This window comes from Rhodoferax sp. SPJ21 (genome assembly GCF_058216335.1).
The window spans coordinates 57,672-115,019 of sequence record NZ_JBYZMO010000004.1; the positions used below are offsets into that span (position 1 = coordinate 57,672).

Annotated in this window: 53 protein-coding genes (1 of these 53 cut by a window edge); 17 read left to right on the top strand and 36 right to left on the bottom strand. The window is 61.9% G+C overall.

The window, feature by feature from the left end; translation table 11 throughout:
• Positions 1-14 precede the first annotated feature (14 nt).
• The 5 genes from AC4BBN_RS19590 to smc form a co-directional block, all read right to left on the bottom strand.
• On the bottom strand, positions 15-497 hold the full coding sequence (locus AC4BBN_RS19590; protein WP_490593697.1) for a hypothetical protein: 483 nt from the start codon (positions 495-497) through the stop codon (positions 15-17).
• A gap of 70 nt (positions 498-567) precedes the next feature.
• Positions 568-1,107, bottom strand: coding sequence for a peptide deformylase (def, locus tag AC4BBN_RS19595; protein WP_490593698.1), 540 nt, complete (start codon positions 1,105-1,107; stop codon positions 568-570).
• Positions 1,104-3,194, bottom strand: coding sequence for an NAD-dependent DNA ligase LigA (gene ligA, locus AC4BBN_RS19600; RefSeq protein WP_490593699.1), 2,091 nt, complete (start codon positions 3,192-3,194; stop codon positions 1,104-1,106). The genes def and ligA overlap by 4 nt, the downstream gene beginning before the upstream one ends.
• 10 nt (positions 3,195-3,204) lie before the next feature.
• On the bottom strand, positions 3,205-4,236 hold the full coding sequence (locus AC4BBN_RS19605; protein ID WP_490593700.1) for a cell division protein ZipA C-terminal FtsZ-binding domain-containing protein: 1,032 nt from the start codon (positions 4,234-4,236) through the stop codon (positions 3,205-3,207).
• Positions 4,233-7,760, bottom strand: a complete 3,528-nt coding sequence (gene smc / locus AC4BBN_RS19610) for a chromosome segregation protein SMC (protein WP_490593701.1) — start codon at positions 7,758-7,760, stop codon at positions 4,233-4,235. The genes AC4BBN_RS19605 and smc overlap by 4 nt, the downstream gene beginning before the upstream one ends.
• A gap of 284 nt (positions 7,761-8,044) precedes the next feature.
• Between smc and AC4BBN_RS19615 the strand changes: the two genes are divergently transcribed.
• The 12 genes from AC4BBN_RS19615 (at position 8,045) to AC4BBN_RS19670 (ending at position 17,818) form a co-directional block, all read left to right on the top strand.
• The gene (locus tag AC4BBN_RS19615) at positions 8,045-9,199 is read left to right on the top strand and encodes a P-loop NTPase family protein (protein ID WP_490593702.1); all 1,155 of its coding nucleotides are present in this window, start codon (positions 8,045-8,047) and stop codon (positions 9,197-9,199) included.
• Positions 9,200-9,593: 394 nt separating this feature from the next.
• Positions 9,594-9,929, top strand: a complete 336-nt coding sequence (locus tag AC4BBN_RS19620) for a PepSY domain-containing protein (RefSeq protein WP_490593703.1) — start codon at positions 9,594-9,596, stop codon at positions 9,927-9,929.
• A gap of 56 nt (positions 9,930-9,985) precedes the next feature.
• On the top strand, positions 9,986-10,582 hold the full coding sequence (locus tag AC4BBN_RS19625; RefSeq protein WP_490593704.1) for an undecaprenyl-diphosphatase: 597 nt from the start codon (positions 9,986-9,988) through the stop codon (positions 10,580-10,582).
• A gap of 68 nt (positions 10,583-10,650) precedes the next feature.
• Positions 10,651-11,433 (top strand): COG4705 family protein, encoded by a 783-nt coding sequence (locus tag AC4BBN_RS19630; protein ID WP_490593705.1) that lies wholly within the window; start codon positions 10,651-10,653, stop codon positions 11,431-11,433.
• A gap of 39 nt (positions 11,434-11,472) precedes the next feature.
• Entirely contained in the window at positions 11,473-11,919 is a 447-nt protein-coding gene (locus AC4BBN_RS19635) for a hypothetical protein (RefSeq protein WP_490593706.1), read from the top strand.
• 65 nt (positions 11,920-11,984) lie between these two features.
• Positions 11,985-12,650 (top strand): response regulator transcription factor, encoded by a 666-nt coding sequence (locus AC4BBN_RS19640; RefSeq protein ID WP_490593707.1) that lies wholly within the window; start codon positions 11,985-11,987, stop codon positions 12,648-12,650.
• Positions 12,626-13,978, top strand: a complete 1,353-nt coding sequence (locus AC4BBN_RS19645) for an ATP-binding protein (RefSeq protein WP_490593708.1) — start codon at positions 12,626-12,628, stop codon at positions 13,976-13,978. The genes AC4BBN_RS19640 and AC4BBN_RS19645 overlap by 25 nt, the downstream gene beginning before the upstream one ends.
• 250 nt (positions 13,979-14,228) lie before the next feature.
• Positions 14,229-15,242, top strand: coding sequence for a taurine ABC transporter substrate-binding protein (gene tauA, locus AC4BBN_RS19650; protein WP_490593709.1), 1,014 nt, complete (start codon positions 14,229-14,231; stop codon positions 15,240-15,242).
• 8 nt (positions 15,243-15,250) lie between these two features.
• Positions 15,251-16,054: a taurine ABC transporter ATP-binding protein gene (locus tag AC4BBN_RS19655; protein WP_490593710.1), complete on the top strand. Its 804-nt coding sequence runs from the start codon at positions 15,251-15,253 to the stop codon at positions 16,052-16,054.
• Positions 16,055-16,122: 68 nt separating this feature from the next.
• Positions 16,123-16,926 carry an ABC transporter permease subunit gene (locus AC4BBN_RS19660; RefSeq protein WP_490593968.1) on the top strand — a complete coding sequence of 268 codons (804 nt, stop codon included), beginning with the start codon at positions 16,123-16,125 and terminating at the stop codon, positions 16,924-16,926.
• A gap of 191 nt (positions 16,927-17,117) precedes the next feature.
• Positions 17,118-17,330 carry a YMGG-like glycine zipper-containing protein gene (locus tag AC4BBN_RS19665; RefSeq protein WP_490593711.1) on the top strand — a complete coding sequence of 71 codons (213 nt, stop codon included), beginning with the start codon at positions 17,118-17,120 and terminating at the stop codon, positions 17,328-17,330.
• Positions 17,331-17,593: 263 nt separating this feature from the next.
• The gene (locus AC4BBN_RS19670) at positions 17,594-17,818 is read left to right on the top strand and encodes a YMGG-like glycine zipper-containing protein (protein ID WP_490593712.1); all 225 of its coding nucleotides are present in this window, start codon (positions 17,594-17,596) and stop codon (positions 17,816-17,818) included.
• Positions 17,819-17,846: 28 nt separating this feature from the next.
• Here AC4BBN_RS19670 and AC4BBN_RS19675 read toward each other — a convergent pair whose 3' ends face one another.
• From AC4BBN_RS19675 to purL, 7 genes are all read right to left on the bottom strand, one after another.
• A complete protein-coding gene (locus tag AC4BBN_RS19675; protein WP_490593713.1) occupies positions 17,847-18,572 on the bottom strand; it encodes an ABC transporter ATP-binding protein in 726 nt (241 codons plus the stop codon).
• Complete coding sequence (locus AC4BBN_RS19680; RefSeq protein WP_490593714.1) at positions 18,565-19,359, bottom strand: ABC transporter ATP-binding protein; 795 nt, start codon at positions 19,357-19,359, stop codon at positions 18,565-18,567. Before AC4BBN_RS19680 ends, AC4BBN_RS19675 begins: the two co-directional genes overlap by 8 nt.
• The gene (locus tag AC4BBN_RS19685) at positions 19,356-20,336 is read right to left on the bottom strand and encodes a branched-chain amino acid ABC transporter permease (protein ID WP_490593715.1); all 981 of its coding nucleotides are present in this window, start codon (positions 20,334-20,336) and stop codon (positions 19,356-19,358) included. Before AC4BBN_RS19685 ends, AC4BBN_RS19680 begins: the two co-directional genes overlap by 4 nt.
• A complete protein-coding gene (locus AC4BBN_RS19690) occupies positions 20,336-21,208 on the bottom strand; it encodes a branched-chain amino acid ABC transporter permease (RefSeq protein ID WP_490593716.1) in 873 nt (290 codons plus the stop codon). Before AC4BBN_RS19690 ends, AC4BBN_RS19685 begins: the two co-directional genes overlap by 1 nt.
• Positions 21,209-21,259: 51 nt before the next feature.
• Positions 21,260-22,432 carry an ABC transporter substrate-binding protein gene (locus AC4BBN_RS19695; RefSeq protein WP_490593717.1) on the bottom strand — a complete coding sequence of 391 codons (1,173 nt, stop codon included), beginning with the start codon at positions 22,430-22,432 and terminating at the stop codon, positions 21,260-21,262.
• A gap of 178 nt (positions 22,433-22,610) precedes the next feature.
• On the bottom strand, positions 22,611-24,251 hold the full coding sequence (locus tag AC4BBN_RS19700; protein ID WP_490593718.1) for a methyl-accepting chemotaxis protein: 1,641 nt from the start codon (positions 24,249-24,251) through the stop codon (positions 22,611-22,613).
• 433 nt (positions 24,252-24,684) lie between these two features.
• Positions 24,685-28,722 (bottom strand): phosphoribosylformylglycinamidine synthase, encoded by a 4,038-nt coding sequence (purL, locus tag AC4BBN_RS19705; RefSeq protein ID WP_490593719.1) that lies wholly within the window; start codon positions 28,720-28,722, stop codon positions 24,685-24,687.
• A gap of 175 nt (positions 28,723-28,897) precedes the next feature.
• Here purL and map point away from each other — a divergent pair, with 175 nt between their 5' ends.
• The 3 genes from map (at position 28,898) to AC4BBN_RS19720 (ending at position 32,619) form a co-directional block, all read left to right on the top strand.
• Entirely contained in the window at positions 28,898-29,713 is an 816-nt protein-coding gene (gene map / locus AC4BBN_RS19710) for a type I methionyl aminopeptidase (protein ID WP_490593720.1), read from the top strand.
• A gap of 19 nt (positions 29,714-29,732) precedes the next feature.
• Positions 29,733-32,351 (top strand): [protein-PII] uridylyltransferase, encoded by a 2,619-nt coding sequence (locus AC4BBN_RS19715; RefSeq protein ID WP_490593721.1) that lies wholly within the window; start codon positions 29,733-29,735, stop codon positions 32,349-32,351.
• Positions 32,352-32,475: 124 nt separating this feature from the next.
• On the top strand, positions 32,476-32,619 hold the full coding sequence (locus AC4BBN_RS19720; protein ID WP_490593722.1) for a hypothetical protein: 144 nt from the start codon (positions 32,476-32,478) through the stop codon (positions 32,617-32,619).
• Positions 32,620-32,731: 112 nt separating this feature from the next.
• On the opposite strand, the gene AC4BBN_RS19725 is transcribed toward AC4BBN_RS19720, so the two are convergent.
• On the bottom strand, positions 32,732-33,508 hold the full coding sequence (locus AC4BBN_RS19725; protein WP_490593723.1) for an IclR family transcriptional regulator domain-containing protein: 777 nt from the start codon (positions 33,506-33,508) through the stop codon (positions 32,732-32,734).
• A gap of 136 nt (positions 33,509-33,644) precedes the next feature.
• On the opposite strand from AC4BBN_RS19725, the gene pobA reads away from it, so the two are divergent.
• The gene (gene pobA, locus AC4BBN_RS19730) at positions 33,645-34,832 is read left to right on the top strand and encodes a 4-hydroxybenzoate 3-monooxygenase (protein ID WP_490593724.1); all 1,188 of its coding nucleotides are present in this window, start codon (positions 33,645-33,647) and stop codon (positions 34,830-34,832) included.
• A 79-nt stretch (positions 34,833-34,911) separates the two neighbouring features.
• Here pobA and AC4BBN_RS19735 read toward each other — a convergent pair whose 3' ends face one another.
• Positions 34,912-35,592 (bottom strand): ABC transporter ATP-binding protein, encoded by a 681-nt coding sequence (locus AC4BBN_RS19735; RefSeq protein ID WP_490593725.1) that lies wholly within the window; start codon positions 35,590-35,592, stop codon positions 34,912-34,914.
• Between the two features lie 15 nt (positions 35,593-35,607).
• Here AC4BBN_RS19735 and AC4BBN_RS19740 point away from each other — a divergent pair, with 15 nt between their 5' ends.
• Positions 35,608-36,240, top strand: a complete 633-nt coding sequence (locus AC4BBN_RS19740; RefSeq protein ID WP_490593726.1) for an arylesterase — start codon at positions 35,608-35,610, stop codon at positions 36,238-36,240.
• A 15-nt stretch (positions 36,241-36,255) separates the two neighbouring features.
• On the opposite strand, the gene AC4BBN_RS19745 is transcribed toward AC4BBN_RS19740, so the two are convergent.
• The 22 genes from AC4BBN_RS19745 to AC4BBN_RS19850 all read right to left on the bottom strand — a co-directional run.
• Positions 36,256-36,435: a hypothetical protein gene (locus AC4BBN_RS19745; protein WP_490593727.1), complete on the bottom strand. Its 180-nt coding sequence runs from the start codon at positions 36,433-36,435 to the stop codon at positions 36,256-36,258.
• Between the two features lie 86 nt (positions 36,436-36,521).
• Positions 36,522-37,733: a PLP-dependent transferase gene (locus AC4BBN_RS19750; RefSeq protein ID WP_490593728.1), complete on the bottom strand. Its 1,212-nt coding sequence runs from the start codon at positions 37,731-37,733 to the stop codon at positions 36,522-36,524.
• Between the two features lie 22 nt (positions 37,734-37,755).
• Positions 37,756-38,280 carry a phosphoribosyltransferase gene (locus AC4BBN_RS19755; protein WP_490593729.1) on the bottom strand — a complete coding sequence of 175 codons (525 nt, stop codon included), beginning with the start codon at positions 38,278-38,280 and terminating at the stop codon, positions 37,756-37,758.
• Positions 38,281-38,350: 70 nt separating this feature from the next.
• Positions 38,351-39,694: an adenylosuccinate synthase gene (locus AC4BBN_RS19760; RefSeq protein ID WP_490593730.1), complete on the bottom strand. Its 1,344-nt coding sequence runs from the start codon at positions 39,692-39,694 to the stop codon at positions 38,351-38,353.
• Positions 39,695-39,707: 13 nt separating this feature from the next.
• Complete coding sequence (locus tag AC4BBN_RS19765; RefSeq protein ID WP_490593731.1) at positions 39,708-40,856, bottom strand: ATP phosphoribosyltransferase regulatory subunit; 1,149 nt, start codon at positions 40,854-40,856, stop codon at positions 39,708-39,710.
• Positions 40,857-40,964: 108 nt separating this feature from the next.
• Complete coding sequence (locus tag AC4BBN_RS19770) at positions 40,965-41,156, bottom strand: DUF2065 domain-containing protein (protein WP_490593732.1); 192 nt, start codon at positions 41,154-41,156, stop codon at positions 40,965-40,967.
• Between the two features lie 2 nt (positions 41,157-41,158).
• Positions 41,159-42,064, bottom strand: coding sequence for a protease modulator HflC (gene hflC / locus AC4BBN_RS19775; RefSeq protein ID WP_490593733.1), 906 nt, complete (start codon positions 42,062-42,064; stop codon positions 41,159-41,161).
• A 9-nt stretch (positions 42,065-42,073) separates the two neighbouring features.
• Complete coding sequence (gene hflK, locus AC4BBN_RS19780) at positions 42,074-43,438, bottom strand: FtsH protease activity modulator HflK (RefSeq protein WP_490593734.1); 1,365 nt, start codon at positions 43,436-43,438, stop codon at positions 42,074-42,076.
• 20 nt (positions 43,439-43,458) lie between these two features.
• Positions 43,459-44,628: a GTPase HflX gene (hflX, locus tag AC4BBN_RS19785; protein ID WP_490593735.1), complete on the bottom strand. Its 1,170-nt coding sequence runs from the start codon at positions 44,626-44,628 to the stop codon at positions 43,459-43,461.
• A 108-nt stretch (positions 44,629-44,736) separates the two neighbouring features.
• Positions 44,737-44,988: an RNA chaperone Hfq gene (gene hfq, locus AC4BBN_RS19790; RefSeq protein ID WP_490593736.1), complete on the bottom strand. Its 252-nt coding sequence runs from the start codon at positions 44,986-44,988 to the stop codon at positions 44,737-44,739.
• Positions 44,989-45,096: 108 nt separating this feature from the next.
• A complete protein-coding gene (der, locus tag AC4BBN_RS19795) occupies positions 45,097-46,437 on the bottom strand; it encodes a ribosome biogenesis GTPase Der (RefSeq protein WP_490593737.1) in 1,341 nt (446 codons plus the stop codon).
• A 31-nt stretch (positions 46,438-46,468) separates the two neighbouring features.
• On the bottom strand, positions 46,469-47,605 hold the full coding sequence (gene bamB, locus AC4BBN_RS19800) for an outer membrane protein assembly factor BamB (protein ID WP_490593738.1): 1,137 nt from the start codon (positions 47,603-47,605) through the stop codon (positions 46,469-46,471).
• The gene (locus tag AC4BBN_RS19805; protein ID WP_490593739.1) at positions 47,605-48,303 is read right to left on the bottom strand and encodes a YfgM family protein; all 699 of its coding nucleotides are present in this window, start codon (positions 48,301-48,303) and stop codon (positions 47,605-47,607) included. Before AC4BBN_RS19805 ends, bamB begins: the two co-directional genes overlap by 1 nt.
• Before the next feature lie 13 nt (positions 48,304-48,316).
• Complete coding sequence (gene hisS / locus AC4BBN_RS19810) at positions 48,317-49,606, bottom strand: histidine--tRNA ligase (protein ID WP_490593740.1); 1,290 nt, start codon at positions 49,604-49,606, stop codon at positions 48,317-48,319.
• 77 nt (positions 49,607-49,683) lie between these two features.
• Positions 49,684-50,949 carry a flavodoxin-dependent (E)-4-hydroxy-3-methylbut-2-enyl-diphosphate synthase gene (gene ispG / locus AC4BBN_RS19815; RefSeq protein ID WP_490593741.1) on the bottom strand — a complete coding sequence of 422 codons (1,266 nt, stop codon included), beginning with the start codon at positions 50,947-50,949 and terminating at the stop codon, positions 49,684-49,686.
• Complete coding sequence (locus AC4BBN_RS19820; protein WP_490593742.1) at positions 50,949-51,854, bottom strand: helix-turn-helix domain-containing protein; 906 nt, start codon at positions 51,852-51,854, stop codon at positions 50,949-50,951. Before AC4BBN_RS19820 ends, ispG begins: the two co-directional genes overlap by 1 nt.
• Positions 51,847-52,680, bottom strand: a complete 834-nt coding sequence (gene pilW / locus AC4BBN_RS19825) for a type IV pilus biogenesis/stability protein PilW (protein ID WP_490593743.1) — start codon at positions 52,678-52,680, stop codon at positions 51,847-51,849. The genes AC4BBN_RS19820 and pilW overlap by 8 nt, the downstream gene beginning before the upstream one ends.
• Before the next feature lie 3 nt (positions 52,681-52,683).
• Entirely contained in the window at positions 52,684-53,832 is a 1,149-nt protein-coding gene (gene rlmN, locus AC4BBN_RS19830) for a dual-specificity RNA methyltransferase RlmN (RefSeq protein ID WP_490593744.1), read from the bottom strand.
• A gap of 76 nt (positions 53,833-53,908) precedes the next feature.
• On the bottom strand, positions 53,909-54,334 hold the full coding sequence (gene ndk, locus AC4BBN_RS19835; protein ID WP_490593745.1) for a nucleoside-diphosphate kinase: 426 nt from the start codon (positions 54,332-54,334) through the stop codon (positions 53,909-53,911).
• 127 nt (positions 54,335-54,461) lie between these two features.
• Entirely contained in the window at positions 54,462-55,808 is a 1,347-nt protein-coding gene (locus AC4BBN_RS19840; protein ID WP_490593746.1) for a pseudouridine synthase, read from the bottom strand.
• Positions 55,801-56,490 (bottom strand): SMC-Scp complex subunit ScpB, encoded by a 690-nt coding sequence (gene scpB / locus AC4BBN_RS19845; RefSeq protein WP_490593747.1) that lies wholly within the window; start codon positions 56,488-56,490, stop codon positions 55,801-55,803. The genes AC4BBN_RS19840 and scpB overlap by 8 nt, the downstream gene beginning before the upstream one ends.
• 136 nt (positions 56,491-56,626) lie before the next feature.
• Positions 56,627-57,348 carry the 3' portion of an RluA family pseudouridine synthase gene (locus tag AC4BBN_RS19850; RefSeq protein ID WP_490593969.1) on the bottom strand. The gene runs 226 nt beyond the window's last position, so 722 of the gene's 948 nt are visible here — the last part of the coding sequence; its start codon lies beyond the right edge, outside the window; its stop codon occupies positions 56,627-56,629.

Sequence of the window (57,348 nt, forward strand, 5' to 3'; positions counted from 1 at the left end):
AGGGTGCGCTGGGTTCAGGTCACCGGCCTGGAAACCGCAGACCTGGCAGGCTGAGCCGGTACGGCCGGAGCTGCTGGTTCCGGCATGGGCGTCGCGGCAGCAGCCGGCAGGCGCAGATAGGCAGCCGCATCCTGCGGCGCCATGCCAAAGGTAAAGGTGGCCGGATTGCTCTCGGTACCGCCCCAACCATAGGCTTTCACATCGTTGATGGCGGTAAAAGCCATGCGGGTGGGCACACCCGCGCAATGCAGTTGCAAGACACCCGTGGTCGTGGCCGTGTAGCGGAAATTGCCAGCGCAGACGCGCTCGGGCGGCTGTATGGATGTCAGCTGAACCGAACCCGTACGGTCCAGCGCGACGGTGGCGGTGCCCTGGTAGGCCACGCCGTCCACCACCGCCAAAGCAGGCGTGCTGGAGTACAAATAGGACACAGCCTTGGTGCTAACCGTGTCGCAACCGGCCAAAGCCAAGACAAGAGTGCAAAGTACTGCTTTCATGGCGCCATCTTAGGTGCCCGTGCCCCGTGGATAGGCAAGGTAAATGGCCGAAAAGCCGGCTATTTCCGGTTCAATCGTCGTCCGACGGCGCGATGCCCGGGAACAGCACTTCGGTGTAGCCCAGCTGCGTCAAATCGCGCATGCGCGTGGGGTACAGCCGGCCAATCAGGTGGTCGCACTCGTGCTGCACCACGCGGGCGTGGAAGCCTTCCACCGTTCGGTCGATAGGGTCGCCGTACTGGTCGAAGCCGGTGTAGCGTATCTTGGACCAGCGCGGCACCAGCCCCCGCAGACCGGGCACCGACAGGCAGCCTTCCCAATCGTCTTCCTCCGCCTCGCCCAAAGGCGTAATCACGGGGTTGATTAGCACCGTGGGTGGCACCAACGGGCGGTCCGGATAGCGCGGATTGGCCTCGCGCGTGCCGAACACCACCAGCTGCAGGTCCACCCCGATCTGCGGCGCTGCCAGCCCGGCACCGTTGGCCGCGCGCATGGTGTCCAGCATGTCAGACACCAGCAGGTGCAGCTCGTCGGTATCGAAATGGGTCACAGGCTGGGCCACGCGCAGCAGGCGGGCGTCGCCCATTTTCAGAATGGCGTGTACGGTCATGGGGCAACTCCTTCATTCACCAGAGCCAGCATCTGCGCCTCGTCCAGCACTGGCACGCCCAATGCCAGCGCCTTGTCCAGCTTGCTGCCGGCCTCCTCGCCGGCCACGACGTAATGGGTTTTCTTGCTCACCGAACCGGCCACCTTGGCGCCGGCGGCTTCAAGCAAATCTTTGGCCTGGTCACGGCTTAGCGTGGGGAAGGTGCCGGTGAGCACAAAGGTCTGACCGGCCAGGAGCTTGGGCGCCTGGGCTGCAGGCTCGCCCTCTTCCCAGCGGATACCGCAGGCGCGCAGCTGCTCGACTACTTCGCGGTTGTGCGGTTGGTCGAAGAAAGTGCGGATCGCTAAAGCCACGATCGGGCCGACGTCGGCGACTTCCAGCAACTGCTCCACCGTTGCGTCCATGATGCTGTCGAGCTTGCCGAAGTGCCGGGCCAGCTCCTTGGCCGTGGCCTCACCGACGTGGCGGATACCCAGGCCGAACAGGAAGCGCGGCAAGGTCGTGTCCTTGGATTTTTCCAGCGCGGCCAGAATGTTCTTGGCCGACTTTTCGGCCATGCGGTCCAGCTCGGACAAGGCCGTCAGGCCCAGCTTGTACAGGTCGGGCAAGGTGCGGATGATGCCCGCGTCCACTAATTGCTCGACCAGCTTGTCGCCGAGGCCTTCGATCTCCACCGCGCGGCGGTGGGCGAAATGCAATATCGCCTCCTTGCGCTGCGCCGGGCAGAACAGGCCGCCGCTGCAGCGGTGGTTCATCTCGGTCTTTTCGCGCACCACGGCGCTACCGCAGATGGGGCATTGGCGCGGCATGCGGAAGTTGGGCACGTAGATTTCACGCAGCTTTTCAACCACCCCGACAACCTCGGGAATCACATCGCCGGCACGCCGCACGATGGCGGTATCGCCCACGCGCACGCGCTTGCGGCGCAGCTCGAACAGGTTGTGCAGCGTGGCGTTGGTCACCGTCACGCCGCCGACGAATACCGGCGCCAGCCGCGCCACGGGCGTAAGCTTGCCGGTACGGCCGACCTGCACGTCGATGGCAGTCACCGTGGTCAGCTGCTCTTGCGCCGGGTACTTGTGCGCCACGGCCCAGCGCGGTTCGCGGGACACAAAGCCCAGTTGGCGTTGCAGGGCCAAGGCATTGACCTTGTAGACCACGCCGTCGATGTCGTAGGGCAGCTGGTCGCGTGCGGCACCGGTCTGCTGGTGGAATGCTATCAATTCAGAAGCACCCTGCGCAATGCGCACCTGCGCTGCAACCGGAAAACCCAAAGACTTCAGCGTCTGCAGCATGGCGTAGTGCGTGTCGAACGCCGGGCCGCCCTGCTCCACCGGTGTCACTTCACCCAGGCCGTAGGCAAAGAACTTCAACGGACGTTGGGCCGCAATGCCCGGGTCCAGCTGGCGCACCGCGCCGGCGGCCGCATTGCGCGGATTCACAAAGGTTTTCAGGCCAGCTTCGCGCTGGCGCTCGTTCAGCGCGTCGAAGTCGTCGCGCCGCATATAGACCTCGCCGCGCACCTCCAGCAGTGCGGGCGCATCGCCGTGCAAGCGCAGGGGGATTTGCCGCATGGTGCGGATGTTCTGCGTCACGTCCTCGCCGTACTCGCCGTCGCCGCGCGTGGCGGCCTGCACCAGCGCGCCGTTCACATAGCGCAGGCTCATGGCCAGGCCGTCGAACTTGGGTTCAGCCACGTATTCCACCGGCGCATCGCCCTCAAGCAGGCCCAGCTCCTTGCGGATGCGGGTGTCGAAATTCAGCGCGCCGCTGGGCTCGGTATCGGTCTCGGTGCGGATGCTGAGCATGGGCACGGCGTGGCGCACCGAGGCGAACTCGGGCAGCGGCTTGCCGCCCACGCGCTGGGTCGGCGAATCGGCCGTCAGCAGCTCGGGGTGTGCCTCTTCCAGTGCCTGCAGTTCGCGGAACACGCGGTCGTACTCGGCGTCCGGCACGGTCGGCGCGTCCATCACGTAATAGCTGTGGCTCCAGGCATTGAGCTGCGTGCGCAATGCTTCTATTTTGATAGCTACTAGCGCAGGATTTACCTGCGCGGGAGCCCCAAAAAGCTCTAAGTTTTCCGCCATATCCATTGAATCAACTGAATAACCGGCGAGCCAATGCCGAGCCTGCCGCCAGCTCGCGCGACTCCAGCGTGTCGTAGAGCTTTTCCAGCTCGGCGCCAATGCCGTCCAGTGCGTCCTGGGGCAAGGGGTAGCCTCGGTCGTCGGTGATGCTGCCGTCCATGGCCTCGGCCAGGGCCTTGGCGGTTTCACGCATGCGCACAAAGGGCTGCTCGGCGCGGTCCACCTGGGGTACGTCCAGGCTCAGCGACACCTCGCGCAGGGCCGACTGATCAGGGTCTTCGGCCAGGGCTGCCTGGGCGTCGAAAGCCAGGCCCAGCACCGGTGGCATGCCCGCCGTGGCCGAGGGCAAGACCATACGGCCCGGGATCAGCGAGGGCACAAAGCCCAGGCGTGCCGCGTGCTGCTGCACATAGCCGGGGCTCCAGGCCGCGTGCACGGCGCGCAGGGTGAAGCCCAGCTGGGCGTCGTGGTCGTTGGCGAACTGGTCGAGCTCGCGGCCACGGGCCACTTCTTCGCGCATTTCGGGGAATTCGGGCAGGCCGCTGACCGCATCGGCAAAGGCCTGGGTCTTCATCACGAACTCGGAGAACTCGATCTCATTCAGCGCACCCGTGCGGTTGGCCAGCTGCACACCGGTTTGGAACTGGGTGTAGCGCTGGCCGGCGGCAGGTGTTTCCCATTGCTGGCTGGTGGCGTTCAGGCCCTCGATGGCAAAGGGTTTGCTGCCCACGCGGCGTGTGGGCGGCATGGCGGCCAGGGCCGCATCGCCCGACACCGGCTGCTCCACGGCCACCGTGGCCAGACCGTCGATCAAGGCGTCCATGCCGGGCTTGCGCTCAGGCACGGGCAGCGGGGGCAGCTCACCCTCGAACGAGGGTTCCTGGCGCGCCACGTCTTCTTCCCCCGCAGGGAAGGCGCTGGGCGGTGGTGGATCGGGTTGCTTGGGGGCGTTTTTACGGGCGGTCCAGGTGCTGTGCGCGACGACGGCGGCCAGTACCAGGCCGCCCCCCACCGCCAGCCCCAGTTGTAGGGTAGTTGTCATGTCAATTCGGCCATGGATAGGGCCGACTCCATATCGACCGCCACAATGCGCGAAACGCCCTGCTCCTGCATGGTCACACCAATCAGTTGCTGGGCCATTTCCATGGCGATCTTGTTGTGGCTGATGAAAAGAAATTGGGTCTCGCTGCTCATGCTGGCCACCAGTTTGGCATAGCGCTCGGTGTTGGCGTCGTCCAGCGGCGCGTCCACCTCGTCCAGCAGGCAAAACGGTGCCGGGTTCAGCATGAAGATGGCGAACACCAGGGCAATCGCGGTCAGGGCTTTCTCGCCGCCCGACAGCAAATGGATGGTCTGGTTCTTCTTGCCGGGCGGCTGTGCCACCACTTGCACACCTGAATCCAGAATCTCGTCGCCGGTGATGACCAGGCGCGCATTGCCGCCGCCGAACAGCTCGGGGAACATCTTGCCGAAGTGGCCGTTCACGGTGTCGAAGGTGCCGGACAGCAGCTCGCGGGTTTCGCCGTCGATCTTCTTGATGGCGTCTTCCAACGTGGTCATGGCGTCCACCAGATCGGCGGTCTGCGCATCCAGGAACTGCTTGCGCTCGCGTGCCACGGTCAGCTCGTCCAGCGCGGCCAGGTTCACGGCGCCGAGTGCGGTGATTTCGCGGTTCAGCCGGTCGATCTCGCTCTGCATGCCGTGCATGCGCACATCGCCATCGGCAATGGATTTGGCGATCGCCTCCAGGTCGGCCTTGGCATCGGCCAGCAGCTGGGTGAACTGCTCCGAGCCCAGGCGTGCGGCCTGCTCTTTCAGCTGGAATTCGGTGATGCGCTGGCGCAGCGGGTCGAGTGCGCGCTCGTTCTGCATGCGGGCCTCGTCGGCGGCACGCAGGCGGGCGGTCAGGTCGTCGTACTGGCTGCGCTGGGTGCCAAGCGCGGCTTCACGCTCCAGCTTCTGGGCCAACGCGGTCTGCAGGCCGCCCTGGGCGGCGGCATCGCTCAAGCGGGCCAATTCATCGTGGGCGCGCTGCTGCTCGTCGGTCAGCGACACGGTTTGCTGCTGCGCCATGTCCACCGCACGGGTCAGCTCGGCGCGGCGTGCGCCCAGGCTGCGCTGGGCGAAGGTGGCCTCCTGGGCCTGGCGCTCCAGACTGCGCTGCTGCTCACGGCATTCGTTCAGCTTGCGCTGCACTTCGATGACGCGCTCGTCCAATTGGGCGTGGCGCTCCTGACTGTCGGCCAGTTGCATGTCCAGCTCTTCGAAGCGGGCCTCGGCGGTGACGCGGCGCTCTTGCAGATCGTCCAGCTGGGCTTCGACTTCGGCCAGGTCGCCGGCCAACTGCTGGCTGCGCGCGCGGGCCTGTTCGGCCAACTGGCCCAGGCGCAGGGTTTCGACTTGCAGCGCGTGGGCCTGGGTTTGTGCCTCGCTGGCTTCGCGCCGGGCCGTGACCAGGCGCTGCGAGGATTCGTTGTAGGCCGCCTCGGCACGCACCAGGGCGTAGCGGGTTTCCTCGTTGATCAGCGTTTGGGCGCGCAGCTGCTTTTCTAAATTTTCAATTTCCTGCGCGCGGGCCAATAGGCCGGCCTGCTCGGAGTCCTGGGCGTAGAAAGATACGCTGTGCAGGCTGACGGCGTGGCCGCTCTGCACATAAATAACTTCGCCCATCTGCAGCTGGCTGCGCTGCTGCAGCGCGTCTTCAAAGCTGGCGGCGGTGTAGCAGCCGTGCAGCCAGTCGCCCAGCAAGGCGGCCAGGCCGGCATCGTTCAAACGCAGCAAATCGGCCAGGCGCGGCAAGGCGGCAGCACCCGGTGCAGAGCCGGCGGGCGGCGCGCTGTAGAAGGCCAGCTTGGCCGGAGGCACGTCTTTGCCGTCCAGGCCCGCGAAGGCGCGCACCATCTCCAGCTTCGATACTTCAAGTGCGCCCATGCGCTCGCGCAAGGCGGCTTCCAGGGCGTTTTCCCAGCCCTGCTCGATGTGCAGCTTGCTCCACACGCCTTGCAGGCCTTCCAGTCCGTGGCGGGTCAGCCAGGGTTTGAGCTTGCCGTCGGTCTTGACCTTTTCCTGCAACGCCTTCAGCGCCTCCAGGCGGGCCGATATGTCGGCCTGGCGGGCAGACTCGGTGTTGACAGCGGTTTGCTTGCTGCGCCGGTCTTCGTCCAGCTGGGGCAGGTTTTCCTGCAGTTCCTGCAGACGGGCATCGGCTATGGCTGCGGCCTCGGAGGCTTCGTCCAGCTGGCCTTGGAGCATCTCCAAGCGGGCATCGTCGGGTGCGGCCAGGGACTTTTTGTCGCCCTCCAGGCGCTCTCGGCGCTGGTCCAGCTGGCGGAACTGTTCTTCGATGCTGCGCTGCTCGGCGGCCAGCACCTGAATTTGCTGCTGCACCTGAACCACGCCCGTGCGCTGCTCGTTGGCGGCACGGGTGGCGCTTTGCAGCGCATCTTCCAGGTCTGGCAGCTGGGCGGCCTGCTCTTCCACCTGGGCGGCCAGCAGCTCGGCTTTTTCTTCGGCCTCGATGCCGGTGGCCTCTAAATTTTCGAGTTCGAAATGCGCATCGTCCTGGCGCGTGGCCCATTGCTGGATTTGCTCTTTCAAGGTGGTCAGGCGCAGCTCAACACGCTGACGACCTTCGACCACGAAGCGGATTTCGCCCTCCAAGCGGCCAACTTCGGCGCTGGCCTCGTACAGCTTGCCCTGGGCCTGGTTGACCGCGTCGCCCGCGTCGTAATGGGCCTGGCGTATGGTTTCCAGCTCGGCTTCGACATGGCGCAGGTCGGCGATGCGCGACTCCAGGTCGTTCACCGCCTGGGCGGCATCGGCCTTGACCTTGCTTTGGTCGGCCTCGCTCTCGGTCTTTTTCAAAAACCACAGCTGGTGCTGCTTCAGCGTGGCGCTGGCGTGCAGGGTGTTGTACTTGTGCGCCACCTCGGCCTGCTTTTCCAGGCGCTCGAGGTTGGCATTGAGCTCGCGCAGGATGTCTTCCACGCGGGTCAGGTTTTCACGCGTGTCGCTGAGGCGGTTTTCGGTCTCGCGGCGGCGCTCCTTGTATTTGGAGACGCCCGCGGCTTCTTCCAGGAACAGGCGCAGCTCTTCCGGGCGCGACTCGATGATGCGGCTGATGGTGCCCTGGCCGATGATGGCGTAGGCGCGCGGGCCCAGGCCGGTGCCCAGGAACACGTCTTGCACATCGCGCCGGCGCACAGGCTGGTTGTTGATGTAGTAGCTGCTATTGCCTTCGCGGGTCAGCACGCGCTTGACGGCGATCTCGGCAAACTGGCCCCACTGGCCGCCCGCGCGGTGGTCGTTGTTCTCAAACACCAGCTCCACGCTGGAGCGGCTGGCCGGCTTGCGGGTGGTCGTGCCGTTGAAGATCACGTCCTGCATGGACTCGCCGCGCAGCTCGCTGGCCTTGCTCTCGCCCAGCACCCAGCGCACCGCATCCATGATGTTGGACTTGCCGCAGCCGTTCGGGCCCACCACGCCGACCAGTTGGCCTGGCAGGTGGAAGGTGGTGGGTTCGGCAAAGGACTTGAAGCCCGCGAGCTTGATGGATTGGAGGCGCACCGAAGTCTGGTTTGTGAAGCTAGTGGGTTAATCAGCTGGGCAATTGCATACACCCAAGGGGCGGCAAGAGCGGGTTTGAGTTTACCCGAGCCCCCAGGCCTATCCCAGGGTAACTGCTACCAATTGCTACCAATTCAATAGCTTGCAGCGCAGACAGCACCTGCGCCAGGCTGGTATTTCTTCCACAAGCCCTGCGCCAACGCTGTGCCAGCAGGGGTTTTATGGTGCAATTATTTAATTTTCCGTAAAATTATGTTTTGCGAAATAATTCATCCATAAAACCCATGGCCGACCTCTTCACCTACCGCCGCAACGCCCTGGCGGCCAGCTACTGCGACGCGCTGGAGGGCCGTGGCATTCTGGACGCCACCTCCGGCCTGTTCCTGGCCGCGCCCCGGCGCACCGGCAAATCAACCTTCTTGCGTGAAGACATGGTGCCCGAGATGCGCAAACGCGGCTGGGAAACGCTGTACGTGGATCTGTGGTCCGACCGCAGCCGCGACCCGGCGGAGCTCATTATTGCCGTCGTGCGAGAGGCCCTGGCCCGCTTTGATGGCGTAGTGCTCAAAGCCGCCAAGGGCGTGGGGCTGGACAAGCTGACTGTGCTGGGGGCTCTGAGTCTGGACCTGAACAAGATCGGCCAGACCGGTGGCGCCACGCTGGCCGACGCGCTGGAGCGGCTGCGCCTGAAATGCGGCAAACCCCTGGTACTGCTGGTGGACGAAGCCCAGCACGCCCTGTCCACCCCCGCCGGCACCCAGGCCATGTTTGCGCTCAAGGCCGCGCGTGACCGGCTCAACCAGGGCACGTCTGAGCGCGGCCTGCACCTGGTGATGACCGGCTCCAACCGCGACAAGCTGACGCACCTGGTGCTGCGCAAAAGCGAGCCCTTCTACGGCGCCGGGGTGACCCGCTTCCCGCTGCTGGACCGGGGATTTGTAGAAGCCTACGCCGACTGGCTGAAACCCCAGTTTGCCGACGGCAAAGCCTTCAGCGCCGATACGCTGGAGCGCGCCTTCGACCTGCTGGGCCGCCGGCCAGAGATGCTGAAGCGCGTGGTCGGCGAAGCCGTGGCCGACTGGGGCGGCGCCGATGCACTGGACGCGCTGATTGAGCGCAACGCCCAGCAGTTGCAGAGCCGTGCCTGGCAGGAATTTGCCTCGGCCTACAACAGCCTGCCAGGCGCCCAAAAAGCCGTGCTGGACGCCATCGCCCGCCTGGCCCCCGACTACACCCCGTTTGCCGAAACCGCCCTGGCCGCCTACCAGGCCGTGCTGGGCAAACCCTTGAGCAACTCGGCCATCCAGGGTGCGCTGGACGCGCTGCGCGACAAGGAACTGATCTGGCGCGCCGGGCGCGGCGACTACGCTTTTGAAGACGACGGCCTGCGCGCCTGGTACCTGCAGCAGCACCCGCAGCCACCGCAAATTGCCGACTGAAACCTGCTATCAAGTCAATAGCTGCCAGCGTAGGTAATACGTGCGCTAGAAGCTATTTTTCCTGATTAGCTACTTGCCTCAGACATACCACCACAACCGTTCGCCCTGAGCTTGGCCTGTCGTGGGTTTATCGAAGGGTCGAAGGGCTCAATTTGCAAGCCCTTCGACAAGCTCAGGGCGAACGGGGTTTTCATGGGCGTGGTTGCGTTCTGAGGCAGGCACCTAATCAGGCTATTTTTATGCGCAATAGGGCTGATCTCAGAAAACATAAAGTAAAGCAAGCTAAGCCCTGACGTACTATTTCCAGCAGCGACTTCTTTGGCTCAGTGAGAGCTAAGTCTGCCTGCGTAACTTCTCCACTGTGCAAATCCCTGCACTCTTCCGGAGAAGCATCATGTACCGCTACACCAAAATTTTCTTACTGGCTATCGCCATTGCAGCGACAGGGGCCGTGGCCTACGCCGCCAAAGGTGGCATGGAAAACGACGCCTTGGCAATCAGCAACGCCAAGATTCCGCTCGCTCAGGCCGTCACTGTCGCCGAGCAACACGCCAACGGCAAGGCGTCGCGCGCCGAATACGAGAACTCGAAACAAGGCTGGGTCTATGACGTGGAGGTCGTCAGCGGAGCCAAGGTCTTCGATGTCCGGGTTGATGCCGACAAAGGCACGGTTATCTCGTCTGCTGAAGATAAGGCAGATCACGATGACGACCACGACAAGCAGGACTGACACCTCGCCAACATGGCCGGGTCGTCTCTAGTACGGCGATCCGGCACGGAGACCGCATGGAATCACTCAACCACACACTGTTTCTCTGGCTGAACGCGCCAGAGCGTCCCAGCGCTTTGGCGCTGATGCTGGCCACCTTCTTTGCCGAGCAGCTCATCTGGGCGGTACCGCCTCTGATCGGTATCGGCTGGCTGCGGGGCAGCGAAGGCATTCGCAAGGCCATGCTTGTTGTAAGCGCGTCGGGGGTACTGGGCCTTCTGATTAACCAAGCCATCGGATTGGCCTGGATGCACCCCCGACCTTTCATGATCGGACTGGGGCATACCCTTATCCCTCATGTTGCCGACTCCTCATTCCCAAGCGATCACCTGACGCTGTGGTGGGCAGTTGCGTTCAGCCTCCTGCTACAGCAACAACATCGCAGTACAGGCATCGGCCTGGCCTTGTTGGGCGTCCCCATCGCGTGGGGTCGCATCTACCTTGGTGTGCATTTCCCGTTTGACATGTTCGGGGCGATCTCGGTGGCCTTACTCAGTGCTTGGCTGACCTTGCGCACAGCCCACTGGTATCTGGGGGCTAGTTACAGACTCGCCACCGCAATTCATCACCGGCTTTTTGGCAAATTGATCGCGCTCGGATGGGTGCACGACTAAGCCTATGGGTTGGCTAAGTCTGGCCAGACAAACTGACGCCAACCATTTCAACTCAGCAGGAGAACACCTTGAACAAATTACCCACGAGCAGCATCACAGGCTGGCTCAACAAAGTCCCGGAGGTCGCTCTTTCCTTCTGGATCATCAAAATCATGTCCACTACGGTGGGGGAAACTGTTGCCGACTATCTGGCAGTCGAGGCAGGCTTGGGGCAAGGCCTGACGCGAAGCGTCATGGCAGCTCTGTTGGCAGCCGCCTTGTTCATGCAGTTGCGTACCCACCGCTATATCCCTTGGATTTACTGGCTGACGGTGGTACTGGTCAGCGTTGTCGGCACCCAGATCACCGATCTGCTGACCGATGGCCTTGGCGTCAGCCTGTACATCAGCACCTCGGCGTTTGCCGTTGCGCTTGCCGCGATCTTCTTCGTTTGGTATCGGGTCGAGCGCACCCTGTCCATTCATGACATCGTGACGCGCAGCCGGGAGCTGTTCTATTGGGCAGCCATCCTATGCACCTTCGCGCTAGGCACGGCTGCTGGCGATTTGGCGACGGAGGCATTGGGCTTGGGCTTTATCTGGGGCTCGGTGGCGTTCGGTGCACAGATCGGCATCACCTATGCGGCCTGGCGCATGGGCGGCAACGCCGTACTGACCTTCTGGATCGCCTACATCCTGACCCGCCCCTTCGGCGCCGCGCTGGGCGATTTGCTGACCCAAGCCAAGACCTATGGCGGTCTCGGCATGGGTGCAATGTGGACGAGTGCCCTGTTCCTCTCGGTGATCGTCTTGCTGGTGGCTGTCGCGCAAATCGGCATGAACGCAAACCGCTCTACCCAACTCGCTGAATAAGCCAGTTCCTAAACCACTTTCCACTACTCAAGGGAAAAAATGACCCATCGCCACTCAATCGCTCGCCCTTTTTTCACCGCTTCCGCAGCCGTATTCCTGGCTCTGACAGCGGGTTGCTCCAAGCCAGCCGATCAAGGCAACACAGGCGCAGCGTCGACCTCACTAGGCCAAAGCATCCCGGCCCAGCAAGGCAAGGTCGCCTCCAAGCTAGGCGACCTGTCGGCCTTCCGCAGCATTGCCGCCGATGTGGCCACCATCGTGGATAAAGGCGACTTGCCCGCTGCCAAGGCCCGTATCAAGGACTTGGAGGTCGCATGGGACTCCGCCGAGGCCGGTTTGAAACCACGGGCGGCCGATGATTGGCACGTGCTCGATAAGGGCATAGACAAGTCGCTTTCGGCACTAAGGGCTGACGCGCCGAGTCAGACTGATTGCAAGGCTGCCATGGCTGCGCTATTGAAAACCTTCGATGCGCTACACGGTTAACTATAAGGATGCCATCATTTATCGAATTCAGGTGTAGCCTTGAATAATTGACTATTGGAGGGGGAATGCGGGTATTGCTGGTTGAAGACGATCCGATGATCGGTGACGCGATCTACGGTGCGTTGAAGGATGCGTCCTACGCCGCCGATTGGGTGAAGGACGGACAGACGGCACTCACGACGCTGGGCTGTCAGCACTACGATCTGGTGCTGCTCGATCTGGGCCTGCCCGGCAAGGATGGGCTTGAGGTGTTGGCCAGCCTCCGCGCTAAGGACAACCCTGTTCCCCTGCTTATCATCACAGCGCGTGACGGCTTGGATGATCGCCTGCGCGGCCTAGACGGCGGGGCCGACGACTATGTATCCAAGCCTTTTCAGATGGCGGAGCTACTGGCTCGGATGCGCGCCGTTTTACGGCGCAAGGGTGGGACGGCAGCGCCGGTAATCGGCAATGGCGTGGTGTCGCTCGATCCAGCCACCAAAGAGGCCAGCGTCAATGGCGGCTCTCCTTTGCAATTGTCCAACCGCGAGTTCTCGCTGCTGCAAGCCTTGCTGGTACGGCCCGGAGCCATTCTTTCGCGCAGCGAGCTGGAGGATCGCATCTATGGCTGGGGGGAAGAGGTCGAAAGCAATGCTGTCGAATATCTGATCTATGTCCTGCGTCGCAAGCTGGGCAGCGAGGTCATCAAAAACGTCAGGGGGATCGGATGGATGGTTTCAAAAAGCGCTTGAACGAGTCGGTTCAGCTCAAGCTGTCCTTCACCCTGTCGCTAGCCATTCTCGCGGTGGCCATCGTGGCGGGAGTCTTGTCGTTCCTGTCCGCCTTCGATGAAGCCCACGAGCTACAAGACGATGTGCTGCGTCAGGTGGCGCAGCTCATGGACCGTCAGCACCTGGCACCAGTTGCGCCAACCACCGATTCCCGTCTCAAGTACGCCGATGAGGAATCGCGCGTGATCGTCCAGCGCTTGGGTGAGTTCAGCCTCTCTGCGGTAGGGCTGGATGCAGGAGGAACACTCCCGCTTCCAGCCACGCTGCCCGACGGACTACATACGCTGGAGGTTGGCGGCGAAACGTTCCGCGTGCTGGTCAAGACTACAGCCGCTGGTGAACGCATTGCCGTGGCTCAAGAATCTGGTTTCCGCAATGAGATCGCCCGCGACGGGGCACTACGCACGGTGATGCCCTTCTTGATTCTCGTGCCGGTGTTGCTGTTAATCGTTGCCGACTTGGTGCGCAAAATGTTCCGGCCCATTGCCGCGCTCTCCAAGGAAATCGACCAACGGGCCGACCAGGAGTTGCACCCTATTGACGCTCGCCACTTTCCAACCGAGGTTCGCCCCTTCGCTGCAGCGATAAATCGCCTGCTCGCCCGTGTAAATCAATCGATGGAATCTCAGCGCCGCTTTGTGGCGGATGCAGCGCACGAGCTGCGTTCGCCGTTGACGGCCTTATCGCTACAAGCCGAGCGGCTGGCAGACATAGAGATGTCTAGCTTGGCACACGAACGGCTGATAGTGCTGCGCCAAGGAATCGAGCGTGGCCGCGACCTACTGGATCAACTTCTGACTTTGGCTAAGGCGCAGTCGGCTACCGACTTTCCACAGTCGCCGTTATCGGTTCAGGGCGTCTATCGCCGCGTGCTGGAAGACCTCATACCGCTGGCCGAGGCCAAGCGCATTGACATCGGTGTCGAAGGCATCCAAGACGCCGAAGTCTGGGTGAGTGAGCTGGACATGATCGCCGTGGTCAAGAACCTGGTCGATAACGCCATCCGTTACACGCCAGAGGGCGGGCAGGTTGATCTTTCGGTGGAGGTGTCGGACGCGAAGGCCAAGCTGCGCGTCCAGGACAACGGGCCAGGTATTCCATTGGCCGAGCGGGACAGGGTTTTTGATCCCTTCTATCGCACGCTGGGCAGTGGGCAGATTGGATCTGGTTTGGGGCTTTCCATTGTTCAAACGATTGCTCATCGCATCGGTGCCGAAATTCGCCTCGACTTCGCAGACGAATCTCAGCAAACCGGCTTAATCGCTACAGTTAGCGTTCCCATGAGGTAACGAATAAAAACCAATAAAGGGCCCAAATGGCTACTTCAATGGGGTGGTTTTATTGGGCTACGACCGCTGCGACCAGCCCGGTGTGCACCATTTTCCGTTTTCTGAGACGCCCCCAATGCGGACCGTATGCGTCACCATTATTCGCATAACGTATGTTGATATTGTTCTATAGCTACATACACATCTAAACCTAAGATTCCGCTCCAAGGCCACCGCTTGCTGTGGCCGCAAACTATCAGGAGCTGGAAGCATGCGATTCGCACAAAAACTATGGACGGCCGCCGTGGGCGCGCTGGTATTGGGCACCGCCCTCACGGCCACAGCGGCCGACAAAAAAGTAGTGGTGGGCTACCAGACGGACGCCCTGCCCTCGTCGGTCGGCATTGCCAATGGCGACTACGCCAAGGCCACGGGTTACGACATCGACTTCCGCCGCTTCAACTCCGGCGCGGACATCTTTGCAGCCATTGCGTCGGGCGATGTACAGATTGGCTATGTGGGCTCCAGCCCCTACGCCGCCGCCACCTCGCGCGGCCTGGACGTGAAGGCCTTCTACGTGGCCTCCACCTCCGGCACCGACGAGGCACTGGTGGTGCGCAACGGCTCGGGTATCCACAGCCTAGCCGACCTGAAGGGTAAGAAGCTGGCCGCAGCACCCGTGTCAACCGACCACTACCAGCTCTTGGCGTTGCTGAAAACCCAGGGCCTGACTGAAAAAGACGTGCAGGTTTTCGCCATTCCCCAGCCCGACATCGTGGCCGCGTTCAACCGGGGCGATATCGATGGCGGCTTCGTCTGGGACCCGGCGCTGACCGAGCTGAAGAAAAACGGCAAAGTCCTGGTGACCTCCAAGGATGTGGCCGACAAAGGCGCGCCGACCTTCTCTGCCTGGGTCGCCACCGCATCCTTCGCCAAGGACCACCCCGAGTTCCTGAAGTCCTTCTCCAGCGTGGTGGACAAATACACCACCTCCTTCACCAGCAACAAGGCCGCTTGGACCGCCGACAGCGAGAACACCAAGCTGCTGGCCAAGCTGCTCGGCGGCACCCCGGCCGACCAGGCTGCGGCACTGCAAAACCTGTCGCTGCTGAGCCTGAACACCCAGGCGTCGGACGCCTGGCTGGGCGGCGGCGAGAAGTCCGGCATTGCCAAGATCCTGAAGGAAACCTCGGTGTTCCTGAAAGAGCAAAAGAAGATTCCAGAGGTATTGCCCAGCTACGCGGCCTTTGTGACGCCTGCCGCCGTGGTAGCCCTGAAGAAATAAGCGCATCCATGCTCCGCGTCCAACACGCTAGTGTATTTTTTGAAGCCCGCGACGGCCGGCCGGTGCATGCGCTGGACCGGGTGTCGCTGGACATCCCGCAGGGCGGCTTTGTGGTGGCGCTGGGCACCTCCGGCTGCGGCAAATCCACCCTGCTGAACGCCATGGCGGGCTTCCTACCCTTGTCCGACGGCAGCATTACATTGGACGGCCGCCCGGTGGAAGGCCCAGGTGCCGACCGGGGCGTGGTATTCCAGAAGGACACGCTGCTGCCCTGGAAGTCCGTACTCGACAACGTCGCCCTGGGCCTGCAGTTTGCCGGCGTGGCGCGCGCCGAGCGCCGCGAGCGGGCGCTGGAATTGCTGCGCCTGGTCGGCCTGCAGGACTTCGCCAACGCCGCACCGTACGAACTGTCTGGCGGTATGCGCCAGCGTGTGGGCCTGGCCCGCGCGCTGGCGCCCGACCCGGACATCCTGCTGATGGACGAGCCCTTTGGTGCGCTGGACAGCATGACCCGCGAGCAGATGCAGGAGCTGCTGGTATCCGTCTGGGCGCGTACCGGCAAGCGGGTGTTTTTCATCACCCATTCGATTGAAGAAGCGCTGTTCCTGGGTACCGAGCTGATCGTCATGTCACCCCGCCCGGGCCGCATCGTGGCGCGCTTCGACCTGGACTTTGTACGCCAGTACGCCCGTGATGGCGATGCCCGCGCCATCAAGACATCACCTGCCTTCGCCCAACTGCGCGAAGACATACGCGCCATCATCCACCAGACTGAACACCGCACAAAAGACACAGAAGAGGCCACCACATGAGCGAACTCGCCGCTCCAGGCAACATCCACAGTGCTGCCGCAGCCCCCCGCACGGCCAGAGAGGCCGCCATGCCACGACTAGTGAAAATGCGCAGCTTCGGCATTGGCGAGAGCTCCACCGTGACCACCAGCATCGCCACGGCGGCCGCCATCCTGCTGCTGTGGTGGGCCGTGGCGCAGACCGGGCTGGTGCCACATTTATTTCTGCCCACCCCGGCCGAGGTACTGGCCACAGCCCGCAGTATCTGGGACGACGGCTATGCCAACGCCACGCTGTGGGAGCATGTGTCGGCCAGCCTGGTGCGTATCCTGTCCGCTGCCGCCATTGCTATTGCGCTGGGCATACCGGTCGGTATCGCCATGGGGCTGAACCGCTGGGCCAAGGGTGTGCTGGATACGCCCATAGAGTTCTACTGGCCGCTGCCGCCGCTGGCCTACCTGCCGCTGATGATCATCTGGCTGGGCATAGGCGAGGCGTCGAAAATCACCCTGCTGACACTGGCTATGTTTGCGCCCGTCGTGCTGTCGGCCCAGGCCGGCGTGCGGTCCCTGTCGCAAGAGCGGGTGAACGCTGCGCTGTCGCTGGGCGCCAACCGCTGGCAGTTGTTCAGCCAGGTGGTATTGCCGTCGGCCCTGCCTGAAATTTTGACTGGCATCCGCATTGCGCTGGGCGTGGGGTGGAGCACGCTGGTAGCGGCGGAGCTGATAGCGGCCACGCGCGGCATAGGCTTCATGGTGATGTCGGCGTCGCACTTCCTGGCGACCGACGCGGTGTTTGTCGGCATCGTCATCATCGCCGCCTGTGCGTTTGCGTTCTCCCTGGCCATGCGGCTGCTGGAGCGCTGGCTGCTGCCCTGGAAGGGAAAGAACTGAGTGCTTCCAATTTAATAGCTACTCGCGCTCGTATTACCTGCGCTAGTAGCCAATTAAGCTCTCAAATTCACCGATGTAAAAACCCTGTCATGTAGGACAGCGGCTACGCGTACTGGCGACATCGTCCGCTGTGTGGACCTGGGGTAATTTTTCATACTGTGGACATTCCATACATCCCTAGGAGAAACCTCATGAACCAATTCACACGTTATGCCGCCAGCGCCACCATCGCCGCAGTCTTGCTCAGCATGGGTGGCTGTGCCGGCATGTCCCGCCAGGAAAAGGGCACCGCTACGGGCGCCGTGCTGGGCGGTGTCGCCGGCAATGTCTTGGGTGGCGGCGTGCTGGGTACGGCAGCCGGCGCAGCAGTGGGCGGCGTCGTCGGCCACGAAGTCACCAAGTAATCGCCAAGCCATTTACGGCTGCACAAATACGCCTGCCGGAGCACCCACGCCGCCCCGGAGATGCCCCTACGGATTGCTTCCAATTTGATAGCTATTGACGTAGGTATTACCTGCGCCAGCAGCATATTCAGGCCAACATCTCCTGGGCGATGAAAACCTCGTTTGTAGGAATCGGGCTACAAGCAGTGTCGGCATCGTCTGCTGTGTGAACGCGGGCAGCTTTGGGATACTGGGGGCACATAAAAACCCACAGGAGTAATTCCATGAACACCAACTACCGCATCCACCGCACCATCGCCGCCGCCACCATTGCCGCCGTCTTGCTCACCCTCGGTGGCTGCGCGGGCATGAACCGCAGACAGCAAAACACGGCTACCGGCGCGGCTATCGGCGGTGCAGCCGGCCTGGTTCTGGGTGGTGGTAGCGCAGTTGGCACGGCCGCTGGCGCAGCCGCCGGTGCCTTCATCGGCAACCAGGTCAGCAAGTAAGCCGGTCTGCGCTGGTCAGTTCGGCCAGTTAGCGCGACACACCCAAAAGCCTGCTGAGCAGCTCCGGCTGCTCTTGCAGGCTTTTTGCCGTTCCGGCGTAGACCACGGTGCCGCGGTCCAATACAGCAGCCGTGTCAGAGATCGCCAAAATCGCCTGCGGATGCTGCTCCACGATGATGGCCGACAAACCTTCTTCGCGGGTAATGCGCCGTATGGCCCGCAGCAGCTCCTGCACGATGATGGGCGCCAGGCCTTCGCAGGGCTCGTCCAGCAGCAGCAGCGTCGGGTTCAGCACCAGGGCCCGGCCCAAGGCCAGCATTTGCTGCTCGCCGCCCGACAACTGCGTCCCCAAATTCGTCTTGCGTTCCGCCAGGCGTGGGAACAGGCTGTACACCCGCTCAGGCGTCCACGGGCTGGACGCGCGCCCTGCCCGCGCCGGCCGCGCCACGGCGGTCAGGTTCTCGTGCACCGTCAGCGATTTGAAAATATTGCGTTCCTGCGGCACCCAACCGATGCCGACGGCGGCACGTTCGTGCGAGGGCAGCTTGTGTAGCGCCACACCACCGAGCTGGATGCTGCCGGCGTGCTGGCGCGTGGCACCGGCCAGGGTGTTGATCAGCGTGGTCTTGCCGGTACCGTTGCGGCCCAGCAGGGCCAGGGTCTGGCCTTCATTCAAACTCAACGCGATGCCGTTCAGCACCACCGCCTCGCCGTAGCCGGCGCTCAGGCCTTGCACATTCAGCAGCTCAGCCATGGGCGAATCCTCCTTGGCTAGCGGCATGGGTCTCGCCTTCGCCGTGGCCCAGGTACACGGCCTTGACCTGCGGGTCGTTCGCAATCGTCTGCGGGTCGCCCTCGGTCAGCACCGTGCCGTTGACCAGCACCGTCATGCGCTTGGCGAAACTGAAGACCAGGTCCATATCGTGCTCAATCAACAAAATCGATACCTCGGGCGGCAGTGCGGCCACGGTTTGCAGCAGCTCTTCGCGTTCGCCGGCGGGCACACCGGCCACCGGCTCGTCCAGCAGCAGCACGCGCGGCTCGCAGGCCAGCGCGATGGCGATCTCCAGCAGCCGGCGCTTGCCGTAGGCCAGCACCCGGGTTTCCTGGGCCATAACAGCCGTCAGGTGGAATTGCTCCAGCAATTGCTCGCAGCGCTGCGTCACGTCGCGGCGCGCACCCAGCGCCTGCCACCATTTGCTGCCCAGGCCCTGGTGTTGCGATACCGTCATGGCCAGGGTCTCCAGCGGCGTCAGCGTGTCAAACAGCTGGTTGATCTGGAAGGTGCGCACCATGCCACGGCGCACACGCTGGTGCGGCGCCAACTGGGTAATGTCTTGCCCTTCCAGCACGATGCGGCCAGACGTAGGTTGCAGCACGCCCGTCAGCAAATTGATCAGCGTGGTCTTACCGGCACCGTTCGGCCCAATCAGCGCGTGGCGCGCACCTTTTTGCAGGTGCAGCGTGACGTTGTTGGTAGCGGTGATGCCGCCAAACTGCATCACCAGGCCTTCGGCGGACAACACGGTAGCTGCGCTCATGACCGACCTCCGCCCATGCGCGGCAAACGCCAGGTCCAGGGGCGCAGCAGGCGCTCGCGGCCCACCAGCACCAGCACCACCAGGAACAGGCCGATCCAGAAGGTCCAGTACTGCGGTGTGATGCTGGACAAAAAGTCCTGCATCAGCTTGAACACTACCGCACCCAGCACGCCGCCATACAGCCAGCCGACCCCGCCGACCACCAGAATCAGCATCACATCGGCAGAGCGGTGGAACTCGAACAGGTCCAAGGAGGCAAAGCCTGTCGTCTGTGCCAGCAAGGCACCAGCCGCACCGGCCACACCAGCCGCCACGGTGTAGACCACCACCAGCCGGCTATGCACTGGGATGCCGATGGCCATGGCGCGCAAGCGGTTGTCGCGGATGGCTTTCAGCGTCGCACCAAATGGCGAATGCACCAGCCGCCGCGCCAGCACGAACAGCACCAGCAGCACGCTCAGCGAGTACCAGGCCGAGGTCTGGCCCATCAGGTCAAATTCAAACTGACCCAGAAGCGGGCCCATCACCACGCCCTGCAGGCCATCGGCGCCGCCGGTCAGCCAGTCCAGCTTGTTGGCCAGTTCCATCAGGATCAGACCAACGCCCAGCGTCACCATCAGCCGCGTCAGGTCGGTGCCGCGCAGGATGGTGGCGCTGCAAATAGCGCCCAGCAGCGTCGCAGTGGCGATGCCGAACACCAGGCCCAGCAGCGGGTCGGGCATCACCAGCTTGGCGAATAGCGCCGCCGAGTACGCCCCCATGCCGAAGAAAGCGGCATGGCCCAGCGAGACGATGCCGGTGTAGCCCAGGATCAGATCCAGCGACAAAGCAAACAAGGCCACGATGGCGATCTCGTTGATGATCAGCGCGTGACGCGACAGCAGCCAAGGCGCGGCCAGGGCCAGCAGCCACAGCGCAAACTCCCAGGACTTCCAGCGGCCGCTTTTCAGCAGCAGGTTTTGCGAATTGGTTTGCATCATTTGCCCCCTCGGCGAACGAACAGGCCTTGGGGCCGCCAGATCAGAATCCCGATCATCAGGCTGTAGACGATGAAGGCCCCGAGCTTGGGGATGTAGTACTTGCCGGCCACGTCAGCAATGCCCAGCAACAGCGCCGCCAGCAGCGGCCCGGTGATGCTGGAGGTGCCCCCCACGGCAACGACGATCAAAAAGTAGATCATGAATTTCAAGGGAAAACTCGGGTCCAGACCCAGCACCTCGGCACCCAGCGCGCCGCCCAGGCCGGCCAGACCGGAGCCCACGGCAAAAGTACCCAAAAACACCAGGTTCACATTAATGCCCAAGCCGGCCGCCACGCGCTGGTCGTCCACCGAAGCGCGCAAGCGGCTGCCGAAACGGGTGCGCGCCAGCACGTACTGCAGCGCCACCGTCAGCGCGGAGCACACGGCGATGATGAACAGCCGGTAATGGCCCATGCCCAGCATCCAGGCGCCCTCGCCCAGTTCAGTGCGGCCCTTGAGCCATTCGGGTAGCTGGATGATCTGCTGGCTGGAGCCGATGAAGTAGTCGGCGCTGGCCACCGCCATAAAGGTCAGGCCAATGGAAAACAGCACCTGGTCCAGATGCGGCTTGCGGTATAGCGGCCGGTAGAGCGTGCGCTCCAGCACCGCACCCAGCAGGGCCGAGCCCAGGAAAGCCAAGGGCAGGCACAGCAGAAACGGAACACCAAAGCGCTGCATCAGCAGCACCGTGATGTAGCCGCCGACCATGGCAAAAGCACCGTGCGCTAGGTTGATGAAATTCATCAGCCCCATCGTCACCGCAAGGCCGACAGCCAGGATGAACAACAGCATGCCGTAGGCGATGCCGTCAAAAAGAATCGTCAACATAAATAGGCCCCGAGCAGACGCAAACCGGCGGCCAGGCCGCCATACGGAGAGTTACTTGGTCTTTCCGGGATCTTTGACGTCTTTGATCACGGCGAACTCGACGTTGTACAGCTGACCGTTCTTGCGCTCCACTTTGCGCAGATAGATGTTCTGCACGATGTCACGGGTTTGCGCATCGATGAAGATCGGGCCGCGTGGGCTCTCGAAAATTTGGCCCTTCATCGCGCCCAGCAGTGCATCGCCGCCGCCCTGGCCCTTGGTGGCACGCAGTGCTTCATAGATCACGCGCATGCCGTCGTAGCCTCCAACGGCCATGAAGTTAGGCCGCAGGCCCTTGTTGGCCTTGGTGAAGGCATCGACAAACTTGGCGTTCAAAGGCGAGGGATGGTCGGCCGAATAGTGGTGCGAGGTGACCACGCCCAGCGCGCCGTCGCCCATGTCATTCAACTGGTCGTCATCTGTCACGTCACCCGTACCGATCAGCTTGATGCCGGCCTTGTCCATGCCGCGTTCCAGGAACTGCTTCATCACCGCCGCACCAGCGCCAGAGGGTACGAAGACGAACAGCGCGTCCGGCTTCAGGTCACGCACTTTTTGCAGGAACGGCGCAAAGTCCGGGCCGCGCAAGGGCACGCGCAGCGTCTCAGGCACCTGCCCGCCGTTGAACAAGAAACGTTCCTTGAAATACTTCTCCGCGTCCAGGCCAGGGCCGTAGTCACTGACCAAGGTCACTACGGTCTTGATGCCATTCTTCGGCGCCCAGTCGGCCATGCTGACCGCTGCCTGTGGCAGGGTAAAGCTGGTGCGCACGATGTACGGCGAAGCCTGGGTGATGCTGCTGGTAGCCGCAGCCATCACAACCTCGGGTGTCTTCGACTGGGTAGCAATGGGCGCGGTGGCCAGGGCCGACGGTGTGATGCCGAAACCGGCCAGCACATTCACCTTGTCATTCACCACCAGCTCCTGCGCCAGGCGCTTGGTGACGTCGGGCACGCTGGTGTCATCTTTGACGATCAGCTGGATCTTCTTGCCGGCCACAGTGTCGCCGTTCTGTGCCATGTAGAGCTTGGCGGCGGCTTCAATCTGGCGGCCGGTGGAAGCTTGCTGCCCGGTCATCGGGAGAATCAAGCCGATTTTGAAAGTGTTGTCCTGCGCTATGGAATACGTAGCACCCAGCGCAGCAACTGCAAGCACTGTGGCTCGAATTAATAATTTTCTTGGCATGTCTTGTCTCCTGGTAGAGGGGGAACGGCAGGTTCTAGCTGGCTGCTGCGCGAGACAACGCTACAGCAACCAGCCCTACACGATCGAGTGTAAGAGGTTGCAACATATAAGCAATCACTAACAGCTATATCAGCGCCGCACACCCATACAAGGGCTAACCCTATTGCGCCCAGAGCCTTCAAGCGTTCGCGATGGCTGCAAGAGATGCCTGCGGCAACCGAGCCTGGCCATCGGCTTCTACGACCGCAACGGACTCCAGCCGGAACACCGACACCACCTTCACCAGCTCGCCGGCCTGGCTCTTGAGGCCGCTGGCGGCGGCGGCCATCTGCTCGACCAGCGCGGCGTTCTGCTGGTTCACATGGTCCATCTGGGTCACGGCCTCGCCGATCTGCGATACGCCGGTGCTCTGCTCGGAGCTGGCTGCGCTGATCTCACCCATGATCTCGGTGACCCGGCGAATGCTGCCGACCACCTCGGTCATGGTACTTCCCGCCTGGTCCACCAGCACCACGCCCTGCTCCACCCGCTGCACGCTGGCCGAGATCAGCGACTTGATCTCCTTCGCTGCATCGGCCGAGCGGCTGGCCAGCGAACGCACCTCGGACGCCACCACCGCAAAGCCACGGCCCTGCTCGCCAGCCCGCGCCGCCTCCACCGCCGCATTCAGCGCCAGAATATTCGTCTGGAAAGCGATGCCGTCAATCACGCTGATGATGTCGGCAATCTTGCGCGACGAGGCATTGATGCCTTGCATGGTCTCGACAACCTTGCCCACCACCTCACCGCCGCGCACGGCCACGGTGGAGGCGCTCATGGCGAGCTGGTTGGCCGTACGCGCGCTGTCGGCGTTCTGCCGAACGGTGGAGCTGAGTTCTTCCATCGATGCGGCAGTTTGCTGCAATGCGCTGGCCTGGTGTTCGGTGCGAGCGCTCAGGTCGTGGTTGCCCTGGGCGATCTCTGCGCTGGCGGTCGCCACGCCATCGGCGCCCTGGCGGATGGACTGCACGATCTGCGTCAACGAGGCCTGCATGCGCGCCATCGCCGACACCACGCTGTGCGCGTCACCGGGTCGCAAAGCAATCGCCGTGCTCAGATCGGCATGGCTGATCGAGGTCGCCATGGCGACGACTTCCGCCGGCTGCCCGCCGAGTTGCTGCAGCAGGTTGCGGCTGATAAAGAAAGCCAGCGCAATCGACAAGAGCACCGACGCCGCCGCCACACTGGCCAGCACCTGATTGGCCTGCAGCACCGCGTCGCCGCCCTGGGCCTTGGCCTGCTCGGCCTGGTTCAAATGGCTTTGCCAGAGTTTTTGCACCGCCTGGTAGGCGTTCTGGTAGGCCTGCTGGCTCGGGCCGTCGAAGAAGTCACTGGCATCGGTGACGCGCTCGCCCTCAGCGCCAGCGGCGGAATTCGACATCTGGAAGAAGGTGCTGCGCAGCGCATGGAATTTGGCCACCGCGTCGGCCAGCTCCTTGTGCAGCGCCGGATCGGCCAGGCCGCCCGCCGTGGTGTTGTAGCGTGCCAGCGCAGCGTTAAAGCCCTGCACCGCAGCCTTCACGGCGACTTCCTCGCGGTCCTTGGCCGGCATGGTCAGCGCGGCCAGGTGCTTCAACTCGGCAATGCGCACGCCCTGCAGCTTGTCGTTCACCTCACCCAGCGCCGTCAGCGCCGGCAAGGTGGTGTCCACCACCGATTCGAATGCGCCGTGCATCGACAAAATCCGGCTCCAGGCGGTCAAGGCCAGCGCCAACACGAGCACCACCACCAAACCAAAGGCCAAGCCTAGTTGGCGCCCCACACTGATTTTGGAAAGCATGCGTATCTCCAGCTAATTGCCAAGGGCTGTGTATTGGCCGTACGTCTTGCGACCCGGCATGGCATCCACCAACAAACGATGGAATAGATACATCAGCTTACATTTCACCCACCCAAGCGACCTATACCGGCTCGCCGATTGCTGATACGAAAACCGCGATCCGCATGGGGGAATGCCCTAGGCTTGGCAGCCAGACGCAAAAAAGCCGCAGGGCCGATGACGACCCTGCGGCTGGTAGAGGCTGTGCCCAGCCCCGTGGCTAGCTGCTTAGGGCGACGCTGAACAAGCCCCCGCGAGGCTGCGCGCCCTGGATCGGGATGGGATGCAAGGCGCAAACCGCAGACATAGCTTGGGCTATGGCGAGGATTTGCAACGTAGCAGACCGCCCGAGGCCAGGGATGCGCAGACCGCGAGGGACTTGTTCAGCGTTGCCTCAGCCCAGCCAGCGGCGCGCGTTGTGCCAGAGCTGCATCCAGGGGCTGAAGCTGCTGACGTCGCCGCTGGTCCAGCTCTTCTGCACGTTGCGGAACACGCGCTCGGGGTGCGGCATCATCGCGGTGAAGCGGCCGTCGGCCGTGGTCACGGCGGTCAGGCCGCCGGGGCTGCCGTTGGGGTTGAACGGGTAGGCTTCCGTCGCAACGCCATGGTTGTCGGTGTAGCGCATCGCTGCAATCGCCTGGGAGGCGTCGCCACGGTAGGCAAAGTTGGCATAGCCCTCGCCGTGCGCTACGGCAATCGGCATGCGGCTGCCGGCCATACCTTGCAGGAAGACGCTGGGCGACTCCAGGATTTCCACCATCGCCAGCCGCGCTTCAAAGCGCTCGCTGCGGTTGGTGGTGAAGCGTGGCCAGGCCTGCGCGCCGGGGATGATGTCGGCCAGTTCGGCAAACATCTGGCAGCCGTTGCAGACGCCCAGTGCCAGCGTGTCTTGCCGGGCAAAGAAAGCCTTGAACTCTGCTGCCAGCACCGGGTTGAAGGTGATGCTGCGCGCCCAGCCAATGCCGGCGCCCAGGGTGTCGCCGTAGCTGAAGCCACCACAGGCCACCACGGCCTGCATGTCCTGCAAGTGCACGCGGCCGGTCTGCAGATCGGTCATGTGCACGTCGAACGCATCAAACCCAGCCTCGGTGAAGGCGTAGGCCATTTCGGTGTGCGAATTCACGCCCTGCTCGCGCAGCACGGCCACTTTGGGACGGGTCAGCTTCAAAGCTGGCGCCGCTATGGTTTTCGTAGCTGCTTGCGCAGATAATTCCTGCGCCAGAGGGCTATTTGGCTGGATAAATACATGCAGGCCCGGGTCGCTGGGCGCACCGGCTGCGGCATGCTCTGCGTCGGCACAGGCGGGGTTGTCGCGCTGCTGGCAGATCTTCCAGCTCACGCTGTCCCAAACCTGGTGCAAGTCAGCCAGCTTGGCGCTGAATACGGCCTTGGCATCGCGCCAGACCTGCACTTCACCCACGCCAGCAGGAATCGCGCTGTCGGCGGGCCGGGTCTTGCCAACAATGTGGCTGTGCTTACCCAAACCATGCGCGCGCAGGGTCTGGATGACGGCGTCGCGCTCCGAGGTACGCACCTGCAGCAACACACCGAGTTCTTCGTTGAACAGCGCCTTCAGCGTCAGTTCTTCGCGGCGCGCGCCGACTTGGCCCGCCCAGTTCTTGCTGTCGCCCACGTCCATGCGGCTGTCGGAAATGCCGTCGCCTTCCGTCACCAGCAGGTCCACATTCAGCGCCACGCCGACGTGGCCGGCAAAAGCCATTTCACAGGCTGCGGCGAACAGACCGCCGTCGCTGCGGTCGTGGTAGGCCAGTATCTTGGGGCGAATGGCGTTGACGGCATTCACCAGATTCACCAGGTCTTGCGCATCGTCCAGATCGGGCACGGTATCGCCCACCTGGTTCAGCGTTTGCGCCAGGATGCTGCCGCCCATGCGGTTCTGGCCCTTGCCCAGGTCGACCAAGATCAGGGTCGTGTCTTCCGTCGCGTTCAGCTGCGGCGTCAGCGTACCGCGCACATCGGGCAGGCTGGCGAACGCGGTAACGATCAGGCTGACCGGCGAGGTGACTTTCTTTTTGTCATCCGCGTCGGTCCACTGCGTGCGCATGGACAGGCTGTCCTTGCCCACCGGGATCGAGATGCCCAGTGCCGGGCACAGCTCCATACCCACGGCCTTCACCGTGGCGTACAGGGCTGCGTCTTCACCGGGTTCGCCGCAGGCGGCCATCCAGTTGGCGGACAGCTTCAGGCGCGGCAAATCAATCGGCGCGGCCAGCAGGTTGGTGATGGCCTCGGCCACGGCCATGCGGCCGGATGCAGGCGCATCCACCGCTGCCAGCGGCGTACGTTCGCCCATGGCCATGGCCTCGCCGGCAAAACCCTTGTAGTCGGCCAGGGTGACGGCGCAGTCCGCCACAGGTACCTGCCAGGGGCCAACCATCTGGTCGCGGTGGCTGAAACCGCCCACGGTGCGGTCGCCAATGGTGATCAGGAAGCGCTTGCTGGCCACGGTGGGGTGGGCCAGAACGTCGATGGCGGCCTTTTGCAGGGCCACGCCGGTCAGGTTCACCGGGGCGAAGCTGCGGGCCACGGTTTTCACGTCACGGTGCATCTTGGGCGGCTTGCCCAGCAACACGTTCATCGGCATGTCAACCGGCGTTTCTGCGGTGGCATCGGCCACGATCAGCTGGCGCTCTTCGGTAGCGACACCAACCACCGAGAACGGGCAGCGCTCACGCTCGCACAGCGCGGTGAATGCATCCAGCGATTCCGGCGCAATGGCCATCACATAGCGTTCCTGGCTCTCGTTGCACCAGATTTCCTTAGGTGACATGCCGCTTTCTTCCAGCGGCACGGCACGCAAGTCGAAGCGCGCGCCACGGCCGGCGTCGTTGGTCAGCTCGGGGAAGGCATTGCTCAGGCCGCCAGCGCCCACGTCGTGGATCGCCAGGATGGGGTTCTTGTCACCCTGCATCCAACACTGGTTAATGACTTCTTGCGCCCGGCGTTCGATTTCCGGGTTGCCGCGCTGCACCGAGTCAAAGTCCAGCGAGGCCGCATTCGCGCCGGTGGCCATGGAGCTGGCGGCACTGCCGCCCATGCCGATGCGCATGCCGGGGCCACCGAGCTGGATCAGCAGCGAGCCGGCGGGGAACTCGATCTTGTGCGTCTGCGTCGCGTCAATGGTGCCCAGGCCACCAGCGATCATGATGGGCTTGTGGTAACCGCGGCGGATGCTGTCCACGTCGGAGGTGACGGTCTGCTCGTACTCGCGGAAGTAGCCCAGCAGGTTGGGCCGGCCGAATTCATTGCTGAAAGCCGCGCCACCCAGTGGACCCTCGACCATGATCTGCAGCGGGCTGGCGATGTGCTCAGGCTTGCCGATGGACACGTCACCCTCTTGCGGCCAGAGCTTGGAGACGGTGAAGCCGGTCAAACCCGCCTTGGGCTTGGAGCCACGGCCCGTTGCACCTTCGTCACGGATTTCGCCACCCGCGCCGGTGGAGGCGCCAGGGAATGGGGAGATAGCGGTGGGGTGGTTGTGCGTCTCGACCTTCATCAGCACGTGGTGCAAGGCGCTACTCTTTTCATAGCTGCTTGCGCTGGTATTACCTGCACCAGATGCCGATTTGGCCAAGAACCGCTCAATCTCAAAGCCTTCCATCACCGAGGCGTTGTCCGAGTACGCCACCACGCTGTGCTGCGGCGCCAGTTGGTGGGTGTTGCGGATCATGCCGAACAGGCTTTTCGGCTGCGCCACGCCGTCGATGGTGAACTCGGCGTTGAAAATCTTGTGGCGGCAATGCTCGCTGTTGGCCTGGGCAAACATCATCAGCTCGACGTCGCTGGGGTTGCGCTTGAGCGTGGTGAACGCGTTGACCAAGTAGTCGATCTCGTCGTCCGCCAGGGCCAGGCCGAATTCGGTGTTGGCCGTCTCCAGCGCAGTGCGGCCACCGCCCAAAACATCGACCTGCGCCAGGGGCGCAGCTTCCAGCGAGGTGAACAGCTCTTGCGCCTGGCTGCGGTCCAGCATGGCGCTTTCGGTCATGCGGTCGTGCAACAGATCGGCCACCTGGGCCAGTTGCTCGGCGGACAACACAGTTTTGCCCAGCAAGGGCTGCTTGACGGTCAAACGGTATTCAACCAGGCGCTCGACCCGGCGCACGGCCAGGCCGCAGTTGTGGGCAATGTCGGTGGCCTTGGAAGCCCAGGGCGACACGGTGCCGAAACGCGGTGTGACAACCAGCAGCGGGCCCTCAGAGGGGCCGGCATAGGGGTCGCCGTAGGTCAGCAGACCGTCCAACTGGGACTTGACGGCCTCCGCCAGTGGCGCATCGCTGGCCACCAGGTGCACGAACCGGGCGCTGACGCCCATGATCTTGTCGTGGATGGCTTGCAGCCGGGGAAGGATTTGTTGAACGCGGAAGTCGCTGAGGGCATTACCGCCCTCAAACTGGGAAATATGCAAGGTCACGTTGGCGGCCCGGGTTGGGAAAGTTAGCCTCTGATTTTAACTGCCCACGTCATAGCCGAGCCGATACTCCTCTTCCAGAGACACCGCAGAACCGGCTCTGCCGGGCTGCTGGTATCGCCCCCGGCAAGGGGGTTGGCGAAAACACGCAGTGTGTAGCCTGGGGGATAATTAGCGGATGACTATCACCTACAAAGATGCGGAAGGCATCGCAGGCATGCGCATCGCAGGCCGCCTGGCTTCCGAAGTACTCGACTACCTGACCCCCCACGTGGTGCCCGGCGTTACCACCAACCAGCTGGACAAGCTGGCACACGACTACATCACCCAGGTGCAGGGGGCGATTCCAGCGCCGCTGAACTACACCGCCGGTGGCAATGTGCCCTACCCCAAATCCATTTGCACCTCGGTCAACCACCAGGTTTGCCACGGCATCCCGAACGACAAGCCGCTGAAAAAAGGCGACAGCGTGAACATCGACGTGACCGTCATCAAAGACGGCTGGCACGGCGACACCAGCCGAATGTTCATTGCTGGCGAAGGCAGCATCCTGGCCAAACGCCTGGCAGCACTGACGTATGACGCAATGTGGCACGGCATCAAGATGGTCAAGCCCGGCATCCACCTGGGTGACATCGGCCACGCCATCCAGCGCTTTGCCGAGAGCAGTGGTTTCAGCGTGGTGCGTGAATTCTGCGGCCACGGCATTGGCCGCGTGTTCCACGAAGAGCCGCAAGTGTTGCACTATGGCAAGCCAGGCACGCTGGAAGTGCTAAAGCCCGGCATGACCTTCACCATCGAGCCGATGATCAACGCCGGCAAGAAGGAAATCAAGGAAGGCCCGGAAAAAGACGGCTGGAGCATCGTCACCAAAGACCATTCCCTGTCCGCCCAGTGGGAGCACACCATACTGGTCACCGAAACCGGCTACGAGGTGCTGACCGTTTCTGCGGGCAGCCCCGCGATCCCCGCATTCGTGCCAGCCCAAGCCTGAAGCGTATACGCGCCCTCCCATGACCGACATCCAGGCGCTGCGGGCGCATTACCTGCAGGAAAAATCGCGGTTGCTGCAAACCGTGCGCGACAGCGGCCCCAGCACCCGGGGCCTGCGCAAGGCTTTGCAAAACCTGTCCCACCTGGCGGACGAAACCTTGCGCGACCTCTGGGTGCGCGCCGGCTTCACCGCCTCCTTTGCCCTGGTGGCGGTGGGCGGCTTTGGCCGGGGCGAGCTGTTCCCCTACTCCGATATCGATGTGCTGCTGATGCTGCCCGAAGGCGAGTCGCCCGAGGCCGACCCAGCCCTGAAATCACGCATCGAGGACTTCATCGGCAGTTGCTGGGACGCAGGCCTGGAGATCGGCTCCAGCGTGCGCAGCCTGGAAGACTGCCTGGCCGAGGGCAGCAAGGATGTGACGGTGCAGACCGCGCTGATCGAGTCGCGCCTGGTCACCGGCGACGCCAAGATGTATGCCGAATTCCGCCAGCGCCTGGGCACGGTGTCCGACCCGCGCGCCTTTCTGGTGGCCAAGACGCTGGAGATGCGCCAGCGCCATAACAAGTTTGAAAACACGCCCTACTCGCTGGAGCCCAACTGCAAGGAATCGCCCGGCGGCCTGCGCGATCTGCAAACCATTCTGTGGGTGGCCAAGGCCGCCAACCTGGGCAAGAGCTGGGAAGAGCTGGTGCGCAGCGGCATCGCTACACCGCACGAGGCCAAGCAAATCAAGCGCAACGAAGACCTGCTGTGCCTGATCCGCGCCCGCCTGCACCTGACAGCGCATCGCCGGGAAGACCGCCTAGTGTTCGACCTGCAAACCGCTGTGGCCGAATCGTTTGGCTACAGCTCCGAGGACGACGACGGCCAGCCGGTACGCGCCAGCGAGGCGTTGATGCGCCGCTACTACTGGGCGGCCAAGGCCGTAACCCAGCTCAGCCACATCCTGCTGCTGAACATTGAGGAGCGGCTGAACCCCTCCACCCACCTGCTGCGGCCAATCAACGCCCACTTTTTTGAAAAAGCCGGGATGATCGAAGTCGCCAGCGACGACCTGTACCACCGGGAACCACACGCCATTCTGGAGACCTTCCAGGTCTACGCCTGCACGCTGGGCGTGCGCGGCCTGTCGGTACGAACGCTGCGGGCTCTGTACGGCGCGCGCAGCCTGATGACCTCTCAGTTCCGCAAGGACCCAGTGAACCGCGCCACCTTCATGCGCATACTGCAGCAGCCGGCCGGCATCACCCATGCGCTGCGGCTGATGAACGATACCTCCGTGCTGGGCCGCTATCTGTGGGTGTTCCGGCGTATCGTCGGGCAGATGCAGCACGACCTGTTCCATGTGTATACGGTGGACCAGCACATCCTGATGGTGCTGCGCAATGTGCGCCGCTTCTTCATGGCCGAGCACGCCCACGAATACCCGGCCTGCTCGCAGCTGGGCGCGGGCTGGGACAAGCCCTGGATCTTGTTCGTGGCGGCGCTGTTCCATGACATCGCCAAGGGACGCGGCGGCGACCATTCCGAGCTAGGTGCGCTGGAAGTGCGCCGCTTTTGCAGCCAGCACGGCATCAACCGCGAAGACTGCAAACTCATCGAATTTCTGGTCAACGAACACCTGACCATGAGCCGCGTGGCGCAAAAGGCCGACCTGAGCAACCCGGACGTCATCAATGCCTTTGCCAAACGCGTGGGCAACGAGCGCTATTTAACAGCGCTGTATCTGCTGACCGTAGCCGACATCCGCGGCACCAGCCCCAAGGTCTGGAACGCCTGGAAGGGCAAGCTGCTGGAAGACCTGTACCGCACCACCCTGCGCAGCCTGGGTGGCCGCGCGCCCGACCCGCAGGCCGAGGTAGAGGCCCGCAAGCGCGAAGCCCTGGTGTTGCTGGCCCTGCACGCACAACCTTTTGAATCGCACAAGGCCCTGTGGGACACCTTGGACGTGGGCTACTTTATGCGCCACGACGCGGCCGACATCGCCTGGCATACGCGCCAACTGTCGCGCCACCTGGCCTTCCCGGCGCCGCTGACGGTGCCACCGCATGCAGTAAAGCCGGTAGTGCGCGCCCGCCTGTCACCGGTGGGAGAAGGCCTGCAAGTAATGGTCTACACGCCGGACCAGCCCGATCTGTTTGCCCGCATCTGCGGCTTCTTCGACCAGGCCGGCTTCAGCATCGTGGACGCCAAGGTACATACCGCCAGTAACGGCTTCGCGCTGGACACCTTCCAGGTGGTCACGGCCATGCTGCCCGAGCACTACCGCGAGCTCACCAGCATGGTGGAGAACGACCTGGACCACACCCTGTCCAAGCAAGGCCCGCTGCCGCCGCCCAGCAAGGGCCGCGTGTCGCGCCGGGTGAAGAGCTTCCCCATCGCGCCGCGTGTGGACCTGCGGCCTGATGAGAAAGCCCAGCGCTGGCTGCTGAACATCTCCGCCAGCGACCGCGCCGGCTTGCTGTACCTAGTGGCCCGTGTACTGGCCAAACACAGTCTCAGTGTGCTGCTGGCCAAGGTCACTACCCTGGGAGAGCGGGTGGAAGATAGCTTTTTGGTGCAAGGCCCGGAGCTGCAGTACAACCGCAACCAGATCGAGATCGAGACCGAGCTGCTGGACGCGCTGGCTGCCAAATGAAGCACGGCGTAGGTCAAAAACCCGCGCCAAACTGATAAGCTCGAGAGCACAGAAATCCTTCTGAACTGGCCCGCCCTGCGCATGGGGCGGCCAGCCTGTTTCCACCTATCCACCGGAGAAAACCATGGCCAAAGGTCAACAAAAAACCAACAAAGAAGCCAAGAAACCCAAGAAGGACACCTCTCCACCCAAGCCTATTTCGGGCGAAGCAGTGCGCCCCACCATCACCACCGTGGTGCCGGTGCGCGGCAAACTCAAGAAGGTTTAAAAAGATTTAAAGGCGTCCTGGCTAACGCTATTGAATCAATAGCTACCTCCGCAGGATATACGTGCGCTAGCGCCTGATTTCCCTAAAATATCCAGGCTACGGACGGAGCCTCTCACAGCAAGGGACGCAGCTCCCTTGCTGCCTCCAACAACACCGGCAACAACTCTTTGCGCAACACCTCTTGCTGCAGCCGTTGCGGCGTGGTCACCACATTCAGCGCAGCCACCGTCTTGCCCTGCAGATTGCGCAGTGGAATCGCCAGGGCGTGCACGCCCAGTTCATGCTCCTCGCTGGCCACGCAGTAGTCATCAACACGTACCTGCGCTACCACCGCGCGGAAGACTTTGGTGTCGGTGATGGTGTGCGCCGTCAGCCGGGCCAGGCTACGCCCTTTCATCCAGGCATTGAAGCTGGACTTGGTTTCCGCCGCCAGTAACACCCGCCCGGTAGAGGTGGCATGTGCCGGCAAGCGTGCCCCCAAGTGCAGCCCGTACGCCAGCACCCTCAGAGGCCCACCACTGCGGTCGTTGCCACTGCGGGCCACGATGACCACCTCGTCGCCATCGCGTACCACGGCCGAGAACGACTCCAGCGTCTGCGCGGCCAGCCGGTTCAGCGTGGGCTGCAATACCCGTGGCAACTGGGCCGACGCCAGGTAGCTACCTGAAAAGCGCAGCACCTTGGCCGCCAGCCAAAAGTAGCTGCCATCCGTATCCAAATAGCCCAGGTGTGCCAAGGTCAGCAGATGGCGCCGGGCGGCCGCCCGCGTCAGGCCTGCACGCTGGGCCGCCAGGGTGGCGTTCAGGCGCTGGCGCTCCGTGTCAAAACTCTCCAGCACCGCCATGCCTTTGGCCATGCCTTCGATCAAGTCGGCTTTCTGAATCTCCATGGGCTTCCTCCAGCTTATGTTTGCGCGGTGATCGCACAGTAGTCACGATGATCGCACAAAGAGCGCCGCGTGATCAGTGGAGAACACCCCTATCGGCCTAAGCTATCGAACAAATCACATCCTCAGGAGACATCCCATGCGAACCCAGGTTGCCATCATCGGTGCCGGCCCTTCCGGCCTGCTACTCGGCCAATTGCTGCACAAGGCCGGCATAGACAACATCATCATCGAACGCCAAAGCCCCGACTACGTGCTGGGCCGCATACGCGCCGGCATCCTGGAACAAACCACGGTGGACATGCTGCGCGAAGCCGGTGTGGGCCCCCGCATGGACGCAGAAGGTGTGGTGCACCACAGCATCGAGCTAGTCTTCTCGGGTGTGCGGCATGCCATTGACGTCCATGGCCTGACGAATGGCAAGGTAGTCACCGCCTACGGTCAAACCGAAGTTACGCGCGACCTGATGGATGCACGCAGCGCTGCCGGCCTGACGACCGTCTACCAAGCCGCCGACGTCAGCGTGCACGACTTCGACAGCGAACACCCCAAAGTGCGTTACCAAAAGGACGGCCAGAACTTCGAGCTGGAATGCGACTTCATCGCCGGCTGCGACGGCTTCCACGGCGTTTGCCGCGCCAGCGTGCCGGACGGCGCCATCACCGAATACGAAAAGGTCTACCCCTTCGGCTGGCTGGGTGTGCTGGCCGATGTGCCGCCGGTGTCGCCACATGCCATTGTCTACGGCAACAGCGAACACGGGTTCTCTCTGTGCTCGATGCGCAGCCTGACGCGCAGCCGCTACTACGTGCAGTGTCCTTTGACAGACAAGGCCGAAGATTGGAGTGACCAGCGCTTCTGGGACGAACTACGCAGCCGCCTAGACCCGGACCTGGCCGAGCGCATCGTCACCGGACCTACGCTGGAGAAAAGCATCGCCCCGCTGCGCAGCTTCGTGGCGGAGCCGATGCGCTTTGGCCGCATGTTCCTGGCTGGCGACGCGGCCCACATCGTGCCCCCCACCGGTGCCAAGGGTCTGAACCTGGCCGCCAGCGACGTGAAATACCTGTCCAGCGCCTTCATCGAGTTCTATGCCGAGAAAAGTGCCGCTGGCATCGACACCTATTCGCAGCGCGCGCTGGCCCGCATCTGGAAGGCCGAGCGCTTCTCGTGGTGGTTGACCACGCTGATGCACAAGTTCCCCGACACCGGCGCCTTCGGCCAGCGCATGCAGGAAGCCGAGCTGGAATACCTGGTGAACTCCACCGCAGCCTCCACGGTGGTGGCGGAAAACTATGTGGGCTTGCCGCTGAACCTGGGACGCTAAGTCCTTATTTTTGCTATTAAATAGATAGCATCTTGCGCAGCTACTATCTGCGTAGGCAGCCTATTTTCTATAAAAGCAATCAGACCAGCGCGCCGGCTTCGATGGTGATGCGGCGCTCGCAACGGGCGGCGATGGCGCGGTCGTGGGTCACCAGTACCAGGGTCGTGCCCTGCTCGCGGTTCAGCGTGAACATCAGCTCCATGACAGTCTCGCCGGTGGCGAAGTCCAGGCTACCGGTGGGCTCGTCGGCCAACAGCACGGCCGGCTGCACCACAAAAGCCCGTGCCAGGGCCACGCGCTGCTGCTCTCCGCCGCTGAGCAGCTTGGGGTAATGGCCCAAGCGCTGGCCCAGGCCCACGCGTCCCAGCATCTCGGTGGCTGCCTTGCGTGCGTCCTTGCGGCCCATGAGCTCCAGCGGCAGCATCACGTTCTCCAGCGCAGTCAAATTGCCCATTAACTGAAAGCTCTGGAACACAAATCCCAGCTTCTGCGCCCGCAGCGCGGCCCGGGCGTCTTCACTCAGCGCAAAAATATCCTGACCGGCGATGTGAACTGTGCCCTGCGTTGGCGTATCCAAGCCAGCAATGATGGACAACAAGGTGCTTTTGCCGGAGCCTGATGCGCCCACGATGGCCACAGTCTCCCTGGGCGCCAGTGAGAAATCGATATCACGCAAAATGGAGAGCGTGCCGGTGGAGTCGCTCACCGACTTGGAGACATGCTCTACAGAAATCACAGCACCTGGGGACAGATTTGGCATGAAAGGCTTTGAGTTTTGAAACGTAGACACTTTATCGCGACATGGGCCCTGGGCGCCGCCGTGGGGTCATCTGCGGCCTGGGCGAAGATCACGCCGAACATTCTGGTGGTGGGCGACAGCATCAGCGCCGAATACGGCCTGCCGCGTGGCACAGGCTGGGTGGCCCTGCTGGAACAGCGCCTGGCCGAACAAAAGATCCAGGCAGTGGTGCACAACGCCAGCATCAGCGGCGACACCACCTCGGGTGGCCGCTCGCGTCTGGCCGGCCTGCTTGGCTTTTACCAACCGACACTGGTGGTGATTGAGTTAGGTGGCAATGACGCGCTACGCGGCCTACCACTGCAGTCCACCGAGGACAATTTGCGCCAGATGACCGAGACTGCCCAAAAGGCCGGTGCCAAAGTGCTGCTGGTAGGCATGCAGGTGCCGCCGAATTACGGACGCGACTACGCAAATCGCTTCCAGAACACTTTTGAGCGGGTGGCAAAGTCGGAGAAAACCGGTTTGGTGCCTTTCTTGCTGAAAGGCGTGGCGGATGCGCCGGACCCGGTGGCTTTGTTCCAGCCGGACCGCATCCACCCCAAGGCGGAAGCGCATCCTACGTTGCTGAACAACGTGTGGCCGGAGCTGAAAAAGCTGCTGAACTAGAAAACGAATGACAGGTCAAGCGTCGCCGGAGGCGTCGGGCGGCGGGGTTTGCGTTGCATCGCCCTGATCCTGCACACCGTCGTCAGAGACGCCGTCGTGCTTTCGCTCGCTCTTGGCCTTCAGCTTGTCTTCCTTCTTCTTTTTCTTGGCCAGCTCTTTTTGACGCTTTTCGTATCCGTAATTTGGTGTTGCCAAGGTGGTCTTCTTTCAAAATAAGGCTACCACTTTAACAGCTTGGCCAGCGCCCAGATATTCGCCTGCCCTAGTATCTACCCGCTGGGCTACGCCAGTTTCTGTAGCGCCTGCGCCAAGTCGGCCTGCAGATCCGAAACGGCCTCCAAACCCACAGAAAAGCGTACCAGCGTGCCACGCGCCAGATGGCCCGGCCAGCCCACCCGCATACGAGCCAGTTCGTATGGCACCACCAGACTCATCGGGCCGCCCCAGCTATAGCCCAGCTTGAACAAAGCCAGGGCATCACAGAAGGCGTCCACCTGCGCCAGGGTGTAGCGAGGGTCCAGTACCACGCTGAACAGGCCAGCGGCCGCATCCTGTGCACCGCACAGCGCCTGCCAATGCGCATGGCCAGGCGAGCCAGCCAACGCAGGGTGCAGCACCTGCACAAACTCGGCCTGCTGGCTGCACCATTGTGCGAGGGCGCGGGTCGCCACGTCGTGGGCGCGGTAGCGCAAGGCCATGCTGGGCAAGGAGCGCAGCACCAGCTCGGCATCATTGGCGGCCACACCCAGGCCCAGATGCATATGGGTGCGCTGAACCCTGCGGTGCAGCGCTGGGTCGCGGGTGACGACGCTACCCATCAGCACATCGCCACCGCCGCTGGGGTATTTGGTCAACGCATGGACGGACACATCCACGCCCAGCGTGGTCCCGCTGCCAGGCAGTAAATCAAAGGGGTTAAAGGCCAAGCCTGCGCCCCAGGTGTTGTCCAGCGCGCACCAGATCTTGCGGTCACGGCAGACCTCCAGCAGAGCCGGCAGGTCCGGGAACTCCAGGGTGACGGAGCCCGCAGCCTCGACCCACACCAGCCGGGTGGCCGGCGTGATCTTGGAGACCAAATCGGCTGGATTCATGGGGTCGTAGACCTGGGTGCTGATACCCCAGCGCGCCAGCTCACCTTCGGCGAAGGCCTGGTTGGGGCCATAGACATTGTCGGGCAGCAGCATGGCGTCGCCAGCCTTCAACAAGGCCAAGGCCGCGATGGCGATGGCCGCTAATCCGCTGGGTACCAGTACACAGTAGCGGCCACCTTCCAGCGTGGCGATGCGCTCTTCCAGAGTGTAGGTGGTGGGCGTGCCGTGCAGGCCGTAGGTGTAGGCCGACTTATCCTTCCATTCGAACTCGCGCATGGCGGCCACGGACGGAAAGATGACAGTAGATGCCTTGAACACGCCAGGCTGCGGCGCCGCAAACGCCGCTGGCGGCGTGTACGGGTGGTGGATCAGCTGGGTGGAAGGATGGGGTTGGCTCGCCACAGATAACTTGAGTCTGCCGCGCTTACAGCTTCCACTTTTCCATCAGCTGGGCCGGACGCAGCGCGTCATAGCCCTCGAACGGCTGGTGGATCCAGGGGTTGGTAGGCAAAAACTCGACCGAATAGTCGGGCGTGAAGACGGAAACCGCCTTGGTCCAGATCACGGCGCTACGCAGCTCGGTGATGGGCGCGTAGTCGCTCTTGAGCTGGCGCACCACCGCGTTCAGGGTGTGGCCGGTGTCGGCCAAGTCGTCTACCAGCAGCACCTTGCCTGCGATTTCGCCCTTGGGCGTGGTGATGAAGCGGGCGATGTCCAATACGCCCTGCTGGCGGCCGGCATCCGCGCGGTACGAGCTGGTGGACATGATGGCCAAGGGCTTGTCGAAGATGCGCGACAGCACATCGCCGGGGCGCAATCCGCCGCGCGCCAGGCACAGGATATTGTCAAACTCCCAACCCGACTGGTGGACTTTGAGGGCCAGCTTTTCGATCAGGCTGTGGTATTCGTCATAACTGACGTACAGGTGCTTGCCGTCTTCTGTCAACATGGGGTTACTCCTGAAATAATAGCTACTGACGCAGGCGCTACCTGCGCCAGCGGCCAATTTATCCAATAAATTATGCAGCCTTGTAAGGGTGCTGCATCATGATGGTGTGGTCGCGGTCCGGGCTGGTCGAAACCATGGCGATGGGCACGCCCGTCACCTCTTGAATGCGGCTCAGGTAGCGGCGGGCATTTTCGGGTAGCTTGTTGTAGTCGGTCACACCCACGGTGGAATCGGTCCAGCCATCAATGGCTTCATACACCGGCACGCAGCGGGCAATATCGTCTGCACCCATGGGCAGGATGTCTACCAGTTCGCCGTCCAGCATGTAGCCAGTGCAAAGTTGCAGCACGTCGATACCATCCAGAACATCCAGCTTGGTGATGCACAGGCCGCTCAGGCCGTTGACCTGGGCACTGCGCTTGAGCAGCGCCGCATCGAACCAGCCGCAACGGCGGCTGCGGCCAGTAGTCACACCTTTTTCGGCACCAATGGTGCTCATGTGGTAGCCAGGCGTGCCGGGCTTTTCCCATTCGAGTTCGGTGGGGAACGGACCGCCACCCACGCGGGTGCAGTAAGCCTTTGTGATGCCCAGGATGTAATGCAGCATGCCCGGGCCCACGCCGGAGCCGGCAGCGGCATTGCCGGCGACGCAGTTGCTGGAAGTCACATAAGGGTAGGTACCGTGATCCACGTCCAGCAGCGTACCTTGCGCGCCTTCAAACAGCAGGTTGGCACCCGCTTTGTGGGCGTCATTCAATTCACGCGAGACGTCGGCCATCATCGGCTTGAGCAGCTCGGCATGGCGCATGGACTCGGCATAGACCGTATCGAAGTCGATGGCTGGCGCATGCAGGAACTGGGTCAGCACGAAGTTGTGCAGCTCCAGCAGCTCACGCAGCTTGGTAGCAAAACGCTCGGGGTATTTCAGGTCCTGCACGCGCAGCGCGCGGCGGGCAATCTTGTCTTCATAGGCGGGGCCGATACCGCGACCGGTGGTACCAATCTTCTCAGTGCCGCCTTTTTCACGCAGCGCTTCGCGGGCGATGTCGATGGCCGCGTGGAACGGCAGAATCAGCGGGCAGGCCTCGCTGATGCGCAGGCGCGAACGCACTTCCACGCCAGCTTTTTCCAGGCCTTCGATTTCTTCAAACAGCTTGGCAGCCGAAAGAACCACGCCATTGCCGATGTAGCACTTGACGCCGGCGCGCATGATGCCGCTGGGGATCAGGTGCAAGGCCGTCTTTACGCCGTTGATAACCAAGGTGTGGCCTGCGTTATGGCCGCCCTGGAAGCGCACCACGCCTTGGGCGCTTTCGGTGAGCCAATCGACCAGCTTGCCCTTGCCTTCATCGCCCCATTGCGTACCCACCACGACAACATTGCGACCAGGAACCAGATTTGTTTGGGTGTTCATCTCAGAAATTTTCTTAAATAGCTTGCACGACCCACTGCCCAGCCGCTTGCTGAAGCACGCGATCGCAATGGAACTCATCAACTTCACTCTCATGGCCTGGCAACACGCAGACCACAATCTCACCTTCGGCGCGCAGCGCAGCAATCGCCGCACGCAGATCGTCGGCATGGCCCCAGGGCGCGCGGATGGCGGCCCGCAGCGGACGCGGACCCACGGCCCCCACCAACTGCTTCAAGTCCAGACTGAAACCAACCGCTGGGCGGTTACGGCCAAAGACCGCCCCCACCTCGTTATAGCGACCACCACGCACCAACGCGTCGCCAGCGCCTTGCGCATAAATCGCAAAACGTGCGCCGCTGTAGTAGGCATAACCGCGCAGATCTGCCAGGTCAAAGCTGACTGGCGTTCCAGCCAGCTGCTCCGCCAGCCACTGCAGATCGCGCAGAGCATCCTGGATGGCCGGCAAACGTGGCAATACGCGCAAAGCCTGCTGCAAAATGTTGGCATCGCCATACAACTGCACCAAGGCCAGCAGGCCGTCGCGCGTCGCCGCAGGGAAGCCCTGGCACAGCTCAGCCAGCTCGGTCGCATCCTTGTTGGCCAAAGCAGCATGGATACGCGCCAATAGGTCGGGCGCAGGCGCCACCTCTGCCAGCAAGGCACGCGCAATACGCGCATCCCCCATATCGACCATGAGGCCTTTGACCTCAGCAGCCCGCAGGCAGTCCAGCGACAACTGCAATACCTCCAGGTCAGCTTCCAGGCCGGCATGGCCGTAAATCTCGGCACCCAGTTGTAGCGGTTCACGGGTAGCATGCGGACGGTCTGGCCGGGTATGGGCCACCGGGCCGCAATAGCACAGGCGAGTCACACCCTTGCGGTTAAGCAGATGGGCATCAATGCGGGCAACTTGGGGCGTGGTGTCGGCGCGCACGCCCATCATCCGCCCAGACAGCTGGTCCACCAACTTGAAGGTTTGCAGATCCAATGCCTCGCCGGTACCGGTCAGCAATGATTCCAGATGCTCCAACAGAGGCGGCATGACCAGCTCGTACGCATAGCCACGGGCGGTGTCGAGCAAGGCGCGACGCAGTTCTTCGATGTGCCGGGCCTCGGAAGGCAGGACATCGGCAATGTGATCCGGGAGGACCCAAGCAGACATGGAATTTGGGGAGGCTGTTAAAAAAGAGATTTTACCGGGCTTGAGCACGGGTAAAAACCGCCACGGTACTTTTCCTGCAATCCGCGGCGTTGCAGCGGGAGGCTTCCGCTAGGTCAACAGCAGAAACAAGACCAGTCCGAGCAGCATGCTGCACAGGCCAAAGAAGCGCAGCTGCCCGTCTTGCAGCTCTAAAAGCTGCTTGAACATATTGCGCCAGGTAGGCGGCGAAAGGAAGGGCAGCAGCCCCTCTATCACCAGCACCAGGGCCAGAGCAGCCCAAAGGCTATTACCGTCTTCCAAGATTACTTCTTACCGGCAGGCGCAGCAGCACTGCTGCCGCTACCCCGCATGGCTTTAAAGAAGTCCGAAGAAGGGTCCAAGACCATCACATCGCTCTTCTTGTTGAAGCTGGCTTTGTACGCATCCAGGCTACGGTAGAACTGGGCGAACTGAGGGTCCCTACCAAATGCGTCGGCATAAATACGAGAAGCTTCGGCATCGCCCTCGCCCTTGATCTTCTGGGCCTCACGGGTTGCATTGGCGATGGTCACCTCACGTTGCTTGTCAGCATCAGCGCGGATTTTTTCGCCTTCAGCTGCACCTGTGGAACGCAGCTCATTGGCCACGCGCTTGCGTTCCGCCTCCATGCGGCGGTAGACCGATTCGGTAATGGCCTCCACGTAATCCACACGCGTGATACGCACATCCACCACATCCACGCCCCAGGGCTTGGAACCTTGCACCGCTTCCTGAACTTCACGCTTCACATCGGCCATCAAAGCTTCGCGCTTCAGCGACAGCAGCTCTTTCACAGTGCGCTTGTTGACCTCTTCCTGAAAGGCATTGCGCACCACGCGGTTCAGCTGGTTAGCGCCCGCGTTTTCGTCCAGGCCCACATTCCGGATGTAGTCGGACGGGGCAGAAACACGCCAGCGCACATACCAGTCAATCACCACGCGCTGCTTTTCAGCAGTCAGCATGGGTTCTGCGTCGGTGCTATCCAGGGTCAGCAGGCGCTTGTCGAGGTAGGTGACATTCTGGAAAGGTGGCGGCAACTTGAAGTTCAGACCAGGCTCGGTAATCACCTCCTTGATCTGGCCCAACGCGTAGACCACACCAAACTGGCGCTGATCCACCACAAACAACATGGAGCTCAGCAGCGCGAAAACCACCAGCAGGGACGATGCAATAAAACCAACTCTGTTCAAAGTATTCTCCTAACGCACGTCACGGTCACGCGAGCGCGAGTTGTCGCGCGTGCGGGCATCATTCGACACTATCGCTGGTGCAACCGGCACCACCGAGCTACTTGCCATCGGATCGGCCGCAGTGCTGCTGCTAGCAGCGCCCACCGCAGCCTGTCCTGACATCTGCATGATCTTGTCTATCGGCATGTACAACAGATTGGAACCCTGCTTGGAGTCCACCAGGACCTTGGTGACATTGGTATAGATTTGCTGCATGGTGTCCAGATACATGCGGTCGCGGGTCACCTGGGGTGCCTTCTGGTATTCGGTCAAGACAGAGCGGAAACGTTGCGCATCGCCGTCAGCTTGGGCCACGATACGCGCCTTGTACGCCTCAGACTCTTCCTGTAGACGGGAAGCAGAACCCACCGCACGTGGAACCACGTCATTGGCATAGGCCTGGGCTTCATTCTTGGCACGTTCACGCTCCTGACCAGCCTTCAGCACATCGTCAAACGCGGCCTGCACCTGCTCGGGCGGACGCACGCCGCTTTGCTGCATATTGATACCCACTACCTCCACGCCCAACTTATAGCGGTCCAGAATGGTTTGCATCAGCACGCGCACGCGTGGACCGATCTGGTCTCGCTCCTCTGCCAGCGCCGTATCCATACGCATCTTGCCGACCACCTCGCGGACCGCCGTTTCTGCAGCTTGCACAACGGCTCCACTGGGGTCCTTGCTTTCGAACAGGAAGGCACGAGCGTCGTTCAGACGGTATTGCACCGCGAACTTGATCTCGACGATGTTTTCGTCCTCAGTCAACATAGCGGATTCGCGCAGGCCCGTTGCCTTGATGATGGAATCGCGGCCCACATCTACCGAACGGATTTGGGTCACGGAAACCAGTTCGTGGCGCTGCACCGGGTACGGCAGGCGCCAGTTGAAGCCAGCACCCACCGTGGACTTGTACTTGCCAAACTGGGTAATGACCGCCTGTTGGCCTTCCTGCACGATGAAGAAACCGGTACCCAGCCATATCAGCAGAACCACGCCGGCGATCAAACCGATGCCCACGCCTGCATTCTTCATATCGGGCTGAAAACCTCCACCGCCGCCACCGGAAGACCCGTTGCCGCGCGAGTTGTTCTTGTTGCCGCCAAACAGTCCGCCCAGCTTGCGGTTGAAGTCGCGCCACAACTCATCCAGATCTGGCGGGCCCTGGTTCGGGCCCTGGCCACGGTTGGGCGTGTTCTTGGCAGGCTCTTCCGGCTTTTGAGAACCATCAGACCCGTTGTCGTCACCACGGCCCCAGCGAGGGTCGTTCAAGTTGAACATACCCCGGAGTCGTCCTGGCAGGATGGCCATCGTAAAAGCCCGTATATTGAGATTCATTCGCGCAAGTCTCTCGGTTGTCATTCCTGTATTGTGCCTATGGAAACATCATCTTCGAGCCATTCCGGGGATTGCGTGGGGGCATCTTCCTTAGACATCTTGGCCAAAGCGAGCTCCGCCAGCTTTTGCCGCAATGCCGGCATTCCGTCTCCGGTGCGGGCACTTAAAAAAATCCGGGGGACCTGCTGGCCATCCACCGCAATTTCATCTTGCATCTGGAGCGGCCAACGCGATTTATCAAGAGCATCCAACTTGTTAAATACCAGCAATTGGGGAACATCGTCAGCGCCTATCTCACGCAGCACCATGCCAACTTCGACCATCTGCTCAGGAAAGTTTGGATTGGATGCGTCCACCACATGCAGCAGCAGGTCCGCATCGGCCGCTTCTTGCAAGGTTGCGCGGAACGCATCCACAAGGCCGTGTGGCAGATCGCGGATGAACCCCACGGTATCGGACAGGGATACGGATCGCCCTGCCTCACCCAGATACAGCTGGCGGGTGGTGGTGTCCAGCGTGGCAAACAACTGGTCGGCGGTGTAAGCCCGTGCCTTCACCAAGGTGTTGAACAGCGTGGATTTGCCTGCATTGGTATAGCCGACCAGAGAAATCGTAAAAGCGTCGCGACGTGAACGTTGGCGCCGCTGGGTGCTGCGCTGGCGCACCACTTTTTGCAGCCGCTCCTTGGTGCGCTTGATGGACTCGCCCAACATGCGGCGATCCAGCTCGATTTGCTTCTCACCCGGGCCGCCGCGCATACCGATGCCGCCGCTTTGCCGCTCTAAGTGAGACCAGCGCCTGACCAAACGCGTACTCAGATATTGCAGCCGTGCCAGTTCCACCTGCAGCTTTCCTTCATGGCTGCGCGCGCGCTGGGCAAAGATAGTCAGAATCAGCATCGTCCGGTCGTTGACCGGCAGTTCACAGTGGCGCTCCAGATTGCGCTGCTGCGCGGGACTTAGGCTCTGATCGAAAAGAATCTCGGTGGCGCCGTGCATTTGGGCCAGCAGCTTGATCTCATCGGCCTTGCCACTGCCTACAAACAACGCAGCATCGGGCGCCTGACGCTTGCAGGTAATGCGGGCAACCACGCGCATACCTGCGGTGTCTGCCAACAGGCCCAGCTCTTCAAGTTCTTTGTCAAAATGCGGTGCCCCCAAATCAACACCGACCAGTACGGCCAGTGGCATGTCAGGCGAATCAGAAGAACTCAAATCAGGAAACAGGTAGAGGGGGAAGGCTTTAGTGGACCGGGCAACGCTGTAGAAGCCCGGTCACTAAAAGAATGGCCGGCAATCTCAGGCGGCTGCGTCGGGAGCCGACTCATCCGCAGCGGAGAAATTCACAGCACGGCCAGGAACAATGGTCGAAATGGCGTGCTTGTACACCATCTGGGTCACGGTATTGCGCAGCAGCACAACGTACTGGTCAAAAGACTCAATCTGGCCCTGCAGCTTGATGCCGTTGACGAGGTAAATCGACACTGGCACATGCTCGCGGCGCAAAGTATTGAGAAATGGGTCCTGAAGAAGCTGCCCTTTATTACTCACGATATTCTCCGTGTTGTGAAGATGTTAAAGAAGGTTGGACCTTACCACAGCGATACCGGTACTTACGCTAGGTATGCCTAAGGCCCCACCAAAAATGTTGAGACTTGTTCAGTCGTCTTTGTCGGCGTAAGGATTCGCTGCCGACTTCATCTGGATACGCAACGGGGTACCGGTGAGATTGAAGGCCTTGCGGAAGCGCCCTTCCAGAAAGCGCTTGTAGGCGTCGGTCACATGCTCCAGCGAATTGCCATGGATGATGATCACCGGCGGATTCATGCCACCCTGGTGAGCGTAGCGCAGCTTGGGACGGAACATACCGGCGCGCTGCGGGCTTTGGAAGGCCGTAGCCTCCAACAACAAACGCGTCAGCACCGGCGTGGACATCTTGCACATCGCCGCTTGGTGCGCCTGTAGGATGGAGGCCCACAACGGCCCTAGACCCTGGCGCTTCGTTGCGGAGATGAAATGCAGGGACGCAAATTTCAAAAACGCCAGTCGGGTTTCGATCGAGCGCTGCACCAGTTGCCGCTGGTAGGCATCCACCGCATCCCATTTGTTGATGGCCAGCACCACAGAACGCCCGCTTTCCAGGATGTAGCCTGCGATATGGGCGTCCTGGTCGGTCACCCCCTGGGTCGCATCAATCAGAAGCAGCACCACATGGCAGGTCTCGATCGCCTGCAAAGTCTTGACCACCGAGAACTTCTCAATGGCTTCAAAAACCTTGCCTTTGCGGCGCAGCCCGGCGGTGTCGATTAACTCGAACTTATGGCCATTGCGCTCGAAAGGGACACTAATCGCGTCACGGGTCGTACCGGGCATATCGAACGCCACCAGGCGCTCCTCGCCCAGCCAGGTATTGATCAGCGTCGATTTGCCCACATTCGGGCGACCGGCCACAGCCAGCTTGGTCACACCGATGTCTTCGGCCTCGGCCTCTTCATCCGGGTCGGGCAGATTCAAAGGAGCCAGCGCCAGATCGACAAGACCGCGAATACCCTGCCCGTGGGCTGCGGAGACGGGATATACCTCGCCCAAGCCCAGTTCGTAGAAATCCACCAACTGGTGGCCTTCCTTCATGCCTTCGGCCTTGTTGGCCGTCAGTATGCAGGGCTTGCCCAGACGGCGCAGGTACTTGGCAATATCGTGGTCTTGGGCAGACAGGCCACCGCGGGCATCCACCACAAAGATCACCACATCGGCCTCGGCAACCGCCTGGCGCGTCTGCTTGGCCATTTCCTTGTAGATACCGCTTTCGGCATCCGGCTCGAAACCGCCGGTATCAATCACGATGTACTCGTGCTTGCCCTGGCGGCCATTGCCGTAATGGCGGTCGCGGGTGAGCCCAGCGAAGTCCGCCACGATCGCATCACGCGACTTGGTGAGGCGGTTGAAGAGTGTAGATTTGCCCACATTGGGGCGACCGACTAAGGCCAAGACTGGTTTCATGGTATGGCGCAGATCGGCTGACGCAAATTAATTATTCAGGCTGAAAGCCAAAAACACCGCCGCTGCGGGTCACAACGACTACGGTGTTGCCCGCCAATACGGGGGGCGTAATGATGGGCGAGCCATCGGTGGGCAAGCGATTCAAGAGAGAACCGTCCTCACGGGAGACGAAATGTACCAGACCCGTGCCATCGCCCACTACCAACGAGCGGCCAACGGCCAGCGGCGCGGACAGGTTGCGGTAGCGCAGACGCTCGGAAACCCAGGCGCGCTCGCCATCGGAACGACGCCAAGCCACGATATTGCCATCATCTTCAGAGCCGTAGACAAAGCGGTCATCGCCATGCACACCAATGGAGCCCACGTCTGGCTTGGTCCACAGCAGACCGCCACGCGACGCGTCCACACAGCCCACAGCAGCCTGGAAGGCCCGTGCGCACACCACATCGCCAACCCGGCTGACGCCACCCACCAAATCCACCAGGCGCTCAACATCATTGGTGCCACGCGGCGAGGCAATCGGTGCCTCCCAGCGGGTACTACCGTTGTTCGGATTCATGCCTACCAGGCGACCCGACATGCCGGCGACCAAGGTGTCACCTACGGCCATCAGCACGCCGGACTGGCTGAGCACCAAGGCCTCGCCAGTGCGTTGCTGGCTCCACAATTTGCGGCCCGTCGCGCCATCAAAGGCATTGACGGAGCGGTCTGCCGCCAACACGAACACGCGTCCTCCAGCCACCAACGGCGCGGTCAGGGTTTGGGCTGCCAGGCGCTGGCGCCACAGTACACGGCCAGCCTGCAGGCCGACCACCTGGTTGTCACGTGTGACCACGGCAGCCAATGTGCCGTCGCTGCCCACACCGGCAGACAAGGGGCCACCGACAGCTACACGCCACAGCGATTGGCCGCTTTTCGCATCCAGCGCAGACACCGCGCCATCGGATCCTGCCAGGGTCACGGTCCCGCTCGAGACATTGACCGACAGCGGGAAACCCGCCTCACCCAGTCGCACGTTCCAGGCCGTGCGCACGCCCAGCAGGGCCACGTTGGCGGGTAAATCTGCGGGCTTGGGTTTTTCGGGGGTGCTGGAACAGGCAGCCAGCACCGCTACCAAAACAATAGCTACTGGTGCACGAAATATCTGCGCAAACGGCATATTTTTCATTATTTCTTGACTTCCACAGAGACGGGACCTGCAGACGTGACCACAGGGACCGCAGGACGCGGATCTATGCCCAGACTGTTGAGCTTGACCTCCACCAGGCGGCGATACTGGTCTTGTTCGTCCAAGCCCTTGTAGGCAATCTGGTACTGGGCGATGGCGTCGGTCTTCTTGTCTTGCAGCAGGAAGATATCGCCCTTGCGGTCGGCGACCAGGGGTTCAAAGTCCTTGGGAAAGCTGCCCGACAACTGCTTCAAAGCATCGTCGTAGCCCTTGGCGTCCAGCAGCACGCCGGCCAGACGCAAATGCGCGATGGCCTGGTAGCCCTCATCCGAGGACTGCTCGGCGACCCAGGTCAGGGCCGCCTTGGCTTCATCCGGCTTGCTCTTTTCATACAGGGTCTTGGCAGCCAGCAGGCCAGCCTGCTGGGCGAATGCCGTACTGCCGAACTTATCCTTCATATCGGAAAAAGCGCGCTCGACCATGGCCACGTCACCGGCTTTGGACGCGCGATCCACCTCGTCGTACAGGGCGGCCGCTTGGGCCGCCTGGCTACGCTGCCAGTACTGGTAGCCGTTCCAGCCGGCAAATGCAGCCAGCACCACAATCAAAGACCAGGTGATCAGATTGCCAAAACGGTTCCAGAAAGCTTTGAGCTCGTCAAGCTGTTCTTGTTCTTCAAGGTCGAGGTGGTTTGCCATAAGGTTCTAAAAGTCAAGCATTCGATTGTAGGGTCGGCGCCCAGGTGGCCACATCGGCCAGAGACTGGGTGGTTTGCACTCCGCTGCCGTCGCGCAGGGATTTGACCGTGACCAGGTTTTGCGCCAGCTCGTCAGCGCCAAATATCAGCGCAAACCGAGCGCCACTGCCATCGGCCTTTTTCAGCTGCGACTTCATGCTACCCACACCCTCGCCGGCTCCGGCGTGCATCTGCACTTGCACGCCCGCGCGGCGCAACGTCTGCAAGGTTTGCATGGCGACCGGCAAGGCAGTAGCGTCAGGCACGACCGCGTAAGCGTCGGCCGCCTGCAGAGGCAGCTCGGCGCCCTGCTCCTTGATCAGCTCCAGGACACGCTCGATGCCCATGCCCCAGCCAACAGCCGGCGTAGGCTTGCCGCCGAGCAGCTCGAACAGTCCATCGTAGCGGCCACCGCCGCATAACGTGCCCTGAGCGCCCAGCTCGTCGGTAATGAATTCGAACACCGTGTGGCTGTAGTAATCCAGGCCGCGCACCAGGCGCGGATTCACGGTCCACTGCACGCCACAGCTGGTCAGCAGGGTCTGCACCGTGTTCAGATGCTTCAGCGAAGCCTCCCCCAGGTAACTGAGCAGTTGCGGCGCATCATGCACCATGGCCTGCATGGCCGGGTTCTTGGTATCCAGAATCCGCAGCGGGTTGGTCAACAGGCGGCGCTGGGCGTCGGTGTCCAACAGTTCGCGGTGTTGCTCGAAATAGGCGATCAGCGCGGCGCGGTGCGCCTGGCGCTCAGCCGGCACACCCAGGCTATTGAGTTCAACCCGCACATTGCGCAGGCCCAGGTTGGCAAACAACTCGTGCGCCAACAGCATGATCTCGGCATCCACCTCGGGGCCAGAGAAACCCAAGGCCTCCACGCCGAGTTGGTAGAACTGGCGGTAACGGCCGCGCTGGGGCCGCTCATGGCGGAACATCGGGCCCATGTAGTACAGGCGCTTGCCGCCGTCATAGGTCAGGTTGTGCTGGATGGCCGCGCGCACCACGCCGGGCGTGTTTTCGGGGCGCAGGGTCAGTTGCTCACCGTTGAGCCGGTCCTCAAAAGAGTACATCTCCTTTTCGACGATGTCGGTGGTTTCACCGGTGCCCCGCACAAACAAGGCCGTGGGCTCGACGATGGGCGTGCGGATCATGCGGTAGGCCGAGCGCGCCATCAGCGTGCGGACCTTGTCCTCCAGCCACTCCCAGCGCGCGGAGTCGGGAGGCAGTATGTCGTTCATGCCTTTGACGGCAGTCAGTTTGTCAGCCATGGGATCAGATGCTATTGAATGTATAGCTTCCAGCGCAGGTATCTCCTGCGTCAGAGGCCTTTTTGTATAAATTTTTGCTATGCCGCCGCGTGGTCGCCAAAGCGTTTTTCGATGTAGTTTTCGACGATGGCCTGGAACTCCTGGGCGATATTCTCGCCGCGCAGGGTCACGCTTTTCTCACCATCGATGTACACCGGCGCAGCCGGTGCCTCACCGGTGCCGGGTAGGCTGATGCCGATGTCGGCATGCTTACTCTCACCCGGGCCATTGACGATGCAACCCATTACCGCCACCTTCATCGCCTCGACGCCAGGGTACTGCTTGCGCCAGACCGGCATCTGCGCGCGCAGGAAGTCATCGATCTGCTTGGTCAGTTCCTGGAACGTGGTGCTGGTGGTACGGCCACAACCCGGGCAGGCGGTGACGCTGGGCACAAAGCTGCGCAGGCCCAGGGACTGCAGAATTTCGGAAGCCACCACCACCTCTTGCGTGCGCGCTTCGCCCGGCTGCGGCGTCAGCGAGACACGGATGGTGTCGCCAATGCCTTCTTGCAGCAGGATGGACAGCGCGGTAGCCGAGGCGACCGTACCCTTGGTACCCATGCCCGCCTCGGTCAGGCCCAAGTGCAGCGCATAGCGGCAGCGCTGCGACAGCGCACGGTAAACGGAGATCAGGTCCTGCACGCCGCTGACCTTGCAAGACAAAATGATTTGCTCTGGTGACAGGCCCATGGACTCGGCCAACTTGGCGGACTCAATGGCGGATGTAATCAGCGCCTGGTACATCACCGGCTTGGCATCCCAGGGTGTGGCTCGGCGGCTGTTTTCGTCCATCAGGCCGGCCAGCAGTTCCTGGTCCAGGCTACCCCAGTTGACGCCGATGCGCACGGCCTTGTTCCAGCGGACCGCCGCTTCGATCATCTGGCCGAACTGGCGGTCACGCTTATCGCCCTTGCCCACATTGCCGGGATTGATGCGGTACTTGGACAAAGCCTCAGCGCAAGCCGGGAACTCGGTCAGCAGGCGGTGACCGTTGTAGTGAAAGTCGCCTACCAGCGGCACATCGATGCCCATGCGGTCCAGCTGTTCGCGGATGTAGGGCACGGCCTGGGCGGCCTCGGGGGTGTTGACTGTGATGCGCACCATCTCCGAGCCAGCCAGGGCCAGCTCTTTCACCTGGATGGCTGTACCAATCGCGTCCACCGTATCGGTATTCGTCATGGACTGGATGCGCACGGGGGCGTCGCCACCCACCGTGACATCGCGGGAGCCCCAGCGAACATGGGCTTGGTAGCTATTGCGCGCGCGCGGCGCGGCTGCATCTACAGGCGTCAGAAAGTCCATTACTTCACCTCGAATCGGGCGACATGGTCTTTGGCAAAAGGCGTCATGTCAAAAGCCTGGCCGCGTACGTTCAACTGCACGGCATCCACACGTCCCACTACCATAGCGAACGGCGGCGTGCCGGAGGGCTGGACCACCTCGCCTGCATTCAGCGTACGGCTAAACGCCACCACGCCCTTGGCATCCGTCACTTTCAGCCAGGACTCCCCCGTGGCCGTTACGACCATGATGGAGGGAGCAATGGCTGCGGCAAGCGGCGCACTGGCGGCAGGCACCACAACTGGAGCTGGAGCAACAGGCGCGGCGGGCGCTGCTACCAATGGAGCCGGCAGCACAGCAGAAGCCGCCGGTGCAGGGTCGGCCAGGGGTTCCACCACAGGCGTCGGCGCAGGCACAGCCGTAGACACATCTGCGCCCTGGGACACATCTGCCGCCTCTTCCTTGCTTTTGGGCCACAAGAACACAGCTAAAGCCGCGACCAGCAGCAAGGCCACAGCCACTACGGACGGACTGGGCATTTGCCCCTTCAGACCGAAACGCGGACCCGTATGCGGCTGCCGAAAAGGCGTGTTTATCCCGGAGTCCGCTGCGCCAAGCCGCGAAGCAGCGCCCTGGGGAAAGTGCGCCAAAACCGGTGCAGCGTCAATCTTGAGGCTGCGGCACACGCTGGCGGCCAAAGCGCGCGCAAACATCACGTCAGGCAAGGCATCCAAGCGACCGGCTTCCAAAGCCTCGAGCTTGCCCACGGGCACCTTGAGCGACACGGCCAAAGCGGCTACATGCAGGCCCACTGCCTCACGGGCCTGGCGCAACAACTGTCCAGCGCGCACAGCCGAGGGTTCACCCTGGGCCTGGATTTCAGACTCCACCGCAACGGGTGCCACCGGCACCACTGGCTCATTCATCAAATGCCCCTCTCTCGTACGCCGCCAGTTCGCGGGATTGTGCATAACGCTTTCGCAGCTGGTCTACCAGCTGCATCATTGCCTCACGGTTTTCCATGCGGCGCTCAACCTTGATGCCCAGCCACAAGGACTCGGAATTCGCAAGCTCGGAATTATTGATTCTGCGGATGTAGAACTGCGCACGCGTCCACTCTCCTCGCTGGTACAGCAAAGTGGCCAGGTTGTAGCCGGTGATGGGGTTGCCAGGATCGAGCTCATAAGAGCGAGACAAACTGCGCTCAGCCTCGGGCAACAAATTGGCGCGCTGCTGGCAAAGGCCCTCCGTCATCAGAGTTTTGGCGCGCGCGCTGTAAATGGGGTTAGCTAAGGCCTGCTCGAACATTTGCACAGATTCCGCGTAGCGGCCCTGCTGGCACATCAGCCAGCCATAGTTGTGCATGGTATTGGGCTCGCGCGGGTTCAACGCCAGGGCCCGGCGGAAACTGTCTTCAGCCAAACGCAAGTCGTTCAAGCGCATGTAAATCAACCCACGCAGATTGAAGGCGTCAGAAAACGAAGGGTCGATCACCAGAGCCTGCTTCAGCTCGTCCAGCGCCACCGTGGTTTGGCCTTGCTCGAAATAGCCGATCGCCAATTGCAGGCGGGTACGGGCATGCTTGCGGGCTTCAGGCTCATCCGACGACGTCACGATGTCAGTCTGGCTGCCAGGATTCACGGCTGCCGCTGGAGCCACACGACCAGGCGCACCGCAACCGGGTAGGCTCAATGCGATAGCACACCCCGCCAACAGCGCCAACAGACTGTTACCCCGCAATTTTTTTTGCATTCCTCAGACCCCTTTGGGCGGCTCAACTACTGACGGCACCTGCGCCATCATCACCATACGTTGCTGGGCCATGCGCTTCACCACCTGGGTGCGGTCCTTGACATCACCAGCCAATTGACCACAGGCCGCATCGATGTCTTCACCTCGAGTCTTGCGCACGGTCGTCACGATACCTGCGTCACTCAACAGCTTCCCAAATGCCGTTACACGGGCCATCGGTGAACGCAACAATCCAGACGCCGGAAAAGGGTTGAATGGAATCAGATTGAACTTGCACCACACGCCGGGGCGTCGGTATTGCTGCACCAATGCAATCAACTCCTGGGCATGCTCAGGCTGGTCATTGACGCCATCCAGCATGCAGTATTCAAAGGTGATGAAGTCCCGAGGCGCATGCTCTAAGTAGCGATTGCAAGACTCCATTAGCTCGGCCAGGGGGTATTTACGGTTCAAAGGGACCAGGTTATCGCGCAAAAGATTGTTTGGCGCGTGCAGTGATACCGCCAACGCCACAGGGCAATCCTGCGCCAGGCGGTCGATCATCGGCACTACGCCAGAAGTAGAAACCGTCACCCGGCGGCGCGACAAACCGTAGCCATGGTCGTCCAGCATCACCCGCAGGGCCGGCACCAAGGCGTTGTAATTCTGTAACGGCTCACCCATCCCCATCATGACTACGTTGGAGATGACGCGGTCTTCGGTTTTGAGGTGTTTACGCAGGAAATGTTCAGCAAACCATAGCTGGGCCACGATTTCACCGGTGGTTAGATTGCGGCTGAAGCCCTGGTGCCCGGTGGAGCAAAACCGACAACCTACAGCGCAACCGGCCTGCGATGAAATGCACAGCGTGCCACGGTCGCTCTCGGGGATAAAAACCGCCTCAACGGCATTCCCCTCACCCACATCAAACAACCATTTGATAGTGCCATCGTTGGAAGCATGCTGGCTAATCACCGGCAAGCCCTGCACATGCGCGCTACCTGCCAATTTGCCACGCAAGGATTTGGCCAGATCACTCATCTGGTCAAACTCTGTGGCTCCACGCTGGTGGATCCATCGAAACAACTGCGTCGCGCGAAAACGCTTTTCCCCTAGCCGCTCACAAAATGCGGCCAAGCCGTCGAGATCAAACTCGAGCAGATTGGTCGTCATTTGAGGCGCCGCTCAGGGCTCACCCCCACCAGCGATGCCCTCTTGCAGAGGCAGCGAAGCATGAGGGTGCACATAGTTAGCGGGAGTAGACGTTCAGGCCAGCGAAGAAGAAAGCGATTTCTTCCTTGGCGGTTTCAGCAGCGTCGGAACCATGCACCGCATTGGCGTCGATGCTGTCGGCGAAGTCAGCGCGGATGGTGCCGGCGTCAGCCTTCTTGGGGTCCGTTGCACCCATCAGGTCACGGTTCTTCAGAATGGCGTTTTCGCCTTCCAGGGCCTGGATCATCACAGGGCCGGAAATCATGAAGTCCACCAGATCCTTGAAAAAAGGACGGGCTTTGTGCACAGCGTAGAACGCTTCGGCTTCGCCGCGCGACAGGTGCGCCATGCGAGCTGCCACGACCTTGAGGCCAGCAGCTTCGAAGCGTGCGTAAATTTGGCCGATCACGTTCTTGGCGACTGCGTCGGGCTTGATGATGGAGAGGGTACGTTCGATTGCCATAATTTTCCTGAACTTAGGTTTTTAAAATTTTGCTAACAAAGCAAAGCCTGCGAGTTTAACCCGCCGGCGTGCCCACTTCATGAATAGGCCGTGGCGGTGTACGCCATTGCCTTGGTCAATTTAAAGATTAGCGGCTACGGCCACCACTGCGACGCGGCCCGCCGTTACCACCACCGCCTCCGCCAGAGCCTCCGCTACGTCGTGGCCCGCCCTGATTGGACTCCTTGCGCTGCCGGGTAAAACTATCAGCACCAATGTAGCCAAACGCGGTTTTCATCGGATCTGGCTGGCCGCCACCGGCAGCCCGGTCCGCGACATCCTTACGACCTTGACCACGGCCTTTGCCGCCAATCTGATTAGTCACCAATGGATTCGGACCCGCAGGTAGGTTGACACCAGATGGACGGGGACCGCGGCCGCCGGTATTGCGGCCGCCGCGCGTGCGGCTCGGGGCGGGTCGGGCATCAACAGGGTTAGGTGGACGACGGCTCGGAGCGCGGGTCTGGCGCGGCACGTCATCAAACTCGCTCGGTGGAGCCTTGTTGGCCGCCTGCACCAAGGCCTGGATATCCCGATCGTCGAGCTCCATCCAGCCGCCGCGCTTGAGACCGCGAGGCAACAACATGGCACCGTAGCGTATGCGAATCAGCCGACTCACCGCATGCCCCACGGCTTCAAGCATGCGGCGAACCTCACGGTTGCGACCTTCGGAAATGGTTACGCGGTACCAGCAATTGGAGCCTTCACCGCCGCCATCTTCTATGCTACCGAACGAAGCCATGCCATCATCCAGCTTGACACCATCAAGCAGACGCTGCTTTTCTTCCTTGCTCAACGCGCCCAGCACACGGACCGCATATTCGCGCTCCAACCCAAAACGCGGATGCATCAACTGGTTTGCCAATTCACCCGAGCTGGTAAACAGCAACAGACCTTCGGTGTTCAGATCCAGCCGCCCGACCGACTGCCACTTGCCCTGGAATAATTTGGGTAATTTACGGAACACGGTCGGACGATTTTGCGGGTCGTCATTGGTCACCACCTCACCCACAGGCTTGTGGTACGCGATCACCCGAGCAGGAGGCGGCTCGATCCGGAAGCGTACAGGCTTGCCATTGACCTTGACCGAATCCCCAAATTGGACGCGCTGACCAATGTGGGCAGGCTCGTTATTGACCGAAATGCGCCCCTCCAGAATTAGCTGCTCCATCTCCAGGCGCGAGCCCATACCAGCCTGGGCCAGCACCTTGTGCAGCTTTGGACTCTCCGCAAGAGGCGCCAGCACGCGCTTCAGCGGCGCAACGTCGGCACTTTCTTCATCAGCATCAAACTGGCCCGACACCACATCCAGAAAGCGGTTTTCCGCGTCGTCTGATGGCGCCGGCACAGGTCGGGAGCCAGCTTCGGCGCCCACGGTCAAACCCTCTGTAGCAGGAGGCGTAAACGGCGCGGGGTCAATAGGAATGTTATGCATGAGGCGAACTTGTTATCGGAGAATCACCGCTAACGGTGAGTGGGTCAAGAAGAGGCTCGGAGGACTCCAGCAAAGCTGGTGACCCATCCGCAGCAGGGTTATCGATCGGCAGTGCCGCTTGCGCAAAATCTTCGGCTTGCGTCAAAGAGGCCAGCAGCTCAGCACTTTGCACGGGGTCATCCGCCAACGGCAGCTGGTCCAAGGAGGTGAGACCCAGATCGTCAAGAAACTGACGCGTGGTCGCAAACAGCGCAGGACGACCCACCGTTTCTCGGTGGCCAATGACCTCAATCCAGCCGCGATCTTCCAGCTGCTTGATGATCATTGCACTGATGGTGACGCCACGGATCTCCTCCATGTCCCCCCGGGTAGCAGGCTGGCGATAGGCAATGATGGCCAACGTCTCCAGCGTCGCACGCGAATAACGGGGCGGCTTCTCAGGATGCAAACGATCCAAGTACTCGCGCATCTCAGGCCGACTTTGAAAACGCCAGCCGCTCGCCACCTGAACCAGCTCCACGCTACGTTGCGACCACTCACCTTGTAAATCCAACAATAGAGACTTCAACGTGTCTGCACTCAGTACATCGTCAAACAGGACACGCATATCGCGGACAGGCAAAGGCTGCTGCGAACAAATCAGTGCAGCCTCGAGGACGCGCTTGGCCTCTGCCGTATTCATGTGTGTAGCTATTCCGGGGAAAACGCCATTCAAGGACGCAAAATCGACAGCGCGGAACTCACAGTACACGCGACCCGCTGGGGTGTCGTCAAAAAAACTGATAGCGTCAGGACAAAAGCCCGAGCATCAAACGCTTTTATCCATTGTAACCGAGACCCCAATCGGCCAAGGCTCGACGCATGTCCTGCGGCAATGGTGCATGGAAGCGCAACGCCTCCGCCGTCATCGGATGAACAAATGCCAGTTGAGTCGCATGCAATGCCTGGCGGGCCATTCCGGCAGCAGCAGCACCGCCATACACAGCATCCGCCACCAGCGGGTGCCCATCAGCGGCCATATGCACCCGAATCTGGTGGGTGCGCCCCGTGTGCAAGGTGCAGCGAACCAGGCAACCCTGGTCGCAATTCTCCAGCAAAGCCACATCCGTCCTCGCAGTTTTACCCGCATGCAAGGCCAAATCAACAACTGCCATGCGCAGCCGATTGCGCGGATCACGCCCGATCGATGCATCCAAGCTGCGGTTTACTGGACCAGTCCACGCCTTGTGCGCCAAAGCCAGATACTGCCGGCTTACGTCTCGCGCCGCGATCATGGCCACCAATGCGTCCATAGCGGCCCGGCTTCTGGCCACGACCATCAATCCGCTGGTGTCTTTGTCCAGCCGATGAACAATGCCTGCCCGGGGCAACATCTGGGCTTGTACATCGCGCGCCAGCAGTCCGTTGAGTAAAGTTCCGCTCCAATTTCCCGGTGCGGGGTGGACCACCAAGCCAGCCGGCTTGTTGATTACACGGAGGAAAGCGTCTTCAAAAACAACCTCCAGCTCCATGGGCTCTGGCTTGAAAGCCTGACTTTGCT

Bases quoted from the DNA above. Each gene is read 5' to 3' on its own strand.
- AC4BBN_RS19590 (WP_490593697.1), bottom strand. From the start codon at position 497: ATGAAAGCAGTACTTTGCACTCTTGTCTTGGCTTTGGCCGGTTGCGAC.
- def (WP_490593698.1), bottom strand. From the start codon at position 1,107: ATGACCGTACACGCCATTCTGAAAATGGGCGACGCCCGCCTGCTGCGC.
- ligA (WP_490593699.1), bottom strand. From the start codon at position 3,194: ATGGCGGAAAACTTAGAGCTTTTTGGGGCTCCCGCGCAGGTAAATCCT.
- AC4BBN_RS19605 (WP_490593700.1), bottom strand. From the start codon at position 4,236: ATGACAACTACCCTACAACTGGGGCTGGCGGTGGGGGGCGGCCTGGTA.
- AC4BBN_RS19615 (WP_490593702.1), top strand. From the start codon at position 8,045: ATGGCCGACCTCTTCACCTACCGCCGCAACGCCCTGGCGGCCAGCTAC.
- AC4BBN_RS19620 (WP_490593703.1), top strand. From the start codon at position 9,594: ATGTACCGCTACACCAAAATTTTCTTACTGGCTATCGCCATTGCAGCG.
- AC4BBN_RS19625 (WP_490593704.1), top strand. From the start codon at position 9,986: ATGGAATCACTCAACCACACACTGTTTCTCTGGCTGAACGCGCCAGAG.
- AC4BBN_RS19635 (WP_490593706.1), top strand. From the start codon at position 11,473: ATGACCCATCGCCACTCAATCGCTCGCCCTTTTTTCACCGCTTCCGCA.
- AC4BBN_RS19640 (WP_490593707.1), top strand. From the start codon at position 11,985: ATGCGGGTATTGCTGGTTGAAGACGATCCGATGATCGGTGACGCGATC.
- AC4BBN_RS19645 (WP_490593708.1), top strand. From the start codon at position 12,626: ATGGATGGTTTCAAAAAGCGCTTGAACGAGTCGGTTCAGCTCAAGCTG.
- tauA (WP_490593709.1), top strand. From the start codon at position 14,229: ATGCGATTCGCACAAAAACTATGGACGGCCGCCGTGGGCGCGCTGGTA.
- AC4BBN_RS19655 (WP_490593710.1), top strand. From the start codon at position 15,251: ATGCTCCGCGTCCAACACGCTAGTGTATTTTTTGAAGCCCGCGACGGC.
- AC4BBN_RS19660 (WP_490593968.1), top strand. From the start codon at position 16,123: ATGCCACGACTAGTGAAAATGCGCAGCTTCGGCATTGGCGAGAGCTCC.
- AC4BBN_RS19665 (WP_490593711.1), top strand. From the start codon at position 17,118: ATGAACCAATTCACACGTTATGCCGCCAGCGCCACCATCGCCGCAGTC.
- AC4BBN_RS19670 (WP_490593712.1), top strand. From the start codon at position 17,594: ATGAACACCAACTACCGCATCCACCGCACCATCGCCGCCGCCACCATT.
- AC4BBN_RS19675 (WP_490593713.1), bottom strand. From the start codon at position 18,572: ATGGCTGAGCTGCTGAATGTGCAAGGCCTGAGCGCCGGCTACGGCGAG.
- AC4BBN_RS19680 (WP_490593714.1), bottom strand. From the start codon at position 19,359: ATGAGCGCAGCTACCGTGTTGTCCGCCGAAGGCCTGGTGATGCAGTTT.
- AC4BBN_RS19685 (WP_490593715.1), bottom strand. From the start codon at position 20,336: ATGCAAACCAATTCGCAAAACCTGCTGCTGAAAAGCGGCCGCTGGAAG.
- AC4BBN_RS19690 (WP_490593716.1), bottom strand. From the start codon at position 21,208: ATGTTGACGATTCTTTTTGACGGCATCGCCTACGGCATGCTGTTGTTC.
- AC4BBN_RS19695 (WP_490593717.1), bottom strand. From the start codon at position 22,432: ATGCCAAGAAAATTATTAATTCGAGCCACAGTGCTTGCAGTTGCTGCG.
- AC4BBN_RS19700 (WP_490593718.1), bottom strand. From the start codon at position 24,251: ATGCTTTCCAAAATCAGTGTGGGGCGCCAACTAGGCTTGGCCTTTGGT.
- map (WP_490593720.1), top strand. From the start codon at position 28,898: ATGACTATCACCTACAAAGATGCGGAAGGCATCGCAGGCATGCGCATC.
- AC4BBN_RS19715 (WP_490593721.1), top strand. From the start codon at position 29,733: ATGACCGACATCCAGGCGCTGCGGGCGCATTACCTGCAGGAAAAATCG.
- AC4BBN_RS19720 (WP_490593722.1), top strand. From the start codon at position 32,476: ATGGCCAAAGGTCAACAAAAAACCAACAAAGAAGCCAAGAAACCCAAG.
- AC4BBN_RS19725 (WP_490593723.1), bottom strand. From the start codon at position 33,508: ATGGAGATTCAGAAAGCCGACTTGATCGAAGGCATGGCCAAAGGCATG.
- pobA (WP_490593724.1), top strand. From the start codon at position 33,645: ATGCGAACCCAGGTTGCCATCATCGGTGCCGGCCCTTCCGGCCTGCTA.
- AC4BBN_RS19735 (WP_490593725.1), bottom strand. From the start codon at position 35,592: ATGCCAAATCTGTCCCCAGGTGCTGTGATTTCTGTAGAGCATGTCTCC.
- AC4BBN_RS19755 (WP_490593729.1), bottom strand. From the start codon at position 38,280: ATGTTGACAGAAGACGGCAAGCACCTGTACGTCAGTTATGACGAATAC.
- AC4BBN_RS19760 (WP_490593730.1), bottom strand. From the start codon at position 39,694: ATGAACACCCAAACAAATCTGGTTCCTGGTCGCAATGTTGTCGTGGTG.
- AC4BBN_RS19765 (WP_490593731.1), bottom strand. From the start codon at position 40,856: ATGTCTGCTTGGGTCCTCCCGGATCACATTGCCGATGTCCTGCCTTCC.
- hflK (WP_490593734.1), bottom strand. From the start codon at position 43,438: ATGAATCTCAATATACGGGCTTTTACGATGGCCATCCTGCCAGGACGA.
- hflX (WP_490593735.1), bottom strand. From the start codon at position 44,628: ATGCCACTGGCCGTACTGGTCGGTGTTGATTTGGGGGCACCGCATTTT.
- der (WP_490593737.1), bottom strand. From the start codon at position 46,437: ATGAAACCAGTCTTGGCCTTAGTCGGTCGCCCCAATGTGGGCAAATCT.
- bamB (WP_490593738.1), bottom strand. From the start codon at position 47,605: ATGAAAAATATGCCGTTTGCGCAGATATTTCGTGCACCAGTAGCTATT.
- AC4BBN_RS19805 (WP_490593739.1), bottom strand. From the start codon at position 48,303: ATGGCAAACCACCTCGACCTTGAAGAACAAGAACAGCTTGACGAGCTC.
- hisS (WP_490593740.1), bottom strand. From the start codon at position 49,606: ATGGCTGACAAACTGACTGCCGTCAAAGGCATGAACGACATACTGCCT.
- ispG (WP_490593741.1), bottom strand. From the start codon at position 50,949: ATGGACTTTCTGACGCCTGTAGATGCAGCCGCGCCGCGCGCGCGCAAT.
- AC4BBN_RS19820 (WP_490593742.1), bottom strand. From the start codon at position 51,854: ATGAATGAGCCAGTGGTGCCGGTGGCACCCGTTGCGGTGGAGTCTGAA.
- pilW (WP_490593743.1), bottom strand. From the start codon at position 52,680: ATGCAAAAAAAATTGCGGGGTAACAGTCTGTTGGCGCTGTTGGCGGGG.
- rlmN (WP_490593744.1), bottom strand. From the start codon at position 53,832: ATGACGACCAATCTGCTCGAGTTTGATCTCGACGGCTTGGCCGCATTT.
- ndk (WP_490593745.1), bottom strand. From the start codon at position 54,334: ATGGCAATCGAACGTACCCTCTCCATCATCAAGCCCGACGCAGTCGCC.
- AC4BBN_RS19840 (WP_490593746.1), bottom strand. From the start codon at position 55,808: ATGCATAACATTCCTATTGACCCCGCGCCGTTTACGCCTCCTGCTACA.
- scpB (WP_490593747.1), bottom strand. From the start codon at position 56,490: ATGAATACGGCAGAGGCCAAGCGCGTCCTCGAGGCTGCACTGATTTGT.